The sequence below is a fragment of the Streptomyces sp. NPDC127038 genome, assembly GCF_042725875.1.
Lineage (GTDB): Bacteria > Actinomycetota > Actinomycetes > Streptomycetales > Streptomycetaceae > Streptomyces.
In genome coordinates, this window is the sequence record NZ_JBHXDQ010000064.1 from 1 (window position 1) to 43,872 (window position 43,872).

The 43,872-nt window shown below is 70.4% G+C and carries 39 protein-coding genes and 1 tRNA gene; 20 read left to right on the forward strand and 20 right to left on the reverse strand.

The annotated features are described in order from the left end of the window. Positions 1–219 precede the first annotated feature (219 nt). Both ACFWI4_RS32545 and ACFWI4_RS32550 read right to left on the reverse strand, forming a co-directional pair. Positions 220–888: an HAD-IA family hydrolase gene (locus ACFWI4_RS32545; protein ID WP_387203664.1), complete on the reverse strand. Its 669-nt coding sequence runs from the start codon at positions 886–888 to the stop codon at positions 220–222. Between the two features lie 606 nt (positions 889–1,494). After that, a complete protein-coding gene (locus ACFWI4_RS32550) occupies positions 1,495–2,076 on the reverse strand; it encodes a TMEM165/GDT1 family protein (RefSeq protein ID WP_385396804.1) in 582 nt (193 codons plus the stop codon). Between the two features lie 514 nt (positions 2,077–2,590). Here ACFWI4_RS32550 and ACFWI4_RS32555 point away from each other — a divergent pair. The 3 genes from ACFWI4_RS32555 (at position 2,591) to ACFWI4_RS32565 (ending at position 5,915) form a co-directional block, all read left to right on the forward strand. Further along, on the forward strand, positions 2,591–3,235 hold the full coding sequence (locus tag ACFWI4_RS32555; RefSeq protein ID WP_385396806.1) for an HNH endonuclease family protein: 645 nt from the start codon (positions 2,591–2,593) through the stop codon (positions 3,233–3,235). A 146-nt stretch (positions 3,236–3,381) separates the two neighbouring features. Then, complete coding sequence (locus tag ACFWI4_RS32560) at positions 3,382–5,079, forward strand: alkaline phosphatase D family protein (RefSeq protein WP_387203668.1); 1,698 nt, start codon at positions 3,382–3,384, stop codon at positions 5,077–5,079. A gap of 197 nt (positions 5,080–5,276) precedes the next feature. After that, positions 5,277–5,915, forward strand: coding sequence for a DedA family protein (locus ACFWI4_RS32565; protein ID WP_385396810.1), 639 nt, complete (start codon positions 5,277–5,279; stop codon positions 5,913–5,915). Positions 5,916–6,092: 177 nt separating this feature from the next. Here ACFWI4_RS32565 and ACFWI4_RS32570 read toward each other — a convergent pair whose 3' ends face one another. Then, on the reverse strand, positions 6,093–6,323 hold the full coding sequence (locus tag ACFWI4_RS32570; protein WP_385396812.1) for a DUF2277 domain-containing protein: 231 nt from the start codon (positions 6,321–6,323) through the stop codon (positions 6,093–6,095). Positions 6,324–6,425: 102 nt separating this feature from the next. On the opposite strand from ACFWI4_RS32570, the gene ACFWI4_RS32575 reads away from it, so the two are divergent. After that, a complete protein-coding gene (locus ACFWI4_RS32575; RefSeq protein ID WP_387203671.1) occupies positions 6,426–7,199 on the forward strand; it encodes an MBL fold metallo-hydrolase in 774 nt (257 codons plus the stop codon). Positions 7,200–7,394: 195 nt separating this feature from the next. Further along, positions 7,395–8,309, forward strand: a complete 915-nt coding sequence (locus ACFWI4_RS32580) for a ketopantoate reductase family protein (RefSeq protein ID WP_387203674.1) — start codon at positions 7,395–7,397, stop codon at positions 8,307–8,309. 42 nt (positions 8,310–8,351) lie between these two features. On the opposite strand, the gene ACFWI4_RS32585 is transcribed toward ACFWI4_RS32580, so the two are convergent. The 4 genes from ACFWI4_RS32585 to ACFWI4_RS32600 are packed head-to-tail and all read right to left on the reverse strand — an operon-like array spanning position 8,352 to position 11,908. After that, on the reverse strand, positions 8,352–9,320 hold the full coding sequence (locus ACFWI4_RS32585) for a LysR family transcriptional regulator (RefSeq protein WP_387203677.1): 969 nt from the start codon (positions 9,318–9,320) through the stop codon (positions 8,352–8,354). Positions 9,321–9,357: 37 nt separating this feature from the next. Beyond that, a complete protein-coding gene (locus ACFWI4_RS32590; protein WP_387203680.1) occupies positions 9,358–9,945 on the reverse strand; it encodes a hydrolase in 588 nt (195 codons plus the stop codon). Between the two features lie 2 nt (positions 9,946–9,947). Then, on the reverse strand, positions 9,948–11,363 hold the full coding sequence (locus ACFWI4_RS32595) for an MFS transporter (RefSeq protein WP_387203683.1): 1,416 nt from the start codon (positions 11,361–11,363) through the stop codon (positions 9,948–9,950). After that, on the reverse strand, positions 11,360–11,908 hold the full coding sequence (locus tag ACFWI4_RS32600) for a MarR family winged helix-turn-helix transcriptional regulator (protein WP_387203686.1): 549 nt from the start codon (positions 11,906–11,908) through the stop codon (positions 11,360–11,362). Before ACFWI4_RS32600 ends, ACFWI4_RS32595 begins: the two co-directional genes overlap by 4 nt. Positions 11,909–12,079: 171 nt before the next feature. Here ACFWI4_RS32600 and ACFWI4_RS32605 point away from each other — a divergent pair, with 171 nt between their 5' ends. Beyond that, the gene (locus tag ACFWI4_RS32605) at positions 12,080–12,412 is read left to right on the forward strand and encodes a hypothetical protein (RefSeq protein WP_385396826.1); all 333 of its coding nucleotides are present in this window, start codon (positions 12,080–12,082) and stop codon (positions 12,410–12,412) included. Here the strand turns inward: ACFWI4_RS32605 and ACFWI4_RS32610 are convergent. Next, the gene (locus tag ACFWI4_RS32610; RefSeq protein ID WP_387203689.1) at positions 12,407–12,955 is read right to left on the reverse strand and encodes a GNAT family N-acetyltransferase; all 549 of its coding nucleotides are present in this window, start codon (positions 12,953–12,955) and stop codon (positions 12,407–12,409) included. The two genes, ACFWI4_RS32605 and ACFWI4_RS32610, sit on opposite strands and share 6 nt — an antisense overlap. Positions 12,956–13,482: 527 nt before the next feature. On the opposite strand from ACFWI4_RS32610, the gene ACFWI4_RS32615 reads away from it, so the two are divergent. Then, positions 13,483–14,403, forward strand: a complete 921-nt coding sequence (locus tag ACFWI4_RS32615; RefSeq protein ID WP_387203692.1) for a hypothetical protein — start codon at positions 13,483–13,485, stop codon at positions 14,401–14,403. A gap of 1 nt (position 14,404) precedes the next feature. Here ACFWI4_RS32615 and ACFWI4_RS32620 read toward each other — a convergent pair whose 3' ends face one another. Beyond that, the gene (locus ACFWI4_RS32620; RefSeq protein WP_387203695.1) at positions 14,405–15,844 is read right to left on the reverse strand and encodes a helix-turn-helix domain-containing protein; all 1,440 of its coding nucleotides are present in this window, start codon (positions 15,842–15,844) and stop codon (positions 14,405–14,407) included. A 227-nt stretch (positions 15,845–16,071) separates the two neighbouring features. Next, positions 16,072–16,668: an SMI1/KNR4 family protein gene (locus ACFWI4_RS32625; RefSeq protein ID WP_387203698.1), complete on the reverse strand. Its 597-nt coding sequence runs from the start codon at positions 16,666–16,668 to the stop codon at positions 16,072–16,074. A 196-nt stretch (positions 16,669–16,864) separates the two neighbouring features. On the opposite strand from ACFWI4_RS32625, the gene ACFWI4_RS32630 reads away from it, so the two are divergent. The 9 genes from ACFWI4_RS32630 (at position 16,865) to ACFWI4_RS32670 (ending at position 26,199) form a co-directional block, all read left to right on the forward strand. Then, a complete protein-coding gene (locus tag ACFWI4_RS32630; RefSeq protein ID WP_387203700.1) occupies positions 16,865–17,173 on the forward strand; it encodes a hypothetical protein in 309 nt (102 codons plus the stop codon). Positions 17,174–17,352: 179 nt separating this feature from the next. Continuing rightward, on the forward strand, positions 17,353–17,658 hold the full coding sequence (locus tag ACFWI4_RS32635; protein ID WP_387203703.1) for a hypothetical protein: 306 nt from the start codon (positions 17,353–17,355) through the stop codon (positions 17,656–17,658). An 844-nt stretch (positions 17,659–18,502) separates the two neighbouring features. Continuing rightward, positions 18,503–19,000, forward strand: coding sequence for a hypothetical protein (locus ACFWI4_RS32640; RefSeq protein WP_387203706.1), 498 nt, complete (start codon positions 18,503–18,505; stop codon positions 18,998–19,000). Between the two features lie 415 nt (positions 19,001–19,415). Continuing rightward, a complete protein-coding gene (locus tag ACFWI4_RS32645) occupies positions 19,416–20,138 on the forward strand; it encodes a hypothetical protein (protein ID WP_387203709.1) in 723 nt (240 codons plus the stop codon). Positions 20,139–20,959: 821 nt separating this feature from the next. Further along, on the forward strand, positions 20,960–21,337 hold the full coding sequence (locus tag ACFWI4_RS32650) for a DUF5958 family protein (RefSeq protein ID WP_387203712.1): 378 nt from the start codon (positions 20,960–20,962) through the stop codon (positions 21,335–21,337). A gap of 459 nt (positions 21,338–21,796) precedes the next feature. After that, the gene (locus ACFWI4_RS32655) at positions 21,797–22,969 is read left to right on the forward strand and encodes a hypothetical protein (protein WP_387203715.1); all 1,173 of its coding nucleotides are present in this window, start codon (positions 21,797–21,799) and stop codon (positions 22,967–22,969) included. Between the two features lie 333 nt (positions 22,970–23,302). Next, positions 23,303–24,979, forward strand: a complete 1,677-nt coding sequence (locus ACFWI4_RS32660) for a hypothetical protein (RefSeq protein ID WP_387203718.1) — start codon at positions 23,303–23,305, stop codon at positions 24,977–24,979. Between the two features lie 254 nt (positions 24,980–25,233). Further along, entirely contained in the window at positions 25,234–25,536 is a 303-nt protein-coding gene (locus tag ACFWI4_RS32665; RefSeq protein WP_387203720.1) for a hypothetical protein, read from the forward strand. Positions 25,537–25,716: 180 nt separating this feature from the next. Beyond that, positions 25,717–26,199, forward strand: coding sequence for a hypothetical protein (locus ACFWI4_RS32670; RefSeq protein ID WP_387203723.1), 483 nt, complete (start codon positions 25,717–25,719; stop codon positions 26,197–26,199). Between the two features lie 562 nt (positions 26,200–26,761). Here ACFWI4_RS32670 and ACFWI4_RS32675 read toward each other — a convergent pair. Then, positions 26,762–26,836 (reverse strand) — tRNA-Val (locus ACFWI4_RS32675). A 232-nt stretch (positions 26,837–27,068) separates the two neighbouring features. On the opposite strand from ACFWI4_RS32675, the gene ACFWI4_RS32680 reads away from it, so the two are divergent. Together ACFWI4_RS32680 and ACFWI4_RS32685 are read left to right on the forward strand one after the other, a co-directional pair. After that, the gene (locus ACFWI4_RS32680) at positions 27,069–27,860 is read left to right on the forward strand and encodes a DUF4097 family beta strand repeat-containing protein (RefSeq protein WP_387203726.1); all 792 of its coding nucleotides are present in this window, start codon (positions 27,069–27,071) and stop codon (positions 27,858–27,860) included. 474 nt (positions 27,861–28,334) lie between these two features. After that, positions 28,335–29,642 (forward strand): hypothetical protein, encoded by a 1,308-nt coding sequence (locus tag ACFWI4_RS32685; protein ID WP_387203729.1) that lies wholly within the window; start codon positions 28,335–28,337, stop codon positions 29,640–29,642. 140 nt (positions 29,643–29,782) lie between these two features. Here the strand turns inward: ACFWI4_RS32685 and ACFWI4_RS32690 are convergent, their stop codons facing one another. The 3 genes from ACFWI4_RS32690 to ACFWI4_RS32700 all read right to left on the reverse strand — a co-directional run bounded on the left by ACFWI4_RS32690 (position 29,783) and on the right by ACFWI4_RS32700 (position 34,513). Beyond that, entirely contained in the window at positions 29,783–30,880 is a 1,098-nt protein-coding gene (locus ACFWI4_RS32690; RefSeq protein ID WP_387203732.1) for an amidase domain-containing protein, read from the reverse strand. Between the two features lie 207 nt (positions 30,881–31,087). Then, the gene (locus tag ACFWI4_RS32695; protein ID WP_385396904.1) at positions 31,088–32,386 is read right to left on the reverse strand and encodes a hypothetical protein; all 1,299 of its coding nucleotides are present in this window, start codon (positions 32,384–32,386) and stop codon (positions 31,088–31,090) included. Positions 32,387–32,479: 93 nt separating this feature from the next. Then, positions 32,480–34,513 carry a transglycosylase domain-containing protein gene (locus ACFWI4_RS32700; protein ID WP_387203735.1) on the reverse strand — a complete coding sequence of 678 codons (2,034 nt, stop codon included), beginning with the start codon at positions 34,511–34,513 and terminating at the stop codon, positions 32,480–32,482. Between the two features lie 369 nt (positions 34,514–34,882). On the opposite strand from ACFWI4_RS32700, the gene ACFWI4_RS32705 reads away from it, so the two are divergent. Then, positions 34,883–35,110 carry a zinc ribbon domain-containing protein gene (locus ACFWI4_RS32705; protein ID WP_385396908.1) on the forward strand — a complete coding sequence of 76 codons (228 nt, stop codon included), beginning with the start codon at positions 34,883–34,885 and terminating at the stop codon, positions 35,108–35,110. Between the two features lie 150 nt (positions 35,111–35,260). Here ACFWI4_RS32705 and ACFWI4_RS32710 read toward each other — a convergent pair whose 3' ends face one another. The 3 genes from ACFWI4_RS32710 to ACFWI4_RS32720 are packed head-to-tail and all read right to left on the reverse strand — an operon-like array spanning position 35,261 to position 39,920. Beyond that, positions 35,261–36,094 carry an HAD family hydrolase gene (locus ACFWI4_RS32710; RefSeq protein WP_385396910.1) on the reverse strand — a complete coding sequence of 278 codons (834 nt, stop codon included), beginning with the start codon at positions 36,092–36,094 and terminating at the stop codon, positions 35,261–35,263. Next, complete coding sequence (locus tag ACFWI4_RS32715; protein WP_387203738.1) at positions 36,094–38,706, reverse strand: phosphoribosyltransferase; 2,613 nt, start codon at positions 38,704–38,706, stop codon at positions 36,094–36,096. Before ACFWI4_RS32715 ends, ACFWI4_RS32710 begins: the two co-directional genes overlap by 1 nt. Positions 38,707–38,750: 44 nt before the next feature. Beyond that, positions 38,751–39,920: an HpcH/HpaI aldolase/citrate lyase family protein gene (locus ACFWI4_RS32720; protein WP_387203741.1), complete on the reverse strand. Its 1,170-nt coding sequence runs from the start codon at positions 39,918–39,920 to the stop codon at positions 38,751–38,753. A 180-nt stretch (positions 39,921–40,100) separates the two neighbouring features. Between ACFWI4_RS32720 and ACFWI4_RS32725 the strand changes: the two genes are divergently transcribed. Beyond that, complete coding sequence (locus tag ACFWI4_RS32725; protein WP_387203744.1) at positions 40,101–41,006, forward strand: TerD family protein; 906 nt, start codon at positions 40,101–40,103, stop codon at positions 41,004–41,006. A gap of 91 nt (positions 41,007–41,097) precedes the next feature. Here the strand turns inward: ACFWI4_RS32725 and ACFWI4_RS32730 are convergent, their stop codons facing one another. From ACFWI4_RS32730 to ACFWI4_RS32740, 3 genes are all read right to left on the reverse strand, one after another. Then, a complete protein-coding gene (locus ACFWI4_RS32730; RefSeq protein WP_385396918.1) occupies positions 41,098–41,835 on the reverse strand; it encodes a Tellurium resistance in 738 nt (245 codons plus the stop codon). Positions 41,836–41,931: 96 nt separating this feature from the next. Beyond that, complete coding sequence (locus ACFWI4_RS32735) at positions 41,932–43,080, reverse strand: DUF475 domain-containing protein (RefSeq protein ID WP_385396920.1); 1,149 nt, start codon at positions 43,078–43,080, stop codon at positions 41,932–41,934. Positions 43,081–43,216: 136 nt separating this feature from the next. Next, positions 43,217–43,792 carry a TerD family protein gene (locus ACFWI4_RS32740; protein WP_385396922.1) on the reverse strand — a complete coding sequence of 192 codons (576 nt, stop codon included), beginning with the start codon at positions 43,790–43,792 and terminating at the stop codon, positions 43,217–43,219. Positions 43,793–43,872 lie beyond the last annotated feature (80 nt).

Consider the following 43,872-nt stretch of genomic DNA (forward strand, 5'->3'; position numbering starts at 1 on the left):
TCGATGTACCGGCACGGCCCCGACGGCCCGGATCCCGACTGCGGGTGCGTCGTGGCGTGCGTGAGTTTCAGCCCCTCCGGCGTTTGAGGAGCGGGGGTCCGGGGGCGGAGCCCCCGGGTACGGGTCGGGTAGGGGCGGAGGGGGCGAAAAAACCTCGCCCGGCGCTACCCGCCACCCACCCCCGGTGGATATTCGGCCCCGGTGGATCCGGCCCCGGCGTCAACCGATGTGAAGACGAACGGCCCCGTCGACGGCGACCTCGACCCGGACCTCGGTCAGATCACGGACGACCACGTCCGGCCCGTGGAACCCCGCACGGGGGCCCACCCCGACGACCCGCATCCCCGCGGCGCGCCCCGCAGCGATCCCCGCCCCGGAGTCCTCGAACACGACACAGTCCTCGGGCGCGACCCCCAGCTCGGCCGCCCCCTTCAGAAACCCCTCGGGATCGGGCTTGCTCGCACCGACGGACTCGGCGGTGATCCGCACATCGGGAAGCCCCAGCCCCGCGGCGGCCATCCGCCCGCTGGACAGCGCCACGTCCGCCGAGGTGACCAGCGCGTGCGGCACCGTGGCGAGAGAGGCGAGAAACTCGGGCGCCCCCGGGATCGCGACGACGCCGTCCATGTCGGCGGTCTCCTCGGCGAGCATCCGCGCGTTGTCCGCGTGGTTCTGCTCCATGGGACGGTCCGGCAGCAGCAGGGCCATCGACGCGTAGCCCTGCCTGCCGTGGACGACCTTCATGACCTCGTCCCCGTCCAGCCCGTGCCGGTCGGCCCAGCCGCGCCAGCAGCGCTCGACGACGACGTCCGAGTTGACGAGGGTCCCGTCCATGTCGAGCAGGAGGGCGCGGGCGGTCAGAACGGTGGTGGCCGTGGTCATCGGCATGCTCCAAAACGCAGACTGGGGGACGCATACACCCCGGGAAAACAAGGAGGCCCCCGCCCGCCGGTCAGGGAGGTGCGGACGGGAACCACTTTGTTCCTACAACATACAAAACATTCGCCCCCAGCGCCACCGGACCCGAGAGACCGGAACACGATCAGACCCCGACCCCTCGGCACCCCGGCCCTGCAACAGCCTTCTTTCGCCCCCTCCGCCCCTACCCAACCCGTACCGGGGGCGCCGCCCCAGCCCCCCGCTCCTCAAACGCCGGAGGGGCTGAAACTTCCCCCGGCCGGGGCTGAAAGGTGACCGGTCGAGGCTGAACCTTTCCCGCCCGGGTGAAATGCGACCGGGAACGGCTGAAGCTTTCGCCGGCCGGGGCTGAATCTGGCACGCACCCAAGCCACGGCCCTCCCGCAGTCGGCCGCGCGCCGTCGGGGCCGTGCCGGTACATCGATGGCCGTCGCCACCGACGGTCACACCTCACCCAACGGCGACGGCCTGATGCACCGGCACGGCCCCGACCCACCCACCGGACCGAAGCCGAAGCCGAAGCCGAAGCCGAAGCCGCGGCGCCGACCCCGACGAGGGCCAGGACACACCCCCGACTCAGCCCGCCACAGCCTCGTACAGGCTCCAGACCCCCAGCCCCGTCATCAGCACGGCCGCCACCTTGGTGATCAGCGACAGCGGCACCCGCTTCATCAGCGCCTTGCCGCCCACGATCCCGAGCCCCGCCACGGCCCAAAGACCCAGCACCGCACCGAGACCCACCGACAGCGGATCGTCGTAGCGCGCGGCGAGGTTCGCCGTCATGATCTGCGTGAGGTCACCGAACTCGGCGACGAGGATGAGCATGAACCCGGCCCCGGAGACCTTCCAGAAGGTCTGGTTCTCCGGCTTGCGGATCTCCTCCTCGTCCTCGTCCTTCTTCATCAGCAGCACCGCCGCACCACCGATGAACAGCACACCGGTGACGGCGTGCACGATCTGCTGCGGCAGCAGGGTCAGCACGCTGCCCGCCGCGACGGCGAGCACCACATGGAGGGCGAAGGCGGCGGCGACGCCGACGAAGACGTACGAGGCGCGGTAGCGCGTGCCGAGGACGAGGCCGGCGAGCGCGGTCTTGTCCGGCAGCTCGGCAAGGAAGACGACACCGAAGACGAGCGCCATCACGCTGAAGCTGATCAAAATCCCTCAATCGGTCGGGCTGCCCCACCGAGAGTGTTGCGACTGCGCGTGCTGTGACTGCGCGACACCTCGGCACGGCAGCACACGGCGACACCCGCACCTGGAGGTACGGGCAGAAGCACCCACACCGGAAGCCCGGCAGGGCACGTGCACTGCTTGCCGAAGGTCTCGCTGGCCGGCCTCGTGACCGAGGTCTGCCTCCGGGCGCCGGCTCAGACGAGCTGAGCAGTATGTCGACGGTCCGGCGAAGAGCTACTCCCCTTCTGCGCCGTCCATAGTACGCGACCCGCCAGGCGGCCCCCAGGGCCGAAGGTCCCACCGGCCCGCGAGCCCGCCGGGCCACCGACCGAGCCCCCGCCGGGCCACCCACCGAACCGGGAAAGTTTCGTCATGAACCTTGTCATGTCATGAACGCGTCACTATTTTCTAACCGCGCACTTACCTCACGGCTACACGACGCCGCGAGCATTCGTTCGCCCGCACTCCAACACCCCCACACCACAAGGGAGTTCGCATGCCCAAGGTCTACGCGCGTCGACGGCTGAGCATACTCGCGGCCGTCACGGGTCTGATAGCCATGGCCGGCGTTTTCAACGGCCCGACCGCCTCCGCCGCCCTCCCCACCCCGGTCAGCGCGGCCACCGCCCGCACCTATCTCGCGTCCCTCACCGTCGCGACCGAGAACCGCACCGGCTACGCCCGCGACCTGTTCCCGACCTGGATCACCATCAGCGGGACCTGCAACACCCGCGAGTACATCCTCAAGCGTGACGGCTCCAACGTGACCACCGACTCCGCGTGCGTGGCCACCAGCGGCAGCTGGTACTCCGTCTACGACGGCGCCACCTGGACCGCCGCCTCCGACGTCGACATCGACCACCTCGTACCGCTCGCCGAGGCCTGGGACTCCGGCGCCAGCGCCTGGACCACGGCCCAGCGCCAGGCCTTCGCCAACGACGTGACGCGTCCGCAGCTCCTGGCCGTCACGGACAACGTCAACCAGTCCAAGGGCGACAAGGACCCGGCCGAGTGGATGCCCCCGCTCGCCTCGTACGCCTGCACCTACGCCCGCGCCTGGGTGCAGGTGAAGTACTACTACAACCTCAAGGTCGACTCCGCCGAGAAGTCCAAGCTGACCTCGGTCCTGAGCGGCTGCTGACCCGCACCCCTGGCACGGACCGGCGGCCCACCGGCCGCCCGGGTTCCGGACACCGCTCCCCCCACGGAGTTCCCGCGGTCTCCGGAACCTCCCCAGGGGCCTCCGTCGTTCCGTACCGTACGGGGCGACGGAGGAGGGGGATCACCATGGCCGAGCTGCGCCTGGGACCACTGCTGAGGTACGTGGACGGCTCGGCGGCAACCTTCTGGGTCGAGGCGAGCCGCCCCTGCACCGCCGAGGTGCGCTGCGCGGACGGCGCCCGGGGCACGGCCCGCACCTTCCAGATCGCGGGCCACCACTACGCACTGGTGCCGGTGAGCGGACTGACGCCCGGCACGGTCACCCCGTACGAGATCCGGCTCGACGGCACGGCCGTGTGGCCGCTGCCCGGATCGCCCTTCCCGCCCTCGGTGGTCCGCACCCCGGGGACCGACGACTCCGCCGTCCGCGTCACCTTCGGCTCCTGCCGCTGGGCGTCACCGCCCGCGGACCGGAAGGACCCGGTCGGACCCGACGCCCTGGACACCCTCGCCGCCCGGACGGCCGCGGCCCCGGACGGCGAACGCCCTGACGTGCTGCTGCTGTTGGGCGACCAGGTGTACGCGGACGAGGTCTCACAGGCGACCCGCGCCTGGATCGCGGCCCGCAGGGGCCTCGCGGACCCCCCGGGCCGCCAGGTCGCCGACTACGAGGAGTACACCCGCCTCTACTACGAATCCTGGCTCGACCCGGAGATCCGCTGGCTGCTGTCGACCGTGCCGAGCTGCATGATCTTCGACGACCACGACATCGTGGACGACTGGAACACCAGCGCGGCCTGGCTCACGGAGATCCGGGCCACCCCGTGGTGGCGCGAGCGGGTGCTGAGCGGTCTGATGTCGTACTGGGTCCACCAGCACCTCGGCAACCTCTCCCCCGCCGAGCTCTCCGCCGACCTGCTCTACGCTGCCGTACGCGAGACCCCCGACGGCACCGACGTGCTGCGCGCCTTCACCGCCCAGGCCGACGCCGACCCGGCCTCGGTCCGCTGGAGCTACCGCCGCGACTTCGGCCGGACCCGCGTCCTGATGCTCGACACCCGCGCGGCCCGCGTCCTGGACGAGGAGCACCGCAGGATGCTCGACCCCGGGGAGGCGGCCTGGCTGCGCGAGCAGGCCCTCGATGCGCCGGACACCCGCGACCACCTGCTGATCGGCACCTCGCTGCCCTGGCTGCTGCCCCCGCTGATCCATCAGGCCGAGACGTGGGACGCCGCACTGTGCCGGGGCGAGCGGGGCGGGCGGGCCGGGCGCTGGGCGCGGTTCGGCGAGCGGCTGCGGCGCGCGGCCGACCTGGAACACTGGGCCGCGTTCCCGGAGTCGTTCGCGGAACTGGCGGACCTGATCGCCGAGGCCGGCTCCGGCGAGCACGCGCCGGCGACGGTGTGCGTGCTGTCGGGAGACGTGCATCACGCCTACACCGCCGATCCGGTCTGGGCCGACCCCGCCCGGCAACCCTCCGCCCGGGTCCTCCAGCTGACCTGCTCCCCCGTCCACAACTCCATCCCCCGCCCGGTGCGCCTCGGCTTCCGCTTCGGCTGGAGCCGCCCGGCCCGGCTGCTCGGCAACCTCCTGGCCCGGCACGGCCGTTGCCGTCCCGCACCGGTCGACTGGCGCAAAACCGGCGGCCCTTGGTTCGGCAATCAGCTGATGACCCTCACCCTGCACGGCCGTTCGGCCTCCCTGCGCCTCGAACAGGCGCGGCGGCCACGGGGCTCCGAGGCCGGCGCCGGTACCGATGCCGGCCACACGACGGGCGGTGCCCGGCTGACGACGGTGGCGGAGTCGCGGATCACCCCGGAATAGATCCATTCCGTGCGGTTGCCCACCCCCGGCGGCGTGCCGGAGCGTGCGGACCGGTGAACGTGATGTGACCGACACCTGCGTCAAGGATCTTCTGCCCCATCCTCGGCGTACGCTGTATGGCTGTCACAGGCCGCCACGCCACTCCCTTTCGAGGGGCGGCGGGGCCGGGCTCACGGGGTGGTCGGGGGAGAGTTTCGGTGCTGGAGAGTGTGGGGTCGCTGACAGGCAGCCCGTGGATCTACGCGGTGATCGCCGTGTCCGTCGTTCTTGATGTGTTCCTGCCTGTCCTGCCCAGTGGTGTCCTGGTCATCACGGCGGCGACGGCCGCTGCGGGCTCCGCCACGGCGACCGGCGCCGTACCGCACTCGGTGCCCGACATCCTGGCGCTCACCCTCTGCGCGGCCACGGCCTCGGTCCTCGGCGACCTGGTGGCGTACCGCCTCGCCTGGCGCGGTGGCGACCGGCTGGATCGCGCCATCGCCCGTTCCCGCCGCCTGACCCGGGCGCAGGAACGTCTCGGCGAGGTCCTGGCGCGCGGCGGCGGTGCCCGCGGTGTGCTGGTGGTCGTCGCCCGTTTCGCACCGGCCGGCCGCTCGGTCGTCTCGCTCGGCGCGGGCGCCGCGCACCGCCGGGTCCGCGAGTTCCTGCCCTGGTCGGTCCTGGCCGGCCTGGCGTGGGCCGTGTACAGCGTGGCCCTCGGCTATTTCGGCGGCCAGTGGCTGGGCGCCACCTGGCTCGCGACGGGCGTCTCGGTCGGGGCGCTGTTCATCGCGGGCGCGGGCGCGGCCTACCTCGTACGCCGCCCCGCGACCCGGGAGCAGGAAACCGGCGCCTGAGCCATGCCGGCGGCCCGCGACCTGGGACAGCGGCGCCTGCCGGGCTGAGCGCCCGAATGTGGACGGCGGTCGCCTGCCGGGCTGAGCGCACGGAAGTGGACGGCGGTCGTCTTCCGGGCTGACCGCCCGAAGCCGGCCGTCGGCACCGGGTCCCGCCCGCGGCCGTGCGGTGGTGGGCTATCCGGCGCGTTGGGGCGTGGCCCCGCGTACCTCCAGGTCCTCCAGCAGTTCGGCCGTGGCCGCCGCGACCGCCGCAACGGCGCGGTCGAAGACCTCACGGTTGTGGGCGGCCGGGGCGCGGAACCCGGAGACCTTGCGGACGTACTGCAGGGCGGCTGCGCGGATCTCCTCCTCGGTCGCTTCCTCGGGGATCGCGGGCGGACGGAGCGTCTTGATGCTGCGGCACATGGGTCCAGTCTCGCGCGTCCGGCGCCGTCGTGGTCACCGCTCGGGAAAGCCGGCCCGCCCCGGCCGGGAATACCGCCCCCGGTGGCACGGATTGAGCAGAGCATGAGCTCAGTGGAGATCACCTACGTCGGCGGCCCCACCGCCGTCATCGCGATCGGCGGCCTGCGGCTGCTGACCGATCCGACCTTCGACGCTCCCGGTGAATACCCCGTCGGCGCACGCAAGCTGGTGAAGACCTTCGGCCCCGCGTTCCCCGCCGGGCGGCTGGGCGCCGTCGACGCCGTACTGCTCTCGCACGACCAGCACCCCGACAATCTGGACGTGTCCGGGCGCGGGGTCCTCGCGGCCGCCCCGGCGGCCCTGTCGACCCCGTCGGCGTACGAGCGGCTCGGCGCCCCCGTACGGCCCCTCGGTCCCTGGGAGTCCGTGGAGCTGGCGCGTCCGGACGGCGGGGTGCTGCGCGTGACGGCCGTTCCGGCGCAGCACGGGCCCCACGGTTCGCTGCCGCTTGTGGGCGAGGTGACCGGGTTCGTGCTGTCCGGGGAGGGGCTGCCCAAGGTGTACGTGAGCGGTGACAACGCGTCCCTGGACGTCGTACGGGAGATCGCCGACCGGGAGGGCCCCTTCGACGTGGCCGTCCTGTTCGCTGGGGCGGCGCGCACCCCGCTGGTGCCGGACGCTCCGCTCACCCTGACCAGCGAGGACGCGGCGCGGGCGGCGCAGATCCTCGGCGCGGTCCGGGTGGTCCCGCTGCACTTCGAGCACTGGGGCCACTTCACCGAGGACGGCCCGGCCCTCGCGAAGGCGTTCGCGGCGGCGGGTGTCTCGGACCGGCTGAGGCTGCCGGTGCCCGGGGCTTCGGTGCGGGTTCCGTAGTCCCGTTCGGCGGGGCGCGCAGTCCCGTTCGGCGGGGCGCGGGGCCGGTCGGTCGTCGTCGTGCCCGCGTTCACCGCAATACCCCAGCGAATGCTTGGAGTTCGGCAAGGTTCTCCGAGGATTGACTCGGGTCGCCGTGAGTTGTGACCATCTCCGGGGCCCTTTCCGGGGTCCCGTGGAGAGGAGCGAGGGGCTATGGCGAACGACGGGCTGACGGTGGCGGTGCTGGGTCCGGGAGGCGTCGGGGGACTGCTCGCGGCGCTGCTGTCCCGCGCCGGGCACCGGGTCGTCTGTCTCTCCGGGGACGGCACCGCGCGGAGACTGGCCGCGGACGGCATCAAGGTGCGCAGCGGCCACTTCGGCGACTTCACGGCGCGGGTGGAGGCGGACACCGAGCTGCGCGAGCCGGCCGACGTGAGCCTGATCGCGGTCAAGGCGACGGCGCTGGACGCCGCGCTGGAGCGCCTTCCGGCGAAGGTCCTGGGCGAGGAGGGCCTGGTCGTCCCGCTGCTGAACGGGGTCGAGCACCCGGCACGGCTGCGCGAGCGCTACGGCTCCGAACGCGTGGCGCCCGCGGTGATCCGGGTGGAGTCGACGCGGATCGCCCCGGGGGTGATCGAGCACGGCAGCCCGTTCGCCGAGGTCGACCTGACCGCCGACACGGCACCCCGGGCGCGGGTCGAGAGGCTCGCCGGGGCCCTGGAGTGGGCCGGTGTGCGCGCCCGGGTCGAGGCCGGCGAGTCGGCGGCGCTCTGGGCGAAGATGTCGTTCCTGGCGCCGTTCGCGCTGCTGACCACGCGGTACGGGGTGCCGGTGGGTGACGTACGCACGCTGCACCGCGCGGAGTTGACCGCACTGGTCGAGGAGACGGCCGCGGTGGGCCGCGCGTGCGGCGCTCCCGTCGACCCGGCCGCCGCCCTCGCCCGCTACGACGCCTTCCCCGCGACCGCCAAGTCCTCCATGCAGCGGGACGCCGAGGCGGGCCGCGCTCTCGAACTCGACGCGATCGGCGGGGCGTTGTTGCGGGCGGCGGAGCGGACGGGTGTCCCGGCACCGGTGGCGGGCGAACTGGTCCGGCATCTGGCGCCGTTGGCCGGTACGGACGGCTGACGACCGGCGCCCGTCCTGCACCCGGCCCGTGTCCTACGGGAGTTACGGAGCCGGTGCGGGCGTCCGCTCCCCGTCGACGTGCCGGTGCCGGTCCCCCATCCCCGCCTCCGTCCCCGTCCCGGTGTGCGAGCAGTGCCGGGCCACCGTGTCGGCGAAGGCGTGGGCCGCGGGCGACAGGGTGTCCCAGCGGCGTACGGCCCAGCCGACCGCGAGGGGCGGCAGGGCCGGCACGGGGAGGAAGCGGAGGCCGGGGTGACCCGGTCCGAGCAGGCCGGGCAGGGCGGGGACGACGGCGTGGCCGAGGCCGAGCTCGGCGAGCAGGATCGCGGTGTCCCAGTCGGCGACGCTGGTGTCGGAGGCGTGCGCCGGTATCCCCAACTCCCGGTAGGCGGAGTCGAGATGGGCGCGGGACGTGGACCGCTCGGGCAGTCCCACGATCCGCAGCCCGGCCAGTTCCTCCGCCTCGATCCTTTCCCGTGCGGCGAGTTCGTCGTCGGCGTGCACGGCGAGCACCCAGGGGAGTTCGGTGACGGCCCGCTGTTCGACCCCGCGCACGGGAGGCCCGAGGGTGACCCAGGCCAGGTCGAGTCCGTGGTCGGCGAGCGCGTCGAAGCAGCCGCGGCTGGAGTTCTCGGTCTGGAACTCCAGGCTCACCTCGGGGTACCGGCCCCGGAACTCGACCACGGCCCCGGCCATGAAGTGCCGCACGGTCGTCCCGCCGGTGGCGATCCGTACCGTACCGCCGTCCCCGCGCACCATCTCGTCGAGCCGGCGCAGCGCGAGGTCGATCCCGGCGATGCCGTCCGCGGCGGCCCGTTCGAGGACCCGTCCGGCCCGGGTGGGCACCACGCCCCGGGCCTGCCGCTCGACGAGCCCGAGCCCGACCTCGCGTTCCAGTCTGCGGACGTGCTGGCTCACCGCCGACTGCGTGCGGCCCAGTTCCCGGGCGACGGCGCTCAGGCTCCCGGCCCGGCAGACGGCGACGAACACGCGGAGATCATCCAGGGTCACGGCCCCAAGGTACCCGCGGGCCTCCGGAGTTGGCCGGTCAGACCCGGGTCCTGTCGAGCAGCTCGACGATCTCCTCGGTGGTGCCGGTCTCCCCGAGACGGGGGAAGATCCGCTCGACGCTGTTGCGGTGCGTCTCGGGGTCGAGGTCGGTCATGGCGTCGGTGGCGAGGGTGACGTGGTAGCCGTGCTCGTGGGCGGCGCGCGCCGAGGACTCCACACCGATGCTGGTGGCGATGCCGGTCAGCACGATCTGGGTGATCCCGCGGCGGCGCAGCTGGAGGTCGAGGTCGGTGCCGTGGAAGGCGCCCCAGTTGCGCTTGGTGACGGTGATGTCCCCGGGGTGCCCGGCCATGTCGTCGACGATGACGTCCCAGCCCTCCGGGAAGGAGCGGGCGCGGCTCGGGCCGTCGATGCGGCCGGGGACCGCGTCGGCGCCGTCGGCGGCGGCGGTGACCCGAACGAGGACGACCGGGAGGCCGTGGCCGCGGAAGGCGTCGGCGAGCCGGGCGGAGCGCTTGACGACGTCGGCGGCGGCGTGCGGGGCGAGGCCCGGGTTGCCGACGATGCCGTGCTGGAGGTCGATGACGACGAGCGCGGTACGGGGGTCGAGGGTGGTGACTGCCATGGTCAGGCCTTTCGGGGGGTGGAATCGCGGAGCGATCGGTCGATGAGGGTCGCCGCCAGGAGCAGTACCGCCCCGGCGAGCATGAAGAGGGCCAGATGGTGCAGGCCGCCGGTGTCGGCGCCGTGGGTGAAGAAGGCGGCGTCGGCGGCAGAGGCGGCCATGGCCCCCAGGTAGGTGAAGGTGCGCAGCAGTCCGGCCGCGGAGCCCATCCGGGCGGGGTCGGCCTGCCGGTACAGGGCGTTCTGATTGGCCAGGCCATTGAGTCCCTGCGGGACGCCCATGAGGGCTCCGACCGCGGCCAGCAGCCAGATCGCGCTGGTCGCGTTCAGGGTCAGCAGTGCCGTGCAGCCGGCGATCTGGACGAGGCTGCCGACCACGAGCTTGGCCCGTACGGCCTCGCGCCGCCCGGTGATCCCGGAGACGACGAGTCCGCTCAGGGACAGCGGGAGCAGGACCAGTCCGGCGGCGGCGGCACGCAGGCCGCGCCCCTCCTCCATCCACTGCGTGAATCCGTAGAGGAAGGCGTACGCGGTGGTGTAGCTGAGGAACTGGCGCAGGAAGGTGGCGAGCATCGGTGCGTTGCCGCCGAGCACCCGCAGGTCGATGAACGGCGCCGGGGTCCGGAGTTCGCGCCGCGCGAAGGCGGCCCCGGCGAGGAGCGCGAGCACCGGCAGGTACCAGTCGGCGGCCCGCGGCCTCATCAGGAACAGCATCAGTGAGACGAGCAGGGCGGTGAACAGCACCATGCCGATGAGGTCGACACCGCGCGCGGTGGCCTTGGCCGTCCGTTTCGGGGCCTTGGGCAGCCGCAGGGCGCCGAGGACCAGACAGGCCAGGGACAGCGGCACGTTGACGAGGAAGATGGTGCGCCAGCCGCCCAGTCCGATGAGCAGGCCGCCCAGGGTGGGGCCGACGACGGCGACGGTCTGGGCGGAGACGGCGAGCGCGGTCAGCACGCCTGCCGGGCTGCTCTGCCCGGTGCGTTCGGCCTCGCTCCGGGTGAGGTGCATCGCGGCGGGGTACGCGGCCGAGGTGCCGAATCCGAGGAGTACCCGGGCGGCGACGAGCGCGCCGAGGCTCGGGGACAGGGCGCCGAGCAGTCCGGCGACGCCCACCAGGGCCGTACCGGCGAGGTAGAGGCGGCGGGGGCCGAACAGGTCGACGAGCCGTCCGATGACGGGCTGGCCCACGGAGGTGGCGAGGTAGAGCCCCGAGACCAGCCAGGCGGTCTCCGCCGGGGAGGCCCCGAGGGCCCTGCCGATGGGCACCAGCGCCACGGCGATCATGGAGGAGTTGACGGGGTTCAGTACGGACCCGAGGACCATCGGGGCGATCAGCCGGCGGTCGAAGCGGTCGGGCGGCCGGTGGCGTGCGGGGGTGAGCCGGTGCTGGAACCAGCCCCGGAGTGCGGGTATCACGACCGGGTGAGCCGTTCCAGCAGCGCCATGGCCTTGATGACGGTCTGCCGCTCCTCCTCCGTGCAGCGCTCCTCGAAGGCCCGGGTGAGCCATTCGGAGCGGGCCTGCCGGGTGCCTTCGACGCGTTCGCGCCCGGCGTCGGTGAGCGTCACCAGCTGACGCCGGCCGTCACCCGGGTCGGGGTTGCGCTGGATGAGTCCGTACTGGTCGAGGGCGGCGAGCGTGGCGGCCATCGACTGCGGGCGCACCCCTTCGGCCGCCGCCAGCGCGCTGGCCGTGGCGGCGCCGCTCTTGCTCACCAGGGTGAGTGCGGAGATCTGGGAGGGCGTGAGGTCCTGGGTCCTGGCCCGCGCCTCGCCCCGCGTCTCGCCAGGCTTCCCGCCCCGAGCCTCGTTCTGGGCCGCGTCCTGTGCCTCGTCCCGCGTCTCGGACACCTCGCGGATCCGTCGCCTGAGCAGGCTGAAGGCGACCCTCAGGTCCTGCGCGGCCCGCGCCGCGGAGTCCTGGGCGCTCACGCCGTCCGTCCGGCCACCGCTCCGATCCATACCGCCACGCTAAATCCCCCAGCCCAAACTGTCCAGTTGAAACTGCACAGCCCAGCCTGCCGAATCTAGGCCCTACCCCCCTCCAAAACGAACACACATACGGAACACCCGTTCGCGTGAAGTCCCCGGAGAAGCTCGCACCACAAAATCGAACAGGCGTACCATTGCCGTGTGGCTGCGACCTATGACTTTCCAAGTGACCTCCTCGCCGGTCAGGAGGAGCTGCACCAGGTCCGGGCCGAGCTGCTCGCCCTGCTGAAACGACTCCCCTGGTCGGTGGAGCCCCTGGACGGCTTCAGCGACACCGGCGGCTGGCGCAAGGTGGAGCGCCCCGCCTCCCCCGGCTGGAACGACGACGAACAGGCCGAGGTCGAGAAGCTCCGCCGGCGCGAGCTCGAACTGGCCGTGTTCGTCTCCGGCCACCGCTTCTGGTCGGAGGTCGCCCCGCCGGAGAAGGTCGAGGCCCGGATGCGGCTCAAGCACACGCGTGACGTGCCGTCATGAGTCCTGCCGGTGTGGCCGGTCGCCGAGGATCCGCTCCCACAGCAGCGCGTCCCGCCAGCTCCCGTCGAGGAGGATCGAGGAGTGCGCGACGCCGTACGGGCTGAACCCGTTGCGACGCAGGACCCGTTGCGAGGGCAGGTTCTCCAACTGCGTTGACGCCTCGACTCGATGAAGTCCGAGTTCGTCCGCCATCACATCGAGGACGAGGCCGACGGCACGCCCGGCGTGCCCTTGGTTCTGGGCGGTGCCCGCGATCCAGTACCCGACGGAGCCGCGGCGCAGATGCGGTTGCGGCAGGACGCCCCCGACCGTGACCTGCCCGACGACCCGGTCACCGGCGAGCACCACCCCCGGCCAGACCGAACCGGCCCGGTGCCCGGCCAACAGCCGCTCGATCCGCTCCACTTGGCCCTCCGGAGTGAAGAAGCCGTCCGGCTGCTCCGGTTCCCACGGCCGGAACGCCTCACGGTCCCGCGCCCGGTGCGCGGCGATCGGAACGGCGTCGGCGGGCTCTATGAGCCGGATCCTGGTACTGCTGCGCATGGCGTGACCCTCGTAACGGTGCGTCGGCTGGGAGCGCCAACCTATGCGGGGACCGGGGTTCGGCGTGCGCCCGCCGGCCGTCACGCCGGTGATCGGTGATCGGTGATCGAACCGCATCTCAGGACGGCGTCTCAGGCAGTGCCCGTCTGCGCAGCTCAGGGTGGGTGGGACGGTTGCGCCGTCGCGGGTCCGGCCGGGGTTCTTGCCGGGGCTCCTCGGGGTCTTCGAAGCTGTGGGTGTCGCACCGGCCGGGGCGGATCGAGGGTCCCGACAGCAGCCTGGTGACGACTCCCGCCTTGTGCCCGTGTACCGGGCATCGGTGTGCCCGGGTGTCTGTCGTACGGCGTACGGCGACCGGTGCTCGGCACTCGGCGTCCGGCGCTCGGCGTCCGGCGCTCGGCATCCGGCATCGGGCGTCCGGCGCTCGGAGCTCGGCACTCGGCGGGAGAGCCGCCGCGGGCCGCCGCGGGCCGGCGCGGGCCGGCGGAGCGACCTCTACTGATCACCGACCGAGAAGGAATCACGACATGAGCAGGAACAGCAACGCACGTCGTCGTCCGAGCCGCCGTGCGGCCGTCGCAGCCGGTCTCGCCTTGGCCGTCGGGCTCGGTGTGTCGACACAGGCGGCGGCCCGGGCCGCCTCCCCCGCACCCGTCGGGGCGTCCGCGAAGGCGTCCGCCGCGCTGCGGTCGGTCAACGGCTTCAACGGTGACGTGGTGACCCAGGTCGCCGACTTCTACGGCGCGTACGTCGACGCGAAGGACGCTCCCCGAGGCCCGGACACCGCCCTGGCCAAGGCACTGCGCACGCACTACCTGACACCCGCCTTCGCCAAGAAGCTGGCGGCCTGGGAGAAGGCGAACAAGGCGGACGGTGTCCTGCGTGCCCAGAACGTCCCGACACGGTGGACGGTGAGCGAGGGCGGAAACGGCCTCGAAGTCGTCGTCGCCCTGACCTTCGGCGGCGCCGGGGAGTCGCCGACGACCACGACGAGCCTCGTCGTGAAGCTCGACCCGGTCGACGGCATCACCGGCATCCGCAGCACGGGCGTCGCCCCCTCGAACACGGCCGTCGCGGCGCGGTCGGTCAGCGGCAGGGTCGGCGACTCGGTGACCCAGGTCGCCGACTTCTACGGCTCCTACGTCGACGCGAAGGACGCTCCCCGAGGCCCGGACAGCACCCTGTCCAAGGCACTGCGCACCCACTATCTGACACCCGCCTTCGCCAAGAAGCTGGCGGCCTGGGAGAGGACGAACAAGATCGACGGTGTCCTGCGTGCCCAGAACGTCCCGGTGGACTGGACGGTGACCGGGGACGGCGTGAGCCGTGAGATCACAGTCACCCACCGCTTCGGCGGCGGGGAATCGCCGACGACGACGACCAACCTCGTCGTGGAGGCGGACGCGGTCGACGGCATCGCCGACATCCGCACCGCGAACGCTCGCTGAGTCAGTCGCCGCTCCCCGCCGTGTCGGCGGCGGGGAACAGGACCCAGCGGCCGGGGTGGTGGTAGATGCGGTCGTACCGGTAGCCCGGCACCCCGTTGGCGCTGGTGGTACGGAAGGGGCTGCCGTGGTCGTCGATGCGGACCGTGCCGGTGCGGCCCTGTGAGGACCAGTCGAGGTCGAGGTACCAGTCGCAGGTGCAGGACTCGGTGCGTGCGTCGACCACCAGCACCTCCGGGTCCTGCAGGGACACCCGGTAGGGGAAGTCGAGAGCGGGGGTCGGCGGGGCCTCCCCGTTGTCGCCGGGCCGCGAGCGGGCCAGGGGCTGGTACGCGTCGAGGTCCACGGAGAAGTAGCGGGGGACGATGGCGGCGCCGCAGCCGTCGCTCAGGGAGTAGAGGTTGCCCCGCCCTGCGGCGGGGGTGGCGTGGGTGACCACACGTACGTGAAGGGCCTCCAGGACGACGGCCGCTGAGCCGCGTCCCTGCACCGTGATCCGTACATCGGTGGTGCCGGCGTGCACCCCGCGCTGGGAGGCGGCCCACGCCGCGATGTCCTCCGGGTTCGGGGGCGGCGGAACCTGCTCCGGCGGCTTGGCGACGACGTAGGACTCGCCGCAGCCGAAGAGTCCGCGGGTGTGGGAGTTGGTCGTCCAGGTGAGCGGGGCCGCCGGCGGGGCCGTGCCCGCGCCCGCCCGGCCGTTCCGGGGGTCGCCACCGCCGGGCGTGGCCGGGGCGGATTCCTCCGGTGTGACGCCGGCGGAGGCCGACGGTGAGGCCGTGGAGCCGTCCGCCCGGTTCTTCCGGGGGGTACCGCCGTCGTGCGGGGCCGGGGTGGAGGGCGCCGGCGTGATCCGGGCATCGGCCGACGGCTCACCACCGGCGGAGAAGGGTCCGGCGGCGGACGTGGTGAGGCCGGCGAGCGCGATGGCGAGCGAGACCGCCAGCACTGTCGATCGCACGGAGGGCCGTCGGCGGCGCCCGGGGCGGGGCCGCGGGTCGTTCGGCGAGGCAGGCTCGGGGCGTAGGTCGGGGCGCGGGTCGGCCGACGGGGCCGCCTCGGATGGCTCGGGCACCTCGGATGGCTCGGGTACCTCGGACGCCGGGCCGCTGCGGTTCGCGGCCGGAGCCTCCGTATCCCTGGTGTCGCGGGGCGTCAGTACCCGCCGGGCGTCGGACGGACGTGGCCGTTGCCGCGCGGCGACGGCCATGATCCACCGGCGGTGCAGCTCCATGCGCTCCTCGGAAGAGGCGCCGCAGAGCACGGCGAACCGCTCGATCCCGGCGAAGTCCTGCGGGACCGTTTCTCCGGAGCAGTACCGGTGCAGGGTGGAGGCGTGCAGGTCCAGTCGGCGGGCCAGCGCCGCGTAGCTGCGGTCGGTGCGCTCCTTCAGACGCGTCAGCAGTAACGCGAACTCCGCTACGTCGTCGTGGATCGAATCCATGTGGTCCGTCTACCCGTATCCCCTTGGCGGCCGTGCAGGCCGGTCCCGATGGGGCACACCGCCCCGGACGCTCTCCCCCTCATGTCTGCACGCCGATACGCCCGGGAAGGTTCCAGGACCGCGAAGCACGATCATGCTCACACCCGGCCCGCACAGCACCGGGCTTCCCCGGGACGTGGGTTCACGCGCCGACCACTGCTGTCCGGCCCTCCACTCACGGCGTCACGTCAGAACGGCTCGAAGGTCGGCTGCACGGGCCCAATCTCACCGCTGGCGACCAGTTCCTCCAGGTCCTCAGGTTCCAGAAACTCGAGTTCTCCCGGTTCGACGCCGTGGTGACGGTCCACGTCGAGCAGCCGCCGTACGAACATGAGGGCGAAGCTCGAGAACGGACCGTCGAAGGTCTCGCAGCCCTCTTCGTGGACCATCGTGACGATCTTCCATCGGTCCGGGTCCGTGTCGCACGGCAGGAAGAAGTGCTCGTCGCCGCTGTAGTCGTACCCCCAGGAGATGAGCCCGCCGGGTGCGGGGTGGAAGGGGTACGGAAGGTGCCCCAACTCGCCCTGGCTCAGGGCCCTGTCCCGGCGCTCGGTGAAGGTCTGGTGCGTCGCGCGCATCCGCGTGAGGAGCGGGCTCGCTCCCGCGGGGTGGAAGACCACCAGCTCGCCGGACAGGACCCCGCCGCCGTAGGCATCGAGGAACGCTTTGAAGTCGCCGGGCAGGGCGGAACCTAAGTGCTGCTCGACTTCGTCCCAGTCGGCCGGGCTCGATTCCCGGCGGACAGGAGCCCCCAGCAGGGCCTGCAACTCATCCAACGAAGACATGACTGCTCCAGGACTGGACAACGGTGATCGGCGCCGCCAACTTAGTGACTCGACAGTCCGCCTGCCAGGCCGAGGTACGCGGGTTCTCCATGGGCGAGTTGGGGATTTCATGGACCGGACGCTGCGATGGTCCGACGAGCTTTCCGGCTCGGACGTGGAGGCCATCGAGTGTTTCCTCGGGCCGAGACTCCGTCAGGTGCTGGACACTCAGCGGCCGGGGTCCGACGAACACCGGGCCGCAGCAGGCATGTCCGCCATGCTGTCCGAGGTCGTCCCGCTCCTGAGTTCTTACATCCGCGCGCTGTCGCTCCCTCCCTTCGGCACGACAGCCGAGCGATCCGCAAACGCCGAGCGGCTCAGCAAGGGAATCCTGCTGCACTGGAACTGGCTGGTGTCCATGGTCGAGCCATGGCGGGCCGAGCCCGGATTCGACCACGACCGCTGGAAGCGTCTGTACATCCGCAACGCGGAACAGCAGGCCTTCGCCGAACGATTCAGCCGGTGAAGCCGTTGCATCCGTGTCGGCCTACGAGCCGACAGCCAACTCCCGCGCACACTGCCGGACTTGGGACCTCAGCTCCTTGAGGCGACCGTTCGTTTCCGAGTACGTGTACTCATGCGGGGCACGGACCCGGCCAGCATGCTGGGCTGCGATTGATCGGCGGCCTGGCGACCGGGGTGGGCATGCGACGCAGGAGTACGCCGTACATCGGCGCGCAGGTCATGATCGGCATACTGCTGCTCGCCATCGACCTGGTGTACATCGTCGGGCTCTGGTACTGGTGCGGACTCACGGGATCGACCGACGGCGGCGGTATCGCGCCGGAAGCACAGCTGCTCGCACAACGGATCATGTGGTACCTGACCTGCGGCGCCGTAGTCACGGGCGGTGGCCTTCTGGCCTTGCGATGGCGCGTCCCTGGAACGGTGCAGCTCGTCGTCCTGGGCATCGGAGCACTCGAATTCCACACCTTGGCCACTCGTCACTAGCGCGCGGCGCCCGGCCCTTCGAGCCGGCGGCTACGGGGCAGAACGACGCCCCGGCGAGCCCGCGTCTGGCGCCCAACCCGTCGTGCTGGGAGCGATCCGTAGGCGCAGTGGTCGTATGCGGATTTCACCGAGGAGTACGACGGGCTCAGTGCTATCCGACTGCCTGGTGCGTTGTCGCCGCAGACGTATCCCTCCGGGCCCGACGGGGATGTGATCCGCAGGAGTACCTCGTAGGACGAAATCCGTACGTGGCGTGTGCCGTCCGCTGCGATCGGTCCGAGGCCGACTTGCTCCGAGCACGCGTTGTCTCCGTCGCCGGAACACCAGAGGACACGCACGGCACTGGGTGTGTTGTTCACGAGGGTGATCGGGGCGACGTTCTCGGGATCGGTCGGATCCACGTTGCAGCCGACAAGGCAGAGAAAGGCCGGACTCAGGAGGGCCAGCGTCACGCAACGGGAGACACGGCTACTCAGATACCCCACTGCCCCACCCGAAGGTCGCTACGAGAATCCGCACCGTATCGCAAGATCAAGCATGCGGGTATGGCCTGACCTGCGGCACGAGCAGCGACCGCACTGATGTCGGGCCTAGACGTCAAAGGCCCCCAGCCATGATCGGCTGGGGGTCTTCTTCCTGGTGGGCGCGGACGGTTTCGAACCGCCGACATCCGCCTTACGAGAGCGGACGTGCCCATTTAGACACTCGCGGTCTGCGGTATGTCAGCTGTGTACTGAGCTACTTGGCCAGGGGTGCCCATCTCAAAGCAACTGAATGAGACGGGAGCTGAGACGGTCTCAAGAGGACCAACTGGCGTCTCTGGGTGCTCATAGGGGAGGGCAACATGGAGAGCGCAACCATGTCGGCTGTGATCGCGGCTGGTGCAGCAGTCGTCGGGGGCCTCTTGACCGCGTTCGCTACGAGGTCTGTGGAGCGGCTACGGCTCCGGGCCAGCCTGCTGGAGAAGGCTCAGGAGCGGCGTCTGGCCGGCATCGAGAGCTTCATGCTGGCGACGAGCCTGTGGATGGACTGGCTCACGTATATCCAGGAGACAGGCTGGACAGACAAACAGGAGGAGCTGAACCGGCGCGTTCGAGCCCGCGACGAAGCGTATCGACGGTTGCTGCTGTTGGCTTCGGATGAGTTGTATCGGTGGTTGAAGGGCTCCTACCTGCCCGCGGAGCACCTGGTGCGGCAGACCTACGTGCGTCAACTGCGTAGCGGCATGGCGATAGACGAGGAAGCGCTGACCGCTCGACGGGCGTTCAACGCCCTGCTGAGGGATGACCTTGTGGACAAGGTGCGCCCGGAGATCCACAAGCTGCGAGAGCCCCTTGCGTGAGTCCTAGGCCGAAGAGCTCGGGCTCTGAGCTCGGGAAGCTGAGGTGGTCTGGGGCTTGCTCCGAGGCTGACCTGCTGCCGAGCGGCATCGGCGCCTGGGTTGAGGCTGGCTTGGCTCCCCAGTGTTCCCCGTGATTCCCCGCGCGATCTGGCACGGGTCTGGCACGGCTCTTCGTTCCGAACCGCGGCATGGCCGTGACCTCCGCCAGCGCTATGGCGTATGGCGCGCCGGCTACACGTATGAGGACCCCAGCGCCGGAGAACGGTTATCGCCTCTCCTACACGGTGTCCGGTACCGCCAACACGGTTCGAGACATACCAAGTTGGAGAGAACCCTTACGGAGAAGGTCCGCTATATGGGGGGGGACATGCCCGATTCGAGGTTTTCGATCATGGCGCATGCTGCTATACGCAGCTTGGATCTCTACGTAACCCTAGTGGCAGCGGTGACATTTGGCGTTCTAGGACTAACGGGTAACGCCTCACAGGAGGTAATAACCTCCGGAATTCTGGCAATCCTAGCCCTTGTCGCCATTTCTCTTTTGCGATCGCGCTCACAGAGTGAGAAGATCGATCAGTCTTTGATTGAAATCAAAGCCCGACCGAGCGCAGATCGCTTCTTCTCCGAGGTTGATGACAGGGATGAGATCAGGGAGATGATCTCATCATCGCGAGAAGTATGGCTTCACGGCTGGACGCTCGGAATACACCTTGTCTCCTATGCGGATGAGATCAGAAGAGCTGTCACTGCAGGTCTGCATGTCAAAATTCTCGTGATTGAACCGAACAGTATGGCCATGACTATCGCGGCAAGCGAGGCAGAAAACCACAGTGCGGACGAGCTTAGCTCCAACCTAGAGACCAACCTTAGGAGATTGTCTGCGCCAATCGAGGGGACCGTAGTCGGAAAGTTGGAGATCAAAACCCTCAGTTACGTCCCCCACAACACCGTAATCGCTTCCGATCCGTCAACCAAACATGGGAAAATCGTCATGCGAATAGCGACTTTCCGGGCGGATCATTGGCAGCGTCCAACCTTTACTGTCACCCGGCAGAACGATCCCGGATGGTACGACTTCTTCAAGACGCAGTTTGATAGGAAGTGGGAATCAGGGCGCCTCTATGCGTCACTTCCGTAAAGGGGCTACCATAAGCCGGTCTACCGATCGCCCCTTCCTGTGATCGGCGTCCACGGCTCCGAACACCTCAGATGCCATGGGTTTCTGTCTTTGCCGGTCACCATTTTCCACCTTCCATCTCCGACGTCTGCGCGAGAAGGGGTGATTGGTCTCCATGGGGTCAATGGTCAAGTCCCAGCCATGAGGACGAGGTGACGGCTGCTAATCAAGGTCGGCGGAGCGGCTTTGGGGTGGCGCTGCTTTGGCACGAGTAATCATGGCCCCGTAAGCTTCCGGCGCGTCGGACAGTCTGTGGAACTGTCCGTTAAAGCACGACGTTGAGGCCGTGATCTTCGAGGCTCGCTCGATGTCTTGTTGAGAGCGCGCCAGGGGTGAAGTCCAGAGAGTGGCATTCCTTGATCCACTCCCCATTCACTCCCAGAGGCTCCGAGAAACGAGTCAGGGCCGGTTTCCCGTGAAGGAAAACCGGCCCTGACCTGGTTTTTCAGCTGTCGGGGTGGCGGGATTCGAACCCACGACCTCTTCGTCCCGAAGCAACTTGCACGAGAGTGCTGCCTTGGGCCGGTGTGGTTGTCACCTGCGCCGATGGTCCGCAGAAGTCCGTGCTCGTCCGACAGTGTTCGTCGGCGTTGTCACGCAGTTGGACACTCACTCGGAACGCAGGCCACCTGGAAGGATCTGCGCGGATTCGACGGAAAACCCGCTGCTCGCGTCAGACGGCTGTGCCATCAGGGCACACGAAACCGTGCTGCTCACGGATGGCCGTGCGTATACGGTCGATCTGAACCAGGGGGTGGAAGTCTGTGCTGTACGCACACGAGGTGATCCTGAACGAACTTGCGCAAGGGCTCAGGCCGGCAGCCGAGGGCGTCGCATGGTTCGAGGGCCTCTCAGAGGATGACCAGCGTAAAACGCTTCATGCACTGGCGCTGTTCTGCGGGCAGGCCCGCGCCCGCGAAGAGGACGTGCCGGAGAGCATCGCGCGTTCCGGCATCCGCCCCACTCACACGCCGGCGGTGATGCTCACGAAGTGGCGCTTCGGGATGAATGCACTTCCGGCCTACGAACTCACCAAGTCCTTCCGCCTGCTCGTCGCCCTCTTCAGCATCGCCGATACCCGCAGGCGGACGCTGTACTGCGCCGGGGGATGTGGTCACACGTGGCACAACCTGCCGGATCCGCCGCGCGACGCAACCTGACATCTCTTCTTGCCCGTCCCGACCGACCTAAGGCTGAGCGGTTCTTGACGGTCCCCGTCGGTCATTGTCGGTCGTCGTCGGAGGTCCCGGCTCGGGGCTCGCTTCGTGCCCCTCCGCGAGAGGCCGGGGCAAGGCGAGGAGCAGGAAGGAGCGGGCTACGGCCGCGCGATCCTCGACCGCCGGCACCCCCGTACGTGCTCTGACCGGCCTCGACCAGCCTCCACGGACGGACGCCCGCGATCGTGCTCGGCTCACCGCGCCCGCGGGCCAGGCCGTGGTCGCTCCTCGAAATCCGCCTTGGAGCTTGGTACAACCCTGGGCCCGTCGGACTTGTCCTCACAGGAAAAGGCCATGCACCCGGGCTCGCCGGCCCGTTCGCGGCGCCTGCCCTGGCCAGGCCGGGCCACGTTCGAAAGGGAACACGTGATCAGACGGATCGGGCTCGGTCGGGTACTTGCGGTGACGGCTGCCGTGTTGGGCGGGGTGCTGTTCCCGGGCGCACCGGTGGCGTCCGGCCAGCCCGCGGCGGACGTGCGGCCGCTGTCCGCGGGGAGCGGGCACCTGCTCCGGGGGGAGGGCACGGGACACGAGGAGTTGCTGACGATCGACCGTCTGGAACGGGACGGCGCCGACCTCCCGCGCGAGGGGTCGACGTTCAAGGTGCGTGCCGGGTTCGAGCACAAGGGCGAACGGGTGCTGGGGAAGAGGGCGTTCTCCATCACGTTGTCCGATCGGCTCTCGTTCGCGACGGAGTACAGCAACTGCGAGTACGGCCAGGAGGTGCCGACTTCCCCGGTGAACCGGTCGTTCCGTACGGCGGTGTGCTGGACCGACACGCGGATCGAGCCGGGCGAGGTTGTCGACCTCGCACCCATCGCCCTGAAGGTGGACCGCCGGGCGAACGACGAAACGGTGTCCGTGGCGGATGTGGGAGTGGGAAAGCAGTGGGCATCGGACGTCGTGTGGCGGGACCGGCACTGGGGCCGGGGCGGGAAGCTGACCCTCGCAAGGCGGACCGGGGACGTGCCTCCCGCCGCCCGGGTGAAGGCCGTCGTCGCCATGTCGTCCTGGGTGCTGAAGGTGCACGTCGACAGCCGGTGGGACATCGAGGTGACGGGAGCCGCGCTCAAGGGCAGGAAGGGCGCAACGGTCACGGCGCACCTGGCCATGGACTTCCACGGTGCCGACGTCCAGGCCCAGCGCGACGCCGAGAACAGCGTTCCGTTCGCCCGGATCCGGGTGCAGTTCCCCCAGGGCGTGACCGTGCTGAAGAGTCCGAAGCAGTGCGGGAACAGAGTGACGAAGAGGCCGTACTACCAGTGTGAGTACAACCTGTACACCAACAGCTTCGACGTGCCGATGCTCCGGGACGGGCATCACGAGGCCTTCCCCTTCAGGCTGCGGATCGACGACCCGTCCGAGCTCACCGGTGGCTCGATCCGTCTCGACGCCCCGGCGGAAGTACTGCAGGAGGACGCCGACCACGCGAACAGCACCGCACGCATCTCCGTCGACGCCGTCGGCGGACCGGACCGGACGGCCGCCTGGACCGTCGCCGCGGGCACCGGAGCCCTGGCGCTGACCGGACTCCTCGCCGCCGCCCTCCTCCGCGCCCGTCGCCGCACGGGCTGACGGGCACCCGGACGGGCCCGCGAGCGGAGGCGGCCCGGTACGGTCCCCTTCCCGTACGCACCGAGAACCCCGTCCGCGGACCTAAGTGAACGCGCGGTGTGCGCGCCCGCTCCTCCCGATGCTCTGGAGTTCCTCAACTCACCTTCGCCAGTGGGTACCTGCGCGGCTGCGCTCGCGCGGTTGCCGTCGTTCACCAAGCTTGATGCAGAGGAAGGGGCGGGGCGCACATCGCGAGACACCTCGAGTTCATACAACTTTTGCCCGCGCTCGGCGATCTGAGTGGGCGATCGGATCACCGGTCCGCCTCAACGTAAGTCCGCCGAAGGAGCACCCGTGCCGAGACCTCTGCCCCGTAACGCCCTCCGGGTCAGTGCCACCGCCTTCGCGGCGGGCCTGCTGACCCTGGGCGCGCCCTCCCTCGGCCAGGCCGCGGAGACCGCGCAGACACTGGAGTTCACGGTCTCCGAGGGTGGCAACCCGCTGCAGGTGCAGCCGTATCAAGATGACCGCGCCACCGCCTACCTGCACGCTCGCAACACCGGGTCGCAGCAGTTGACGGACTTCACGGTGACGGTCGACGCCACGGCCGTCAAAGGCCAGATGAGCCTGGAGCCCCCTGCCGCCTGCGTCGAGAAGCAGCAGCTCCTGTACGTGTGCGACGGCGAGAAGCTGAACTACGGCAAACCACTTCAGCCGGGCGACGTCATGCATGGCCTCACCCTGCAATTCCGGACCCTCTCGACCGCGCAACCCGGTTTCACGGGCGACGTCCGGATCTCCGCCGAAGCCGGTGACACAACGCTCGGCGGGACGACGCTCAAGGCTGAGGTGCCGGACATGGGCCCGCTCCTCGACCGGAGCACCCTCAGCAGCACCGGGGCGAAGACCGGCGAGACAGTGCGCCCCGAACTCGGCTTCACGAACTTCAGTTCCCGGCCCTTGAACGGTGTCTACATCGCCATGAGAGTCAGCCAGGGGCTCTCGTTCGGCAAGGAGTTCAGCAACTGCGAGTACGGCCGCAGAGGGGACGCCGGCGTCGGGGCTCGCTGCTACGTCGAGGCCCCGATCACAGCGGGCGGCTCCTACGACCTCGACGACTTCTCGGCGAAGGTCGGCAGCACCGCGAGGGTCGAATCGTGGTCCGTGGCCGTGTACGGCACGACCGACGGATACGACTACAAGCACCTGAATCTGACCGACGTCCACCGCGGGACCGGGCAGGCTCTGGAAGTCACCCCCCGGGCCGACGGCCCCAAGCCGTTCAACCGGAACTACGGGACCGGCTGGGTCGACACGGACAACCCCTTCGACCTCGAAGCGCTGGGGACCACGGTCCACGGCACGGCCGGCCAGGTGGTGGAGGCGAAGCTGGGCGTCCGGAACAACGGGCCCGCCTCCATCGAGCAGTACGACCGCGGCGAGGGCCCCACCGACGGCCCGACCTCCGAGGCCCACGTGACGATCCCACCCGGCACGACGGCGGTGAAGGTCCCGAACCTCTGCAGCTCGGACGACGACCGGCACTCGTCGGACAACGACCGGCACTGGGGCAAGCCCGGCGCCAGGCATTACACCTGTTTCCAGGACCCGAACGACTCGTACTTCGACGCCGGACAGCTCACGCCGTTCGTGTTCGACCTCCGCATCGACAAGCCGGCCGACCTCGCACCCGGTTCGATCAAGGTGACGCTGCCGAACCGGGACAGCAACGCCAAGGACAACACCGCGGCGATCACGGTGACCGCCGACGGCTCCCAGGGCCACGGCTCCGGCTCCTCCTCCGGGGGCGGCTCCGGATCCGGCGGCAGCTCCGGCTCCGTCTCGGCCGGCACCGACACCGGCACCGGCACCGGCACCGGCACCGGCACCGCGGCTTCGGACAGCACGGGGCAGGGCTCGATGGCCGACACGGGCACCGGGGCGCTGCCCTGGTACGCGGCCGCGGCGGCCGTGGGCGCCCTCATCACGGGCGGCAACCTGCTCGCCGTCGCGCGGCGCCGCAGAAACTGAGACGTGCCGCCGGGCCCGTCCCGTTCCGTGTGGCTCACCACGGCTCTTCAGGAGGGAACAGGCGGCCGTGCGTACCGCGATCCGCCCCCTCCCTGAAGAGGATTCCCTCTCTCACTCTGTTGCTGAGAGAGGGCTCCAGGGACAACCTCGGGGCCATCGATTTCCCGTTGCTGCCACCTCGATGCGAACTATGGGCACGACGGTTGCTGTACCTCGCTGCTGTACGGCAAGAAGGGCTCTGCTTGGATCGGCCCATGATTTCTGTTGGCACCCCGGACGAGACGCAAGAGAAAGCAGAGCTTGCGGTCTGGTTCGGTGGAGCGTCCCTGGCATTCTGGTTCTGCTGTCCGTTTTGGATACTGGTCAGTTTCGTTGCGCTGCCGCTGGCGCTGGTTGGCCTGGTGCGGGCCTTTGTCGAGTACCGCGCATCAAAGTCGGGGCGAGCGAACAGCAGGCGAGCTGTACTGGGGGGCGTGCTGTCCCTCTTGGGGGCGACAGCGGCGATCGCCTACATAACCTTTCTGGCCGCCCATCCTGATCTTCCCGTCCAGGGGTAGTCGCCTCGCTGGCGGCCCGTTCGACTGACGAATAGACCCACCGCTTCAGGAGCGAGGTTGCGCGATCACGGGTCCGAGCTGTGAGTTCCCTGGCTTGGCGCAGTGCGGCCGAACTGCCCGCTCCTTGCCCCGGTTCCCCGTGAGTCCCCGCCCGTCGGGCTGTCTTTGATGTGGCGGAGCATGGTGTTCATGTGCGCTCTTTTCGATCCCCCCGAGCCTCGCCGTGTCTCGCCCGGCGAATACCCCGTGTGGGACCAGGCTCTCGCTCTTCTGAACCGGGACCTGGCGGTGACGCTTCCCCAGCTGGAACCGCTGCAACTGCTGGCCCTTCCGTCCCCCGATGCGGATGAACCGGAGAACGTCCACGTCGCCATGGCCAACGGCGAGTGGCACGGCAATCACCTGGACCCGAACTCACAGGACAGCCTTGCCTCTGCACTGGCGAGCGTCGCCGATGCCGCGCAGGAGACCGTCACGGAGCTTCTGTGGCAGGCGTGGCCCCTGTGCCCCGAGCACGGCCTGGGCATGCATCCAAGGGAGGATGCACAGGAGCGACTGTTCTGGTGGTGTGCGGGAGAACGATTGCGTCGCGGGCCGGATCATGTCCACGCGGCCGTGGGCGCACTCGACGCCTTGGGAGCGTCGATCCGTACAGCGTCTTGAAAACCGTCGTGGCGCGAGTCACCGTGAGTTCAAATCCCACACCCACCGCCAGCAGGAACGGCCCTTGACCAGGTAACTCGGTCAGGGGCTTCCGCGTGAACGCTGCCCGCCGGCGACCGAGGGTCCCCGCTGTTTCCCGACTGAACGGGCACGGGAGGGGCACGTCACCCAGACGGCAAATCCAGGTCGACTTCGAGCCCACCGGGTGATGTTCGTCGGTCTGGTTCCTCCCCCGCATCACGCACTACGAGTCCAGATCGGGACAGGTCTGCTTTTACGGCCGTGGCGAGCCGGCGAAGGCGATTGATCTCGTCGGCTCCGAGCGGCCTCAGCCCGAACTCGTTCTCTCCGTTCACGGCGTGCACGGTACAGCGCGGTCGGCGGAGCGACTTTGGGCGGGAGCTGCCATGGGGCGAGTGATCATGCCCCCTAAGGCTTCCGGCGAGTCGGGCAGTCTGTGGACCTGCCCGTGAAGCACGACGTTGGGGCCGTGATCTTCGAGGCTCGCCCCATGGTGGGATGGCAAAGGCCCCCAGCCATGATCGGCTGGGGGCCTTTTTCCTGGTGGGCGCGGACGGTTTCGAACCGCCGACATCCGCCTTGTAAGGGCGGCGCTCTACCACTGAGCTACGCGCCCAGGACGAGTCGACAGCCTACATTGCCCGGGGGGATACCCCGCAAACCCGTATCGGGGCGGGGGTTGTCCCTACCTCGGTTCCGGGAGTCTCCCGGATCGTCCGGGGATGTGCGTCTCTCTACCTTCGAAGTGGCTTCGTCGGCCGGCTCCGGCCGAGGTCCACCCGGTCCAGGGCCGGTCGTCCGGTCCCGAAGCCGTGGAGTTCTCGCCGATCGTCCCAGGGGGATCCGTCATGGCCCGTACACGCGCCCGTACCGCCACCCGTACCCGTACCGCCGCCCTCGCCGCCCTTGTTCTCGTGGTCGGTGGTGGGGTCGGCGCCTGTGGGGCCTCGGCGGGGAACGACAAGGAACCCGAGACCCGGACCTTCGGGCTGCACGGGCGGAGCCTGACCGTCGACTCGGGCGACTCCGCGCTCGATCTGGTCGTGTCCGATTCCGCGAAGGCGGGTGAGATCCGGGTCACCCGGTGGTTCCAGGGGCGGGTCACGCTCGGCGGGGATCCGAAGGTCACCTGGGCCATGGAGGACGGCGACCGGCTGGTGCTGGGGATGAAGTGCTCCGGTGTCGTCGCCGACTGTTCGGCCCGCCACCGGATCGTGGTGCCGCGCGGGGTGGCCGTCACGGTCGAGGGCGGGGACGGACGGGTGAGCGCGAAGGGCTTCACGGAGGCGTTGACCATCCGTACGGGGGACGGTTCGGTCCGGGTCGGCGACTCCTCGGGAGCACTCGACCTGCACAGCGGCGACGGCTCCGTCCGGGCCGTCGGGGTGGACGCCCGCCGGATCCGGGTCCGTACCGGCGACGGCTCGGTGCGGCTCGAACTCGCCGCCGTGCCGGACCTCGTGGACTCCCGCAGCGGTGACGGCTCCGTCTCGATCGTGCTGCCCCGGGCCACGTACCGCGTCACGGCCGGGAGCGGGGACGGCTCGGTCCACGTGGACGTGCCCCGCGACCGTTCCAGCTCCCACCTCGTCACCGCGCACACCGGCGACGGAAAGATCACGGTACGGACAGCGAACTGACCGGCCCGTGTGTTCGTCTTCAACCGGTGGGAGAATGACAGCCGGGCAAGGCGGATGACAGCACGGGAGAGGGATGTGACGGCGACACCTTCGCGGCCGTTTTCGCCGTTCGCGGGGCCCGCGCGGCCCGCACGCCCGCTCGGCGGCGTCCGACGGGACCTCCCGTCGCCACGCCCGCCGTCGTCCCGGCAGCCCACGCGGCCCACAGCCCCGGCGCGGTCCACCCCGTCCGCACAGCCGACCTCCTCGGCCTCGCCGACGCCACAGCCGACGCCACGGTCGACGCCCTCAGCCCTGTCGGCGCAACCGACCCCCGCGCCCCCGACACCGGCCCAGGCGCCGACCTCGGCCGAGACAGAGACCCCGGCCCCGGCCCCGGCGCCGACCTCGGCCGAGACAGAGACCCCGGCCCAGGCGCCCGCCCCAGCGCCGACCCCGGCCCCAGCCCCGGCCCCGTCCCACCTCGCCCGTGACATGTTCACCCTCATGGCGCTCCCCCTGCTGGCCGCCCTCGCGCTGCCCGCGGCCTTCGCCGGAGGCGGTGGTGGCACCCGGCGCTGGTTCGGCGGGCGGTCCGAGAGCCAGCGGGCCGAGGCGCAGGCCGCCAAGGACGCCGCCGCCGCCGCGTTCTACGAGCTCGACACCGCCCAGCGCGACCTGCGGATCTCGATCGAGACCATCACGGCCGTGGACGACTCCCCGGCCGCCCGGCGCGTGGTCGCGGACTTCGCGGCGCTTGGCCGGCGGATCGACGAGGCCAGCGAGAAGTACATCACCGCCGTCGACGCGCACGATCTCGACCGGGACGAGCTGGAGGCGTCCGCCGCCGCGCGGGCCCGCACCGAACTGGTCGCCGCGAAGGACGAGCTGGGCCGGGTGAAGGCCGACCTGGACCGGTTCGAGCAGAGCCTCGGGCCGCTGCTCGGCAAGGCCGAGACCCAGCTCGCCCGGCTGGCGCCGGCCGTCGAGCGGGCCCGGCAGGCCCTGCTGGCCGCCTCGAACGCCCTCGACGCCGTACGGCGGTCCGGACTGAGGGCCGACGACCTCGCGGCCCGGCTCGCCGCGCTCGGGCCCGAGCTGACCAAGCTGAACCAGGGGGCCGGGCAGCACGGCGTACCGGAGACGCTGGAGCGTGCCGAGCGGGTCTCGCGGGAGGCCGCTGCGGTGCGCACGGAGGCGGAGCGGCTGCCGGAGCGGGCCGCGGAGATCGACCACCGGCTCGTCTCGCTGCGGACCCGGGCGCAGGCGCTGACGACCCGCGCCGGGCAGGTGGAACCGGTGCTGAGCGAGTTGCGGCGGCGGTTCTCGGCGGCGTGCTGGCAGGACCTCCAGCGGGTGCCGGAGCAGGCCGCGGAGAACGTACGGCAGGCCGAGGCGAAGCTGAACGAGGCGCGGGCCGCACGGGAGGCGCAGCGCTGGCCGGACGCGGCGTCGCTGCTGGCGACGGTGCGGGCGCTGCTGAACACCACGGACGAGGCGGTGTCCGCGGCCGGCGACCGGCTGCGGCGGCTGAACGCCGTGCAGAAGGATCCGCAGCAGGAGATCGACCGGACCCGGTTCGCGATCCGGGACGCGCAGCGGCTGGCGATGTCGGGCCGGTCGACGCCCGATCCGCGGCAGGCCCGTCCGCTCGACGACTCCGTCGGCCGGCTGGACCGGGCCGTGGCCACCCTGGAGGGCCGCCACCCCGACTACTGGCACTTCCTGACCGAGACGGAGGCCGTCCGGCAGACGGTGGCCCGGGTGGTCGCGCAGATCCGCGAGGAGCGCGGCGGCGCCTGAGGACCCCGGAAGGCGGCGCCTGAGGACCCCGGGAGGGTCCCGAGGGCGCTCCGGGCGTCCTCGGAACCCTCGTGCGAAGCCCTTCCCCTCGGCTCACCCGCGCGGGGCCGCCGAAGGGCCGGGCGCCGGCCGGGCCGTGATCAGGTGCGGTACGCGTAGTACGCGGCGTTCGGGTACGCGGCGAGCAGGCTCGACACCGACCGGCGGTAGGTGTCGGTGTCGTGGTACGTCACGTACGGCACCCCGCTCGCGCTGCGGTACGACGTGATCATGGAGTGGTCCTTGGACCCGTCCTTGTCGAAGTCCATCTGCATGACGTCGCCGACGTCCATCTGGTAGACGTTCGCCAGGGGCGTGGAGCGCTGGGCGGTCTGGGTGAACCAGGACCACTCGTTGACGCCGACCCAGGTGTCGGTCTGGGTGGACGAGGTGTAGTTCCAGCTGCCGTAGTCCTCGTCGGAGCTCGCGACCGTGGCCCAGCCGCCCGCCTTCAGGGACTGGCTGACGTAGTTGGTGCAGTCGCCGCCGACGGAGTTGAAGCTGCGGTAGGCGGGGTTGTAGTTCTTCCACCAGGTCTCGGCGTACGTGGCCATGGCCGCGTAGTCGTACGGGCCGCCGGTGAGCGTCTTGGGGCTGGCGGGCGCGGGGTAGGTGGTCGCTGCCCGGGGGGCGTCGACAGCGGCCGTCGGGGTCCTGCGGACCGTCGTGGGGGCGGGTTCGTTGACCTGCCGGGGGCCCTTGTCCGTCGTGCGCTCGCCCGTGACGGTCCAGCCGCCGTGCGGCCCGGCGGCGAAGGTCAGGACGTGGTGCGCGCGAAAGCCCGTGGTGGCGGGCTCGTCGCCGCGGATCCTGCGGTACGTGAGGGTGGTGGTCTCGGTGACCCAGGCGGTGGCCAGCCGGCCGGTGACCCGGGTCCGGTCCACGGCGACCTCGGTGTCGGCGGCGCTGTAGGCCTCGCCGAGGGCCGCGAGGCGGGAGCGGGTGCCGTGCAGCGAGGTGAGGGCGGAGTTCTCGGTGCGGGCGAGGGCGGCGGACACCCGTACGCCCGCGGTGGTCGCCCTGAGGGCCGTACGGGCTTCGGGGGCCCGGTCCAGCAGGGCGGCGGTGCGGTCGGTGAACACGGCGTCGGCGACGCGCCCGAAGGCGGCGGCCGTCGACGCGGTCACGCGGGGGGCGGGGGCCGCCGCGTGGGCGGCGGACAGCGGAAGCAGGAGGGCGGAGAGGGTGATCGCGCCCACGACGGAACAACCGCGGCTTAACTTCTTCGGTGTCACTGGTGATTCTCCTTGGTCCCCGGTCGGACTCCAGGGAGAAGAATCTTTACATGTCCCACTCAACTGTGCGGACTCCGAGGGGAGTTCGCGGCGGCCGCAACCAAGTCCTTTATGTCGTAGGTAGGTTGATCTCCATGCGTGATCGCGGGGCCGACGGAGCGGCTCCGGGACCTACTTGACCACGGTCGACCAGTCCGGCGACTGGGCGGGGTCCAGACCGCGCAGGCGCTCCAGGGTCTCGGGCTTCTGCACGTCGAGCCAGTTGGTCAGCTCTTGGAAGGACACACAGCGAACGCCCTTCTTCGTGCACACGTTCTTGATGACCTGGTCGATGGCCTTCATGTAGATGCCGCCGTTCCAGTCCTCGAAGTGGTTGCCGATGAACAGCGGTGCCCGGCTGCCGTAGTAGACCCGGTTGAAACCGGCCATGTACGAGTTGACGGTCTCCTGCTGCCACTGCGGGTACTGGACCGGGTTTCCCTCGGTCTCCCCGTCGGACTGGTTGTAGAGGAAGTTGAAGTCCATGGACAGGCCTTGGTACTTGCCGTTCTCGTAGGGGAGCATCTGCAGCGGGAAGTCCCAGACGCCCTCCTTCTTCTTGGGCCAGATCTGGAAGTCGCCCGCGGAGCTGGCGTCGTAGCGCCAGTTGTACTTCTTCGCCGTGGCCTTCATGGCCAGCAGCAGGTTCTTCTGTCCTTCGAGGCAGGGCGCGCGCCCGCCGCTGATGGCACGGGTGGCGTCGAAGGGGAGCGGCGGCAGGTCGGTGTAGCCGGTGTTGGTCTTCCACTTCTCGACGAAGGAGAAGAACTGGTTGATCTCGCTCTCCCACTCCGTGACGCTCCAGTCACCGCCGCCCTTGTCGCCGCAGAAGTGGCCGTTGAAGTGGGTGCCGATCTCGTTGCCCTGCTTCCAGGCCTTGCCGAGTTCCGCCAGCGTGGTGCGGATGTGCTCGTCGGTGGCGTAGCTGATGGCCGCCGAACCCGGGGCGTGCATGGGCGGTTCGTAGAGCGACTTCTTGTCCTTGGGCAGCAGGTAGATGCCGGTCAGGAAGAACGTCATGTGGGCGTTGTACTGCTGGGCCAGCTCCCGGTAGTGCGAGAAGAGCTGGTCGTCGCCCTGGAGCGCTCCGTCCCAGGAGAAGACGACGAACTGGGGAGGCTTCTCACCGGGTTTGAGCGGGACGGCCTTCAACTCGCCCTTCTGCGGGCCCGTGTAGGAGGTGGAGCCGTCGCCCAGTACGTGGGTCTTGCCGTCCCACACCGGTTCCTTCTTCACCTTGGCGGTCTCGGGACCGTGCGCGCGGGCCGACGCGGCCGGTGCGGTGTGGTCGGTGTTGAGGGCCAGGTAGGTGGCGGCCGTGGACGTGACGACGAGGAAGGCCGTCATGGCCGCGAACCCCTGGCGTGCGGAGGCGGCGGCAGACACGGGATCGGACTCACGGCGTCGGCGCCGGCTGTGCTTCGAGTTCATACGGGGCACATTCTGCGAGGGGGACGGAAGGAGCGTGGCGCGGCCACCGGGTGGCCGTCGGCGGGGGCCGGACCGGGCGGCCGGCCGACGGGATCAGCGGAGCGGGCTCATCGCACCCGACCAGATGCCGTAGGGCACGTCGGCGACGGGTGCGCCGGCGATCCCCTTGAGCGGCAGTGGTTCCAGGCTCTTGGTCAGGTCGATGCGGTACAGGACCACGGCCGTCGAGACGGAGTTGTTCGAGCCGACGTACCAGGCGGCCTTGTCGTCCAGCGTGGCACCCCGCTTGGCGGCCACCTTCGCCGTCAGGGGGGCCGCGCCCGGGTGTCCGGCGCGGAAGGAGTCGGAGAGCGCGTCGGTGACCTGGCGGGCCACCTCGGCGCGCATCGCGCGATGGGGTGCGGGCATGTCGAGGCGGACAGCGGAACCGTTGCGGGTGATGCGGCGGACCGAGTACGGCTCGTAGTGCGTCCCGTCGGCGGCGAAGGTGGCGTAGGCGCTGGCCATCCGGATGGCGCTGGGTGTGGCGGCGCCGAGGGACATGTTCGGCACCTGCGGTCCGATGCTGGACGAGAGCAGGCCCGAGGCCTCGGCGGTCTCGCGCACCTTGTCCAGGCCGGCGTCCATGCCGAGCTGCATGAACGGGGTGTTCACGTTCGAGGCGAGGGCCGAACGCAGGCTGATCGGGCCGTAGTTCTTGTTGCCCTCGTTGTGGGCGGCGACCTTCTTGCCGCCGCGGTCCCAGTAGGGGCCCTCGGGTGTGCTGACGGGGACGCCGTCGTTGCCGTCGTACACGCTCTCCGGGGTGACCGGAGTGGCCGGGCCCTCACGGGTCTTGTGGACGCCGTTCTCCAGGGCGGCCGCGTAGACGAACGGCAGGAAGGCCGAACCGGCGGGCACGGTGGTCGCGTTGGACTCGTTGTAGCCCTGCCGGCGGTGGTCGGGGCCGCCGTAGACGGCGAGGATCCGGCCGTCGTCGGCGATCGAGGCGGCGCCGTAGTGGGCGGCCTTCGCGTTGGCCGGGTCGCTCTTGTTCGTGGCCTTGCGGGCCTTGGCGACGGCGTCGGTCAGCGCGGTCTCGCGATCGCGGTCGAAGGTCGTGTAGATCTGGTAGCCGCCGAGGTCGAAGTCCCGGTCGGAGATGTGCCCGGCCTTCTTGGCGTACTGGGTGGCCAGTTCGACCAGGTAGTCGCTCTGCTTGCCGGTGTCGTAGCCGCCGGACTGCTTGATCGGCTCGGGGAACTTGGTGTACTTGGCCCGCTCGGTGGCCGAGAGCTTGCCGGTCTTGACCATGCGGTCGAGGATCCAGGACCAGCGTTCCACGGCCCGCTTGTGGTTGGCCTTGCTCAGGGTGGGGTCGTAGAGGCCCGCGCCCTTGAGGAGCGAGGCGAGGAAGGCGCCCTCGCTGGCGTTGAGGTGGCTGACGTCCTTGCCGTAGTAGGCCTGCGAGGCCCGCTGGAGGCCGTAGGTGCCGCGGCCGAACCAGCTGGTGTTGAGATAGCCCTCGAGGATCTTGTCCTTGCTCATCCTGTTGTCGAGCTTGAGGGCGATCATGGCCTCGGTGAACTTGCGGCTCACCGAACGGTTCTGGGTCAGATAGACGTTCTTGACGTACTGCTGGGTGATCGTGGAGCCGCCCTGGGTGTCCCCCTGGCCGACGGTCTTCACGATGGCGCGGGCCAGGCCCCTGGCGGAGATGCCGGGGTCGCTGTAGAAGCTCTCGTTCTCCGCGGCGAGGACGGCCGAACGCACGTCCACGGGGATGTCCTTGAGCGGCATGGCCTGGCGCCGGACCCAGCCGGTACGGGCCATCGGGGTGCCGTCGGACCAGAAGTAGACGTTGTCCTGCTGGGTGGCGTACGTGTTGAGGTTCTGGGGTATGTCCGTTGCCGCGTAGGCGATGACGAGCAGCGTGCCGCTCAGTCCTATGGACAGGGCGAACGCGCCGAGCCACTGGCGCCAGGAGGGGAGCCATCGCCGCACACCGGTGCGTCCGGGGCGCGGGTAGGCGGGTTTGAGCCGGCGGGCGAACGGCGCGAGCCTGGTGGCCAGTCGGGACAACTGGGAGGGCTCGGAGGGCTTGCGGCGGCTGCCGCGACCGCGCTGCGGTCCCGATGTGTCAGCCACGGCGCGCTCCTGCGCACGGGCGGCCCAACGACAGGGGATTCGGGGCACCGGTGCGATGCCATGTCCTGGTCACGACTGCGTCTCCCTCCGCACTTCGGAATTGCGCGCGCGGGTAGTTGCAGCGGCCGCTTTCGCGGCTGCGAGCCCCCCTCCCCGACCTTGCGGCTCGTCGCGGCCCTATTAAATTATCAGCGACCAATGCAATCCCTTCGATCAGCAACGAGACAAAAAAGCTCAGAGGTCAACGAGCGCCCCCCGCCTGCCCTCTTGGAGCACCTGTCACCCACGTCCCGCGGGCCCCGGCACGCCACGTCGCGCGAAGGATCCTGAGCCCTCCTGACGGCGGCCCGTTCCGGTTAACCTGTGCGCATGCCTCGCTACGAGTACCGCTGCCGGACCTGCGGCGACACCTTCGAACTGAGCCGTCCCATGGCCGAATCGGCCGCTCCCGCGGCCTGTCCCGCAGGGCACGGGGACACCGTCAAACTGCTGTCGACGGTCGCCGTCGCCCGGGGTGGTTCCGCGTCCGCTCCGGCCCCCGCGCCGCGTTCCGGCGGCGGCGGAGGCGGGTGCTGCGGCGGCGGCTGCTGCGGCTGACGGCGGGGATTTCTTACCAACTCTTCAGCCGCGTCGGGGCCGGACCCGGCGTGTCGCGACGGAACGGCCCCGGTCGGCCCCAACAGGGCCGCACCGGGGCCAAGTTGCCCACATCTCCCGAAACCGCCCCGGCCCGGGTGCCGCAGTCGCTCAGACCAGGCCCTGGCCGGCTCCCGCGGCGGCGCTCAGGAACTCGCGCAGGATCCGCTCCCCCGCCATGACACCGCGCTCCGGCAGGGCGGTGATCGCCGGTGCCGTCCAGTCGGCCTCGGCGAGTTCGCCGTGGCCCGGACGCCAGCCGCGGTCGGCGGCGAGCAGCAGGTCCGCGTCGAGCAGCGAGTCCCCCGCCCCGAGGGTGAGGACGGCCCCCGTACGGCGGGCGACCTCACGCACGGCCGCGCTCTTGGTGAGCGGCCTCGGCACGGCGTAGATCTTGCGGCCCTGCAACGAGACGGTGTAGCCGCGGTTCTCCGCCCACACGGCCAGGTCCTTGACCCACTCCTCGGGGAGCAGTTCCCGCTCCACCACCAGATAGGCGAACAGGTCCTCGGCGACCCGGTGCTTGCGCAGCCACACCGGGTCCGCGGTCGCCTCCAGGTGCTCGCGCACCTCGTCGAGCGGCGCGCACTCGGCGGCGAGCCGCTCCTTGACCGCCGCGTGCCAGTCGAGGTCGGAGACACCGTCGACGAGCAGATGACCGCCGTTCGCGCAGATGGCGTACTCGGGGGCGGGGCCGGGCAGGTTGATGCGCTGGTACTGCTTGCGGGTGCGGGTCGTGGTGGGCACGAAGTGGGCGATGTCACCGAGTTCGGTGAGCAGCCCGGCGGCCGTCTCCGTCATGTAGGAGAGGGGTTTGTTCTCGTGCACCTCGACGCACAGCAGCCGGGGCGCGCGGGCGTCCGGCATGGTGAGCGCGAGGGCGGCGGCGGAGTAGATGAGCGTGCGGTCGAGGTCGCTGGCGACCAGTGCCTTGGGCAGGGACATCAGAGGGTCACCGCCTTGCCGTCGGCACCGGTCGCGCCGCGCGTGTACTTCGGGTGGATCAACCCCACACAGGTGTACGGGAGTTCCTCGACCTCCTCGACGGGCACCCCGCGCTGCCCGGCGAGCAGCCGGACGTGGTCGAGGTCGGCGCCGGCTCCGGCGCGCGCGAGGATCTTCCAGGGGACCCGGCGCAGCAGCACCCGGGTGGTCTCGCCGACGCCCGGCTTGACGAGGTTCACGTCGTGGATCTCGTACTCCTCGCTGATGCGCTCGACCGCGGCCCAGCCCTCCCAGGTGGGCGTCCGGTCGGCGGCGAGGAGTTCCTTCGCCCGGTCGCGGGCCGATTCGGCGACCTCGGGGAAGCGGGCGGCGACGGCGTCGAGGAACTCGACGGAGACGTCGGCGCCGGCGAGCTCGCGGTAGAACTTCGCGCCGTGGAAGTCGTGTTCGCCGACCAGGTCGGCGCGCAGGACGGTCCGCGAGATCAGCCCGGAGACGGTCGAGTTGAGGCAGGCGGAGGGGATGAGGAAGTCCTCGCGGGTGCCGTACGTGCGCACGCAGGAGCCCGGGTCGGCGAGCACCGCTATCTCCGGGTCGAACCCGGTGATGCCCTCGGCCTCCTCGAACTCCGTGATGGCGTCGGCGAGTTCGCGGGTGATGGCGCCCTTGCCGGTCCAGCCGTCGACGAAGACGACGTCGGCCGGGTCGTGGTGGGCGGCGAGCCAGCGCAGCGCGTTGGCGTCGATGCCCCGGCCGCGGACGATGGAGACGGCGTAGTGCGGCAGGTCCAGGCCGTGCTGGTGCTGCGCCCAGCGGCGCATCAGGACGCCGACGGGGGTGCCGGCGCGGGCCAGGGACACCAGGACGGGGCGCGGGGAGCGGTCGGCGAGCACGAGTTCGGTCACGGCGCCGACGGCCTCGGCGATCCGGGCGGCGGAGGCGGTGAGGGCCGCCTGGAAGAGCTCCTGGTACTCGGGGCTCGGCTGGTACTCGACCGGCAGCGACTCGGCGTAGTGGGCGCCGCCGCTCTGGATGGCCTCCTCGCGCTCCTCGGTGGGCGCCTCCAGCGTCACGTCCGACAGGTCCCGCAGCAGCCAGCCGACCTCGTCGGGGGCGTACGAGGAGAAGGCGGGGCCACGAAGGGGCTCGGGCAGCATGGAGGGCCTTTCGGTGGACGGCCGTGCGGGCGCGTACGAGGGCACGACGGCGAGCAGGACATGCGGGATGTGTGCCGCCAACTGTGCCAACAGGCCGTCGGGAGCGTGCAGTTCGGGGGTGTCGGCGGTGGAGTCGACCACCGCCACGACGGCGTCGAAGCCGGCGCCCGCGACGTTGTAGGCGTAGCGCTCGCCGGGCCCGTCGTCCGGGTCGTCGTGGGCGGGGAAGGCGAGGCGGCTGCGGATGGCGTAGCCGGGGTCGTCGAGGGCGAGCACCGGGGAGCGGGTGGTGGTGGAGAAGCGCACCTCGGCGGGAAGCGTCCGCTCCAGTTCGTGGGCGAGCCGCAGCGGCGCGTACATCAGCTCCTCGAAGCCGAGGACCAGGACACGGTCCGCGCCGTCGGGCAGGGCGTCGGCGAGGCGCCCCGCCATCGCGGGCAGGGCCGCCTCCAGGCGTATTCGGTGTCCGGGCGTGAACCCGTGCCGTCCGCCGTCCGGGAGGCCGTGCGGCCAGCCGAGACCGACACGGACGGCGGCCGGGGCGACGCGTGCCGCCTCTTCGCCCTGCGCGCCCTGTTCACGCTGAGCGCCCTGAGCGCCCTGTTCGCCGTGGGCGGGACGCTCGTCGTGGGCGGGACGCTCGTCGTGGGTGGGACGCTCGTACCGGGCGACCAGGGCCGTCCCCTTGGCCAGGACGTCCTCGGGCAGGCGCACCGTGCCCGAGGCGGCCGCGACCAGGTCCACGCGGGCGCCGATGTCCCCGGCGAACTTCTCGAAGCGCGCGTGATCGGCGGGTGAGCGCATGTCGACCAGCGCCACGACCACGTACCGCTCGCGCGGATAGCGCCGGTGCAGGTCGCGGATCGTGTTCAGGACGGTGTTGCCGGTGGAGAACTCGTCGTCGACGAGGACCAGCGGGCCGGAGCCCGCGAGCAGTCCCGGGTCCTCGGGAAGCAGGAGGTGCGAGGTGGCGTGCGAGTGGGACTCCTCGAAGCCGCCCGCCCGCCGGACCCCGCGGACCGGCCGGCGCGTGGAGTGGAGGTAGGGCGCGACGCCGATCCCGTCCGCGACGGAGTGCCCGAGCCCGGTGGCCGTCTCGGCGTACCCGAGGACGACGGCCGCGCGGGCGTCCTCGGTGCCCAGCAGCTCACGCACCCGCCGCCCGAGCTCGACGCCGTACCCGTGGATCACGGCCGGGGACTGCGGCACGTGCTTGCCCAGGACGTTCGAGACGAGCAGGTGGGCCCGCTTGGGGTTGCGCCGCAGGGCGAGCCCCAGCAGGCCGCTCAGGCCCTCGTCACCGACGAGCTCGACACCGAGCCGCTCGGCGACCCAGGTCCCCGTCCACACCGGCTCCTGCGGGGCCTCGACGCGGTCCGGGGCGTTGACGCCGTCCGGGCCGCTGCCGCCGCCGGAGCGGCCGGGGTGGTTCGGGTCGTGTGCTGGGGTGTTCATCTGGTCCTTGCTGTCGGGGGTGCGCTGCGCTCGGCCGGGCCGGCTCACGCCAGGATTCCGGCGGTGAGCAGCTCGACGAAGCCGATGTCCTCGTGGGCGACCCCGAAGACCTCGGCGCGCAGCAGGGTGCGCTCGGCCCAGGCGCGATGCGGCTTCACCTCGTTCATTTTGTTCGTGTACGCCGATCTCAGTACACCCCCGCCGCCGCGCTCCGGCCTGAGGATGTCCTGGGCGTCGCTGTACTCCTCGTGGCTGACCACGGACAGCGCGTGGACGGGCGGCACGTGCGAGGGGTGGATGCAGGTCTTGCCCATGAGCCCGTTGGCCTGGTCGAGGGCGATCTCGCGCAGCAGGCCGTCCATGGCGTGCTCCAGCAGCTTCTCGCGCAGTTCCTCCGCCTCGCCCTCCAGGAAGGGGCTGCGGCGCAGCTGGGGCTTGAACATGCGTTCCTGGACGCGGAAGTACTCCCACACCGGTCCGGTGACGGTGAAGCCGGTGCCGTCGGCCCGCCCCAGCATGTTCACCACGTCGGCGATCACGGAGGCGACCACCTGGACGTCGTAGGCGGTCATGTCGGGGGCGCGGCGCAGCCCGTAGGAGGAGCAGAAGTCGGTCACGCCGAGGCGCAGCGCGAGGACCCGGTCGCGGTACTTGTCGACGGCGCGGGAGATGCCCTCCAGGGTCTCCACGCGCGATTCGCGGTAGAGCAGCTCGGGGGACTCCAGGACGGGCATGGCGAAGAGCCGTCTGCCGCTCTCCGCCTCGGCGGTGGTGAGGGCCTCCAGGAAGGGGGTGCCGCGCTCCTCGGTGAACTTGGGCATGACGAATCCGGACAGCAGCCGGACGGCCGGGCCCAGACGCCGTACGAGGTCGGGGATCTGCTCGGGGAAGCGGACCCGCACGAACAGCAGGGGTAGTTCGACGGAGTCCTGGCGGGACGCGAGGTCCTCGAACTGGCGGACCAGGTTCGCCTCGGCGCCCACGACCTCGGCGTCGTCGATGGAGTCCTCCAGGCACAGCACCATGGAGACGACACCGCGTGTGGTCTGTTTGACGATGTCGTCGGCCAGGGTCGGCCGGGTCGCCGGGCTGTAGAGGGTCGCCCCGAGGGCGGCGGCCAGCACTCTGGCCGGAGACTCGGACGTGAAGACGCCGGGCTCCCGGTGGAAGAGGCGCTGCCGCTCCTCCGGGGTGACGTGACCGAAATGACGCATGGGACTCCCCCGCGGCGGCTAGGTGGCCGAATGTGATGTGGCCGGTAATAGTACGTACGGATCCATGTCTGGGATTCCCACCGGGCGTGAAGTTCAGGTAACTCCGCCATGTCCATCACCGGCCGGTTCCGGAACGACCCCACATTGTCGTGACCAGGACCGACAGGGCAGGATGACGGCATGACGCACGCGATGCTGAAAGGGTCGAACGTCCCGCTGGACGCCACAGCGGTGCGCGCCGTCCTGCGCTGGACGCCCGGTCAGGGTGTCCCCGATGTCGATGCCTCCGCGCTGCTCCTCGGCCCCGACGGTCGTGTGCGATCCGACGAGGACTTCGTGTTCTACAACCAGCCCCGCCATCCGTCGGGCAAGGTGTGGCGGCTCGGCAAGAAGCGCGGCGCCGAGGGCCTCACCGACACGATCCAGACGGATCTGACGGGTGTCGAGCCCGGCGTCGGTCAGATTCTCCTGGTCGCATCGGCCGACGACGTCACCTTCGATCACGTACACGATCTGCGCATCCTGCTGTACGACGCGGCCGTCGCCGACGGTGAACCTCTGGCGTACTTCGACATCAAGCCGGAGACCGGCGCGGAGACCGCGCTGATCTGCGGCGAACTGTACCGGCGCGGGGACGGCTGGAAGTTCCGGGCGCTCGGCGAGGGCTACTCCAACGGGCTGGTGGGCCTCGCGACCGACTTCGGGATCTCGGTGGACGAGTCCGAGGCCGCCGCGGTGCCGGCTCCGGGCGCGGGGCCCGACCAGGCCGCCTGGGCCTCGCCGGCCACGGCCCACGAGACGTCGATGCCGCTGCCGCCCGAGCACTCCGCCCCGGTCACGCAGCAGGCCCCCGTCCCGCAGCAGCCCGCCTACGGCTATCCGGGGCCCGCGGCCGCCGCGCCCGGTCCCGCGTACGGCTATCCGCAGCCGGCCGGCCGGCAGGCGGATCCTTCCGCCTACGGCTATCCGCAGCCGCAGAGCGCGCCCGCCACCCAGCCCGCGTACGGCTTCCCGCAGGCGGTCGGCGCCGGGCCCGACCCGGACTTCCGGCTGCCGCCGCAGGGACCGCAGTTCCTCGGCCGCTGAGGCGGGCGGCCGCGGCGGGGGCCGCGAGGCCCGTGGGGCCGTTCCCGTGGCGCGTGGCCCCGGTGACCCGCCGGGCGGGCCGGGGCGGGCGCTAACGGTCGGCCTTGGACTTGTAGCCGCGGCCCCACTGGAGCCCCCAGCCGTAGAGGCGGTCGAGTTCGGCCTGGAAGCCGTACACGAACCTGACCTCGCGGCGCACGGTCACCTCGCCCTTGTTGCACTCGATCATGACGACGGCGCAGGACCTGGCCTGCGGATGGCGCTCGTCCAGGCCGATCTCGATGCGCGGGCCGTTGCTCGGATAGAGCGTGATGACGGCGTGCGTACGGTCGAAGGCCGGGGTCTGGTCGTAGATGTAGACGAAGACCAGCAGCCGTTTGATGTCGTCGCGGTGGTCGAGGTTGACGAAGGCCGTCTCCCCCGAGCCGGAGCCGAAGCGGTCGTCGCCGCTGAGCTTGACGAACGGCGGGGCGTTGAGCTCGCCGAAGAAGCTGCCGAGCGGCTGGACCACGCCCTTGGTGCCGTCCGCCAGCTCGTACATGACACCGAGGTCGAGGTCGACGTTCACCATGCTCTGGGTGTGCGCCTGGACCACTTCCGGTTTGAAGGCGCGCAGCGGGTGGCGCAGCAGGCTGCCGCGCTGCGGTCCGCCGATGTCGGAGGTGCGCATCCGCCAGGACAGGTTGATGCGCAGGTTCCCGCCGGCGGCGCCCTGTTTGGTGAGCGAGACCGTGTGGTTGCGCTTGTTCAGCTCGATGGAGTTGGACGCGGCGCTGCCGGAGTCGAAGTCCGCCGAGCGGCCGCGCCACAGGTCCTGCCAGATGCCCATTCGGCCCCCCACGTCCGTCGGTGTGCGGCGGGGCGGCCGCGGAGGACTCGTCCTCGGCGGCCGCCCCGTTCAGAGCGTTCCTCAGCCAGGGGGGTGTCACACCCCGGACGAGACCTCAGCCTTCTCGTCCGAGGTCGGGCCTTTTCCCTCGGCCTCGGCGAGCGCCTTGTTGCGGCGCACGGAGGACCAGAAGGACAGGGCGATCAGGACGACGCCGACGAGCCCGGTGATGACCTCGTTGATCTCGTACTGGATGGTGACCATGAGGATCACGGCCAGGGCGCCGATGGCGTAGTGGGCGCCGTGCTCCAGGTAGACGTAGTCGTCGAGGGTGCCCTGGCGGACCAGGTAGACGGTGAGCGAACGGACGTACATGGCGCCGATGCCCAGGCCGAGGGCCATCAGCACGATGTCGTTGGTGATGGCGAAGGCGCCGATGACGCCGTCGAAGGAGAAGGAGGCGTCCAGGACCTCCAGGTACAGGAACATGAAGAACGCGGCCTGGCCGGCGAGGACGACCGCGGGCTTCTTCCTGCCGCTGCGCTCGGCCTCCTCCTCGGCCTCGTGCTCCCGCTCCTCGTCCTCCTCCAGCCGGTCCTCGAAGTAGCCGGAGAGTCCACCGACGATCATGTACGTGATCAGACCGGCGATGCCGGAGACCAGCACCGTCTGTGCCTTGTCGACGTGACCGCCGCCGTGCTGGTGGGCGTGGACCGCGAAGGTCATGGAGGTGATCAGCAGGACGATCAGGGCGACGCAGACCGAGAGCATGTCGACCTTGCCGAGCTTGGCCAGCGGCCGCTCGATCCAGCGCAGCCACTGGATGTCCCGGTCCTCGAAGATGAAGTCGAGGAAGATCATGAGAAGGAACATGCCACCGAAGGCGGCGATCGACGGGTGGGCGTCGGTCACCAGCTGCTGGTACTTGTCCTTGTCGTTCAGCGCGAGATCGACCGCGTCGATCGGGCCGATCTTGGCGCTGATGGCGACGATCACGACGGGGAAGACCAGGCGCATGCCGAATACGGCGATCAGCACACCGACGGTGAGGAAGATCTTCTGCCAGAAGGCATTCATCTTCTTCAGGATTCCGGCGTTGACCACCGCGTTGTCGAAGGACAGCGAGATCTCCAGGACGGCCAGGATCGCCACGATGCCGAAGGCGGTCCACCCCCCGTAGAAGGCCGCTGCGACCAGGCCTAGCGCGGTGATCGCGAACGACCAGCCGAAGGTTTTCAGAAGCACTGGCTACCCAATCATCGTGTGGTGGGGGCACCCCCAAGCGCAGGCCCGGGGGGTGTGCAACCCCCGTGCCGTACTCGGCTTTACCTACTGTTGACCACGAAGTCTAAGGGGCCGCCTTCGGCTGATACAGGTGGGTCTAGGAAACATTGACCCCGAAGTCGAGTGCGATACCCCGCAGACCCGACGCGTATCCCTGGCCGACGGCGCGGAACTTCCATTCGGCGTTGTAGCGGTAGACCTCGCCGAAGATCATCGCCGTTTCGGTGGAGGCGTCCTCGGAGAGGTCGTAACGGGCGAGTTCCTGGCCGTCCGCCTGGTTGACGACCCGGATGAAGGCATTGCTGACCTGGCCGAAGGTCTGGCCGCGGTTGTCGGCGTCGTGGATGGAGACCGGGAAGACGATCTTGTCGACGACGGCGGGCACCTTCGCGAGGTCGATCAGGATCGACTCGTCGTCGCCCTCGCCCTCACCCGTGAGGTTGTCGCCGGTGTGCTCCACCGAGCCGTCGGGGCTCTTGAGCTGGTTGTAGAAGATGAACCACTCGTCCCCGAGCACCCGGCCGCCGCTGCACAGCAGGGCGCTGGCGTCGAGGTCGAAGTCGGCTCCGGTGGTGGAGCGCGCGTCCCAGCCGAGCCCGATCATCACATTCGTGAGGTTCGGTGCGGCCTTCGAGAGGGAGACATTGCCCCCCTTGGCGAGCGTGACGCCCATGATGCTGGTCCTCCCCGAGGTTCGATCTTCACTTGGTACGGCCGGTCCGGTGCCGCGCCGGGCCAGGACAGCAACGCTAC

Coding starts and splice junctions, on each gene's coding strand:
- ACFWI4_RS32545 (WP_387203664.1), bottom strand. CDS start 888: ATGCCGATGACCACGGCCACCACCGTTCTGACCGCCCGCGCCCTCCTG.
- ACFWI4_RS32555 (WP_385396806.1), top strand. CDS start 2,591: ATGCCCAAGGTCTACGCGCGTCGACGGCTGAGCATACTCGCGGCCGTC.
- ACFWI4_RS32560 (WP_387203668.1), top strand. CDS start 3,382: ATGGCCGAGCTGCGCCTGGGACCACTGCTGAGGTACGTGGACGGCTCG.
- ACFWI4_RS32570 (WP_385396812.1), bottom strand. CDS start 6,323: ATGTGCCGCAGCATCAAGACGCTCCGTCCGCCCGCGATCCCCGAGGAA.
- ACFWI4_RS32575 (WP_387203671.1), top strand. CDS start 6,426: ATGAGCTCAGTGGAGATCACCTACGTCGGCGGCCCCACCGCCGTCATC.
- ACFWI4_RS32580 (WP_387203674.1), top strand. CDS start 7,395: ATGGCGAACGACGGGCTGACGGTGGCGGTGCTGGGTCCGGGAGGCGTC.
- ACFWI4_RS32590 (WP_387203680.1), bottom strand. CDS start 9,945: ATGGCAGTCACCACCCTCGACCCCCGTACCGCGCTCGTCGTCATCGAC.
- ACFWI4_RS32600 (WP_387203686.1), bottom strand. CDS start 11,908: ATGGATCGGAGCGGTGGCCGGACGGACGGCGTGAGCGCCCAGGACTCC.
- ACFWI4_RS32610 (WP_387203689.1), bottom strand. CDS start 12,955: ATGCGCAGCAGTACCAGGATCCGGCTCATAGAGCCCGCCGACGCCGTT.
- ACFWI4_RS32615 (WP_387203692.1), top strand. CDS start 13,483: ATGAGCAGGAACAGCAACGCACGTCGTCGTCCGAGCCGCCGTGCGGCC.
- ACFWI4_RS32620 (WP_387203695.1), bottom strand. CDS start 15,844: ATGGATTCGATCCACGACGACGTAGCGGAGTTCGCGTTACTGCTGACG.
- ACFWI4_RS32625 (WP_387203698.1), bottom strand. CDS start 16,668: ATGTCTTCGTTGGATGAGTTGCAGGCCCTGCTGGGGGCTCCTGTCCGC.
- ACFWI4_RS32635 (WP_387203703.1), top strand. CDS start 17,353: ATGCGACGCAGGAGTACGCCGTACATCGGCGCGCAGGTCATGATCGGC.
- ACFWI4_RS32640 (WP_387203706.1), top strand. CDS start 18,503: ATGGAGAGCGCAACCATGTCGGCTGTGATCGCGGCTGGTGCAGCAGTC.
- ACFWI4_RS32665 (WP_387203720.1), top strand. CDS start 25,234: ATGATTTCTGTTGGCACCCCGGACGAGACGCAAGAGAAAGCAGAGCTT.
- ACFWI4_RS32670 (WP_387203723.1), top strand. CDS start 25,717: ATGGTGTTCATGTGCGCTCTTTTCGATCCCCCCGAGCCTCGCCGTGTC.
- ACFWI4_RS32680 (WP_387203726.1), top strand. CDS start 27,069: ATGGCCCGTACACGCGCCCGTACCGCCACCCGTACCCGTACCGCCGCC.
- ACFWI4_RS32685 (WP_387203729.1), top strand. CDS start 28,335: ATGTTCACCCTCATGGCGCTCCCCCTGCTGGCCGCCCTCGCGCTGCCC.
- ACFWI4_RS32695 (WP_385396904.1), bottom strand. CDS start 32,386: ATGAACTCGAAGCACAGCCGGCGCCGACGCCGTGAGTCCGATCCCGTG.
- ACFWI4_RS32705 (WP_385396908.1), top strand. CDS start 34,883: ATGCCTCGCTACGAGTACCGCTGCCGGACCTGCGGCGACACCTTCGAA.
- ACFWI4_RS32710 (WP_385396910.1), bottom strand. CDS start 36,094: ATGTCCCTGCCCAAGGCACTGGTCGCCAGCGACCTCGACCGCACGCTC.
- ACFWI4_RS32715 (WP_387203738.1), bottom strand. CDS start 38,706: ATGAACACCCCAGCACACGACCCGAACCACCCCGGCCGCTCCGGCGGC.
- ACFWI4_RS32720 (WP_387203741.1), bottom strand. CDS start 39,920: ATGCGTCATTTCGGTCACGTCACCCCGGAGGAGCGGCAGCGCCTCTTC.
- ACFWI4_RS32725 (WP_387203744.1), top strand. CDS start 40,101: ATGACGCACGCGATGCTGAAAGGGTCGAACGTCCCGCTGGACGCCACA.
- ACFWI4_RS32730 (WP_385396918.1), bottom strand. CDS start 41,835: ATGGGCATCTGGCAGGACCTGTGGCGCGGCCGCTCGGCGGACTTCGAC.
- ACFWI4_RS32740 (WP_385396922.1), bottom strand. CDS start 43,792: ATGGGCGTCACGCTCGCCAAGGGGGGCAATGTCTCCCTCTCGAAGGCC.